The sequence below is a fragment of the Nonomuraea sp. NPDC023979 genome (assembly GCF_040639085.1).
GTDB classification, from domain to species: Bacteria; Actinomycetota; Actinomycetes; order Streptosporangiales; family Streptosporangiaceae; genus Nonomuraea; species Nonomuraea ceibae.
Map to the genome: position 1 here is coordinate 56,259 of NZ_JBEZZG010000028.1, position 54,460 is coordinate 110,718.

Genomic DNA, 54,460 nt, shown 5'->3' on the forward strand with positions numbered 1-54,460 from the left:
GGTGCGGGTGCGGATCAGGGCGGCCGGGGTGCAGCCGTTCGACACGGCGGTGCGCGCCGGCTGGACCCCGCCGAACGTGACCGGCGACCTGCCGCGCATCCCCGGCAACGAGTTCGCCGGCGTGGTGGACCAGGTGGGCGAGGGCGTGGCGGAGGTGGCGGTGGGCGCGGAGGTGCTCGGCTTCTCACTGCTCAACTGCTATGCCGAGTACGTGGTGGTGCCCGCCGGTGACGTGACGCCCAAGCCGCCGGAGCTGCCGTGGGAGGTGGCGGGCGGGCTGACCTCCGGGGTCCAGTCGGCCGAGCTGGCCATCGACGGGCTCGGCGTGGGCGAGGGCGACACGCTGCTCGTGCACGCCGCCGCCGGCTCGGTCGGCACCGCGGCCGTCCAGATCGCCCGGCGCCGCGGCGCCACCGTGATCGGCACCGCCCGCGAGGAGAACCACCCTTACCTGCGCGAGCTCGGCGCGATCCCGGTCGTGTACGGGGACGGGCTGGCCGACCGGGTGCGCGCGCTCGCGCCCGGCGGGATCGACGCCGCGCTCGACGGCGCCGGCGGCCACGCGCTGGAGGTCTCGCTGGAGCTGGTCAAGGACCGCTCCCGCATCCTCACGCTGGTCGAGCACGGCAAAGCCGCCGAGCTGGGCATCAAGGTCACCCAGGGCGTCCGCACCGCCGAGCGCCTCGGCCGCTACGCCGCCCTGGTCGCCGCCGGGGAGTTCGTCTTCCCGGTGCGCAGGACGTACCGGCTGGAGGAGGCCGCGGACGCGCACCGGGAGAGCGAGGCCGGCCACGGCCGCGGCAAGATCGTGATCACGGTCGGCGCCGCTGGTTGAACCGGCCCACCTTGGACCGGTTGCCGCAGACCTCCATCGAGCACCAGCGTCGGCTGCCGTTCTTGCTGACGTCGAGGAACCACAGCACACACTGAGGGTTGGCGCACTTGCGCACTCGTTCCGGCCGCTCGCCCAGCACCCGGGCGAGGTCGGCCGCCGCGGCCCAGGCCGCGTGCCAGTCCGCCGCGTCGACCACCACCAGCTCGTACGGCCCCGTCTCCCCGAGGCGGGGCCGTCGGCCGCCGTGGTCGAGCACGGCGTTGAGCCGGTCGGGAGGGCCGCCGCCGAGCAGGGTGCGCATCGCGTCGCGGGTGGTCACCAGCCGGTCGCGGACCCGCTCGGCGTCGTCCGCGCCGGGCAGGTCGTGGTCGGCGAGCCAGGCGCGGACCCCGTCGAGATCGTCGAACTGGTCGAGGAGCCCGCCCTGCTCCACCCACACGGTGTCGACCAGGTCGAGCCCCAAGGGCTCACCGCGCAGCGGCCGGATTCTCACTACTAACCCCTGAAACGAGTTTGACCGGTTATCGACTGCCATGCTATCACTTAACCGTCTAAACCATTTTGACCGGTTAGGGGTTGCTGTGACCATTCGCTATCGCACCACCGTCGTCGACGGGCTCGACGTGTTCTACCGCGAGGCCGGAGACCCGTCCGCGCCCACGCTCGTGCTGCTGCACGGCTTCCCGACCTCGTCCGTCGCCTACCACGAGCTGATCACCGAGCTGGCCGACGAGTTCCACCTCATCGCGCCCGACTACCCGGGGTTCGGGCACAGCTCCGCGCCCGCCGCCGACGAGTTCACCTACACCTTCGACCGGCTCACCGACGTGGTGGACGCGCTGCTCGACTCGCTGGGGCTGCGCTCGTACGCCCTCTACGTGCACGACTACGGCGCGCCGGTCGGCTTCCGGCTGGCCCTGCGGCACCCGGAGCGCATCGCCGGCATCGTCACGCAGAACGGCAACGCCTACGAGGAGGGGCTGACGCCGTTCTGGGAGCCGTTCAAGAAGGTCTGGGCCGACCCGTCCGCCGACGTCGCGCCGCTGCTCGGCCTGCTCACCCCGGAGGCCACCCGCTGGCAGTACGCCCACGGCGTGTCCGACCTGTCGCTGGTCAACCCGGACAAGGCAGCGCTCGACCAGGCCAGGCTCGACCGGCCGGGCAACCACGAGATCCAGCTCGCGCTCTTCCGCGACTACGGGACCAACCCGGGGCTCTACCCGCTCTGGCAGGAGTACCTGCGCGAGCACCGGCCCCCGCTGCTGGCCGTCTGGGGGCGCAACGACGAGATCTTCGGCCCGGACGGGGCGCGCGCCTTCGCCCGTGACCTCCCGGACGCCCGCATCCACCTCCTGGACGCCGGCCACTTCCCCCTGGAGACCCGGGGCCGCCAGATCGCCGGCCTGGTGCGCGACTTCCTGCGCACGCTGTCGGACCGGCCGTAGGGCGGGCTACCGCTCCCGGGGCAGCACCCGGAAGCGCAGGTGGACGGCTTCGCGGCCCTGGGCGGTCCGCAGGATCTCCAGGTGCACGTGCCGCTCCACCTGCTCGAACAGCCTCGTCCCGGCGCCGAACAGCACCGGGACCAGGTGGATGGACAGCTCGTCCACCAGGCCCGCCCTGATGCCCTGGCAGATCGTCTCGGCGCCGCCCATGATCGCGACGTCCTGGCCGCCCGCCGCCTCCTTGGCCAGCGCCACGCCTTCCTCGATGCCGGGGGCGAACTCGTACACGCTGTTGGCGGGGACGTCGTCCGGGACGCTGTGGGAGACGACGATCAGCGGCAGCCGGGCGGGGCCGGACGGGCCGTCGGCCCGCCAGAAGCGCAGGGAGGCGTCGTAGGTGCGGCGCCCGGCGACCATCGCCCCCATCGCCGGGACGTCGGCGACGGCGCGCTCGCCGAGGTCGAAGAACCACTCGTGCAGCCGCTCCCCGCCCACGCCCATCGGCTCTTCCGGGGTGCGTCCGTCGGCCTCGACGAAGCCGTCGAGGGACATGCTGATGTCGGCGATGACCTTGCTCATGGTGGCGCTCCTCCGGATCGGCTGTCACTGAAGCGTCGAACACACTCATCCCCGATCGACACTTTGCCGCAACCCGTGATATGTATGCATATGCAACATTTGCAGACGCTCAGTACATCGGGGAGCAAGTATCATGGACACCCATAACGGCAAGCCCGTCACCGTTGAGGACCTCTCGCCGCTGGCCTTCGCCGGATTCGCCCACTTCACCGCCATGCAGGTGCGCGACGGTCGCGTACGAGGGCTGGACCTGCACCTGGAGCGGCTGCGCAACGCCTCCAAGGAGCTGTTCGGCCGGGCGGTTCCGGACGAGCGGGTGCTGGCGTACATCAGGTCGGCCGTGGAGGCGGGCCCCGCCGACCTCTCGCTCAGGGCCACCGTCTACTCGCCCGCGGGCGAGTTCACCGCCGCCGACGCCGAGCCCGAGGTGCTGGTCAGCACCGGCCCCGCCTCCGACGGCCCGCGCGGCCCGCTGGCGCTGGCCGTCGTGGAGCACGAACGCTTCCTGCCCGCCATCAAGCACGTCGGCGAGTCCGCCAAGACGTACGTGCTCCGCCAGGCCGTCGAGCAGGGCTTCGACGACGCGGCGTTCGTGGACCGGCGGGGCCGCCTGAGCGAGGCGTCGATCTGGAACCTGGCCTTCTGGGACGGCGAGGCCGTCGTGTGGCCCGAGGCCGCGATGCTCACCGGCACCACGATGGGCATCCTGCGCAGGCGGCTCGACGACCTGGGCGTGCCCCAGCGGGTCAGGGAGATCACGGTCGCCGACCTGCCGTCGCTGGCCGGGGCCGTGGTGATGAACTCGTGGACGCCCGGCGTGCCGGTGCACCGGATCGGCGGCGAGGCGCTGCCCGAGGCGCCGGAGTTCGTCGGGCTGCTGCACCGCGCCTTCGAGGCGGAGCCGCTCACCACACCGTGACGACGGCCTCCGCGACCGCTAGCTGCACGTCGTCCAGCCGGGTCTCGCCGTCCTCGACACTCCACAGCGAGTTCTGCAGGACCCGGCCGAGCGTCCAGCCCGCGGCCCGCTGCCGGTCCAGGCCCAGCAGATCGGTCATCAGGTCGAAGCGCCGCAACACCGCCCCCCGCACGTCACCGGTGGAGACCACGTCGTCCCAGCGGTTGTGCAGCGCGGGCATCAGGTCGAACCCCGGGTCGCCGGCCAGCGGCTTGGGGTCGATCGCCAGCCACGGCTCACGCTCGGCGGCCAGCACGTTGTCGTAGTGCAGATCCCAGTGCAGCAGCCGGTCGCCGGCCTCGCCCGCCAGCTCGCCGACGGCCCCGGCGCACACCCGCAGCCAGCGCCGGTCGCCCTGGCCGGGCAGCGCGTCCAGCGCGGCGGGCACCTCGTCCAGCATGCCGCGGGCGATGTCGGCCAGCCGCCGCGTCCCGGCCGGCGCGGGGACCGCCACCAGCCGCCGCAGCAGCCCGGTCAGGATCTCCAGCGCCGCCAGGTCGTCCGGCACCGACGACAGCGTCGTGCCCCCGTCGAGCCGCTCCAGCAGCAGCGTGCCCGTCGCCGGGTCCGACTCCAGCAGCAGCACGCTGGCCCGGCCCGCCCAGGCGAGCAGCCCGGGCCCCTCGCTCGCGTTCTCGTCGCTGACCGGCTGCAGCTTCAGCGCCGCCGGGGTGCCGTCGGCCCGCACCACGGGCAGCACCAGCGACACCACGCCGTGCATCGGCTCCCCGTCGAGCCGCAGCTCCCACTCCTCCAGGTAGCGCTCGGCCAGCGCGGGCAGCCCCGCCGACCACGCCCGGCCCGCCTCGCCGTCCCACTTCACGTGACTCTCGGTCAGCGCGGGCGGCACCACGATCCGCACGGTCAGTAGTGCCAGGGGAACGGCGACCAGTCGGGCTCGCGCTTCTCCAGGAAGGAGTCGCGCCCCTCGGCCGCCTCGTCGGTCATGTACGCCAGCCGCGTCGCCTCGCCGGCGAACACCTGCTGGCCCACCAGCCCGTCGTCGATCGCGTTGAAGGCGAACTTGAGCATCCGCTGCGCGGTCGGCGACTTGCCGTTGACCTTGCGCGCCCACTCCAGCGCCGTCGACTCCAGCTCGGCGTGCGGCACCACCGCGTTGACCATGCCCATCCGGTGCGCGTCGGCGGCGCTGTAGGTGTCGCCCAGGAAGAAGATCTCCCGGGCGAACTTCTGCCCCACCTGCCGGGCCAGGTAGGCGGAGCCGAAGCCGCCGTCGAAGCTCGCCACGTCGGCGTCGGTCTGCTTGAACCGGGCGTGCTCGGCGCTGGCCAGTGTGAGATCGGCCACCACGTGCAGGCTGTGGCCGCCGCCCGCCGCCCAGCCGGGCACCACGCAGATGACCACCTTGGGCATGAACCTGATCAGCCGCTGCACCTCGAGGATGTGCAACCGGCCGGTCGAGGGCGTGCCGTCGGCGTACTGGTAGCCGTCCTTGCCCCGGATGCGCTGGTCGCCCCCGGAGCAGAACGCCCAGCCGCCGTCCTTGGGCGACGGGCCGTTGCCGGTCAGGAGCACGCAGCCCACGTCGGTGCTCTGGCGGGCATGGTCGAGCGCGCGGTAGAGCTCGTCGACCGTCTGCGGCCGGAAGGCGTTGCGCACTTCCGGCCGGTTGAAGGCGATGCGGACCGTGCCCTGGTCGACCGCGCGGTGATAGGTGATGTCGGTGAAGTCGAACCCGTCGACAGCCTGCCACGCCCGGGGATCGAACAGCTCGGAGACCATGGGGCAGAGCCTAACGCGTGGGTCAGGGGACCTCCGCGCGGAGCTCGGCCAGAAGCTGTCCCTGGTCTGCGAGCATGTCGGTGAGGATGCGGCGGGCGGTGCCGAGCAGGTCGGCGAGCTCCGGCGTGGCCAGTGTGTAGACCACGGTGCTGCCTTCGCGGATCGCGCTGACGATGCCCGCCCTGCGCAGGACCGCGAGCTGCTGGGAGAGGCTGGACGCCTCGATGTCGATCTGGGCCAGCAGATCCCTCACGGGTAGTGGCCCTTCCTGGAGTAGCTCCAACACTCGGATGCGAGCGGGGTGGCCGAGCGTCCGGAAGAAGTCGGCCTTGGCCTGGTTGACCTCCACGTGCATAGTGCCAGACTAATCCAGCGCAGTTGCATAATTCTTCAAGTCGTAACGTTGTTGGATAGCATGACAGCGGGGACTAGGGAGTAGCCATGGGCCGAGGAAGAGCCAAGGCGAAGCAGACGAAGGTCGCTCGCCAGCTGAAGTACACCAACCATCACATCGACTATGACCGGCTCCGCGAGGAGTTGGGCGCCGATGCCGGGCGCGACGAGATGCGCCCGGCTACGGCGTCCGAGCAGGAGTCCGAGCGCGCGCAATGACGCGTGTCAGCTCCGCCGGGGCAAGGGTGACGTTCGCGAGCCGCCTGGCCTCGGGCGCCTGATCAGGCGCCACGAGTTCCAGGCGGTGCAGCACCTCACGGATGATCACGCGCATCTCCAGCAGGGCGAGCTGCGCGCCGACGCAGAAGCGCCGGCCGCCGCCGAAGGGCATCCACGCCCGGCTCTGCTGCCCCTCCAGAAAGCGTTCCGGGCGGAACTCCGCCGGTGACGGAAACGCGGCGGGGTCCTGGTGCACGAGCGGGATGAACGGTCCCGCGTACCATCCCGCGGGGATGTCATAGCCGCCCAGCCGGAGCGGGGCGTCCAGCAGCCGGGGCGCCTCATAGACCACGGGCCTGGCGCGCAGGGCCTCCTTGACGACCGCGTCGAGGTAGGGCTCGTCGTCGGGCAGCCGCCGCAGCACGTCGGGCAGGCGCAGCAGCCGCTCGAAGGTCCAGGCCAGCCCGGTGGCCGTGGTCTCGTGACCGGCGATGAGCAGTGTGACCAGCTCGTCGCGGACCTCCTCGTCGCCGAGCCCGGCGTTCAGCAGCCGGCTCAGCACGTCCGTGCCGTCCGGGTCCGCGCGCCTGCGGCGGATCTCGTCGTACAGGATGGCGTCGACGGCCGCCCGCAGCCTCAGGAACCGCGCGTACGGCAGGAACGGCAGCGCCGCCGCCGGGCCGCGCAGCCGTGCCGGGAGCATCGCGACGGAGGTCGAGCCGCCCGACTCGATCAGGCGGGGGAGCAGCGCGCGCAGGCGGCCCATGCGCTCGGCGTCGCGGATGCCGAAGATCAACCGGATGATGATCTCCAGCGTGATCTCCTGCATGCGGTCGCGCAGCGCGAACGGCCTGCCGAGCGGCCAGGCGGCGATCTTCTCTGCGGCGATGGCCGCGATCTCGTCCGCGTAGCCGGCGACCTGCCTGGCGCGCAGCGGCGGCGTCAGCGACTTGCGGTGCCCGGCCCAGGCGTCGCCGTCGAGCGTCAGCACCGAGTGCGCCCCCACCAGCGGTTCGAGGAAGTCGCGCCGGGCGGCGCCGGCCAGCCCGCCGCCCTGGTCGGTCCTGAAGACCTGCTCGGCCAGCTCGGCCGTCGCGACGTACACCTCCGGCGGGAAGCCGAACCAGCGGATCGTGAAGACGTCCCCGTATCTGGCGTGACAGCGCTCGATCAGCCCGGCGGGATCACGCATGAACCAGGCCGTCTGGAGAGCGGCGGGCAGCCGGGGCCCGGGTGGCAGCACGTGCATCAGCTCCAATTGATATGTACGTACGTCATATACGCTCGTATACATCTGTAGCATGGATCACGTGTCACGAAAAGAGGCGGGATACCGCGAAAAACTCCTTGCCGGCGCGGTGAGCTGCCTTCAGGAGAAGGGCTACGCCCGCACCACGGCCCGCGACCTGGTCGCCGCCTCGGGGACCAACCTGGCCTCCATCGGCTACCACTTCGGCGGCAAGGACGCCCTGCTCAACGAGGCCATCGCCGGCTGCTACGAGGCGTGGACCGAGCGGGTGGAGGAGGCGATGTTCGGCGACGCCGTCGGCTCGCCGCGCGACCTGCTGGAGCGGGCGATGGTCGCGCTCATCGACGTGTTCGACGAGATGCGGCCCCAGCTCGTCGTCTGCATCGAGGGCTACCCCGCGGCGCTGCGCGAGAGCGTGCTGCGCGAGCGCCTGGCCGCCGCCTACAGCAGGGGCCGCGAGGCGGGCGTCGCCATGCTCCACCGGGGCGCCGCCGAGCTGGGCATCGAGCTGCCGGTCCCGCCCGAGGCGCTGGTGTCGGTGCTGATCGCGATCTCCGACGGGCTGATGATCCAGTGGCTGCTCGACCCGGCGAGCACGCCCGACGCCCGCCAGGTCGTCGACGTGCTCGCCGCGCTGGGGGCGTTCACCGGGCCGTGTGAGTGAGGATGGCCGCCGCCAGCTCGTCCGCGAACCGGGGCGCGATCATGTGCCCCATGTCCTGAACCATCAGCAGCTCGGCGTCCGGGATCTGCTCGGCGATGAGCGCCCCGTGGCCCGGCTTGGCCGGCTCGTGCGTGCCCTCCACGACCAGCGTCGGCGCCTTGATCCGGGGCAGCGCGCCCACCGGCTCGAAGTCCGGAGCCGTCTGGCCGGCCCGCCGATGGTTCATCGCCGCCCCCAGGTCACGCGCCCGCTCGTGCACGCGCTCGGCCAGCCGCCGCTCCGCGTCCTCGTCGAACGGCAGCGCGGTGCCGTTCATCACCCGCGCCTCGGCGATCAGCGCGTCGATCTCCTCACCCCGGCTCGCGGGCGGCGGGCTCGCGATCACCGCGCGGAAGTGCGCCACGAACTCCGGCGTCGGCGGCGGCAGGCTGCCCTCCGGCTGCGGCTCGCCCATCAGCGCCCGCATGATCACCTGGCCCTCGCCCCCGCCCAGCGGCGACGCGCCGACGACCGTGAGCGTCCGCACCCGCTCCGGCTGCTCCACCGCGACGAGCTGGCCGATCAGCCCGCCCGCCGAATGGCCCACGAGATGCACGCTCTCCAGCCCGTACGCGTCCATCACGCGCAGCATGTCGTCCTTGATGTCGAGCCAGCTGTAGGGATGCGCGTCGAAGTCCACGGTGCCCGACCTGCCGGTGTCGCGGTGGTCGTAACGGATCACCCGGCGACCGCCCGCCACCAGCCTGCCGACGAGCTCGTCCGGCCAGGTGACGCCCTGCGCGCCCGAGCCCGCCACCAGCAGGATCGGCGGGTGCGCCGCGTCCCCGAACTCCTCGGTCCAGATCTCGACGCCGTCACTGTCAATCAGGTTCGTTTGCATGCCTGTCAGCCTGCCGGACCGGGCCCGTGCCGCCTTCCGTAGGACTACTGGCCTCCTACAGTAGGCGGGCCAGTTCAGTACGGCTGGTGATGCCCAGCTTGGGATAGATCTTGTACAGGTGATACTCGACGGTCCGCGGGCTGAGGAACAGCCGCGCCGCCACCTCCTTGCTCGACGCCCCCTCCGCCACCAGCCGCGCGATCCGCAGCTCCTGCGGCGTCAGCGCCGCCAGCGCGTCGCCCGCCGGCCGCTCCACGGCCTCGCCCGCCGCCCGCAGCTCCGCGTGCGCGCGCCGCGCCCACGGCTCCGCGCCCAGCCGCTGGAACGTCTCCAGCGCCGCCCGCAGCGGCCCGCGCGCCTGCCCCGGCTGATGCCCCCGGCGCAACCGCTCCCCGTACAGCAACGCCGTACGCGCCTCCTCGAACGGCTCCCCGTGCAGCCGCAACGCCTCCTCGAACGGCTCGATCGCGCCCTCCACCAGCCCCACGCAGCGCAGCCGCAGCGCCCGCGCCTCGTCGGTCCTGGCCTGGGCCGCCCACCGGTCGAGCCCCTCCAGCGCCTCCCGCGCCGCCGCCGAGTCCCCGGCGGCCATCGCCGCCTCCACCCGGTCAGGGGTCGAACGCCACACCACGGTCGGATGCCCCGCCCCCGGCCCCGCCGCCCGGATCGCCTCGAACCGGTCGTGCGCCGCCGCGAACCGCCCCATCCCCAGATCCAGCATCGCCAGCGCGTACGCCGCCACCGCCGCCCGCAACCCCACCCGGTGCGGCACCGCGATGGCCAGCGCCTCACCCGCGTACGCGCGGCAGCGCTCCTCCTCGCCCCGCAGCGCCGCCACCACCGCCAGGTTCGCCAGGTGGGCCGCCTCCGAGTTCGTGTAGCCCGCCTCCCTGGCCAGCGCCAGGCCCTCCTCGGCCACCGCCGCGCTCTCCGCCAGCCTGCCCCCGACCCGCTCGGCCGTCGACACGAACTCCAGCACCACCGGGAGCTGCCCCACCATCCCCGACACGCGCGCCACCCGGCCCGCCCGCCGGATCAGCTCCGCCGACACGTCCGCTTCCCCCAGGTACGACGCCGCCGCCGCGGCCCACAGGAACTCCGCCGCCCCGCTCAGCTCACCGGTCCGCGCCAGCGCCCCGCGCAGCAGCCCGCCGCCGCTCCCGTCACGCAGCATCGCCGCGACGCCCACCAGGATGTCGCGCAGGAAGCCCGGCGCGAACCCCTCCGCCCGCCGGCCGACGTCCACCATGGCCGCCACGTCCCCGACCACGCTGGCCGCCTCCCACGCGTCGGCCAGCATCTCCAGGCTGTCGCCGGCCGAGAACACCCGCATCGCCTCGGCGGCGTCCCCGGAGTTCAGCTCGAACCGGCCCCGCAGCCGAGCCACCTCCCCCGCCACCTCCCCCCGCCCACCCCTTTCCAGGGCACACCCCTCCACGGGCCCGCGCCCCTCCCCGAGGGCGCGCGCCTCTTCTGGGGCGGGCGCCTCCGCGAGGGCATGCGCCTCCCCGGGGCCGCCCGTCACCCCGGGGCCGCCCGCCTCCCCGAGGGCGGGCGTCTCCGCCCGTTCGGACGGGGCCTCTACCAGGAGGCGGGCTTCTGCCAGGTAGGTCTGGGCCTGGCCCGGGCGGCCGCCGAGCCAGGCGGCCTCGGCGGCGTCCTTGAGCCGGCGCGCCCGGATGAGGGGGTCGGGGGTGAGCTCGGCCGCCCGAGCCAGCGCCGTGGCCGCGTCACCGTAGCCGCCCCGGGCCTGCGCCCGCCCGGCAGCGGCCGCGAGGGCGCCGGCCACGGACTCGTCCCGGCCCACGGCGGCGGCGGCCAGGTGCCAGGCCCGCCGGTCCCCGTCGACCAGCTCCGCCATCACCTCATGGGCCCGCCGCAGCTCACGGGCTCCGGCGGCGGCGTGCACGGCGGACCGCACCAGGGGGTGCCGGAACCGCACCACGGCCCCGGACACCACCACCAGCCCGGCCCGTTCGGCCTCGTGCAGCCCGGCCTCGTGCGTCCCGCGCTCACGGGCCCCGGCGAGCGCGTCCGCCGCCCCCAGCGCCGGCCCCAGGTCGCTCTCCAGGGAGGCCGCCAGCAGGACCCGCCGCGCCCCCTCCGAGAGCAGCGCCACCTGGTCGCCGAACAGCTGCTCGCCTCCGGGCAGCGGGTCCGGCAGCGGCGTCCGTCCGGCGAGCTGGTCGGCGGTCAGCACCGCGACCGCCTCGCCGAGCACGAGCGGGTTCCCGCCGGTGAGCGCCACGAGCCGCGACCGCACCCCCGGCACCACCTCGGCCCGCGCGTCCAGCAGGGCGTCGGCGCTCTCGGCGTCGAGCCCGTCCACCCGCAGCTCGGGCACCCCTTTGACGGGCGCGTCCCCGCGTACGGCCAGCACCATCCCGACCCGTTCGGTACGCAGCCGCCTGGCCGCGAACAGCAGCGCGTCGGCCGACGCCCGGTCCACCCACTGGAAGTCGTCCACCACGCAGATCAGCCCGCTGTCGGCCGCCGCCTCGACGAGCAGCGAGAGCACCCCCGCCGACACCAGGAACCGGTCCTGGCTGGGCGCCGCCATCCCGAATGCCCCGGCGACGGCGTCACGCTGCGGCCCCGGGAGCGCGTCGAGCAGCCCGATCACCGGCCACACGAGCTGGTGCAGCGCCGCGAACGCCAGATCCGCCTCCCCTTCGACGCCTCCGGCGCGCAGCACGGTCGCGCCTCCGGCCCGGGAGGCCGCCAGGTCGAGCAGGGCCGACTTGCCGACCCCCGCCGCCCCGCGCAGCACCAGCGCCCGTCCGTCTCCGGCCAGCGTCGATCCGATGAGCTCGTCGATCGCGGCAGTCTCCGCGGTTCTGCCGTACAGCATGCAGGTGACGATATAGGCCCCTGAACATGCGAAAAGCGCGCCCCCGGTTGTCGGGGGCGCGCTTCAGGCGCCGATCACGGCAGCTTGCGCGAGACCTCGTCCGCCTTGTCGGACGCCTTGGCGCCCGTGTGGCGCACGGTGTCCGCAGCCCTGTCGGACTTCTCGCCGACCCAGCGCGAGGCGTCGGAGGCGGAGTCCTTCATGTGCTCGGTCCACTGCTGGGCGTTGCGGCGGTAGACCATGTAGCCCACCGCCCCCACGGCCAGACCGGTGATCAGCGCGAGCATCGGCCAGCGCCGCGACTTCGGCCTCGCGGGATTCACCTTGTACGCGGCCGAGTTGAGCATCGAACTCACGGCCGGGGCGAGTTGGTCCTCGACCCGGTGCGCGGCGTTCTCTAGCCTTGGAGCAGCCCAGTAGCGGGCGTCTTCCACTCGCCGGTTGGCGACCAGTTTTGCCTGGTCGGCCATCGGCGCCATACTGCGGCCGGTCTTGACGGCCTGGGCCTTCATCCGGCCCATCCACGTGGTGGGAACTTCTATGGCCACGTGGCGCTTCCTCAGTGTCAGGGACACGTCTACCTCCCCTGTCGTTGGGGCCCCGCGCCTGACCTTCCCGGTAGAAGGCGGCTCAATCATGACGGGGCGTGGGAGGATGGGCCCGAAGGCCGTACGGCCATAATCGTCAAATCACCACAAAACCAACCCGGTGCATAGAGGAAGGCCGCTGTCTCGTGGCTGAGAAGCTGATCGCAAACCTGCAGACCAATCACGGCAATATCAAGGTAGAGCTCTTCCCCAACAAGGCTCCCAAAACGGTCCGTAACTTCGTCGAGCTGGCCGAGGGCAAGCGCGAGTGGACCCACCCGGGCACCGGGGAGAAGAGCACCAACCGCTACTACGACGGCACGATCTTCCACCGTGTCATCCCCGACTTCATGATCCAGGGCGGCGACCCGCTGGGCCAGGGCACCGGCGGCCCCGGCTACGAGTTCGACGACGAGATCCACCCGGACCTGTTCGCCTTCAACCGCCCCTACCTGCTGGCCATGGCCAACGCGGGCGTCCGCTTCGGCAAGGGGACCAACGGGTCGCAGTTCTTCATCACCACGGTCAACACCACGCACCTCAACGGCAAGCACACCATCTTCGGCGAGGTGCTGGAGGGCCAGGACGTGGTCGACGCGATCTCCAAGGTCCGCACCGGCCGCAACAACAAGCCGGTCGAGGACGTCGTCCTGCAGAGCGTCACCATCGAGCGCGTCCAGGAGTAGAAGCGCCGACGCACGACCGGGCCGGGCATGGCAGGGGGGACGCGGCATGCCCGGCCAAGTCATAGGCTGCGGTCATGACCGCCCAGCCGCCCAGCACGCCTCCGCAGCCCGAGCAGCCCGCCGAGGCGGTGCCGACGTGTTTCCGCCATCCCGATCGTGAGACGTGGGTGCGCTGCCAGCGCTGCGAGCGGCCCATCTGCCCTGACTGCATGCGGGATGCCGCGGTCGGGTTCCAGTGCCCGGAGTGCGTCGCCGAGGGCAACCGGGGGATCCGGCAGGCGAGGTCGACGTTCGGCGGGGCGGTGGTGCGCACGCCGTTCGTGACGTGGACGCTGCTGGCCGTCAACGTGCTGGTGTTCGGGGCGCAATACCTGACTGGAGACGCCGTCAGCGGCCTGCTGGCGATGAACCCCTACTGGGTGCTCGTCGACGGCGAGTATTACCGGCTGCTCAGCGCCGCGTTCGGGCACTTCGGCGTCTTCCACATCCTGTTCAACTGCTGGGCGCTCTACGTGACCGGGCCCTACCTGGAGCGGGCGTTCGGGCATGTCAGATTCGTGGCGCTCTACCTGATCAGCGCGCTCGGCGGATCGGTGCTGGGGCTGTGGTTCGATTCGGCCAACACGTTCAGCATGGGCGCGTCCGGGGCGATCTTCGGCCTGTTCGGCGCCGTGTTCGTGGTCGGGCGCAGGCTGAACATGGACGTGCGCGGCATCATCGTGCTGCTCGTGATCAACCTGGCCATCACGTTCCTCGTGCCCGGCATCAGCTGGACCGGACACATCGGCGGGCTGATCACGGGGGCGGCGCTGGCCGCCGGGATGGCCTACGCCCCCGGGAACAACCGGACCCTGTGGCACGTGGTGACGATCGCGGGAGCGGTGGTGCTGCTCGCGGCGCTCGTCGTGGTGCGGGCGGTCACCCTCACCCTCTGAGCTCTGTCCCCAGGTGTGGAAAAGACTGTGGAAAGAACTAACGCCAGCGAGTGGAAAGCACCACACCGAAGATGATGAAAACAAACCCGATCAGCAGATTCCAGTTCTGCAGATCGCCGATGAAGGGCGCCTGAGGGGCCACGTAGTAGGTGGCGATCCACAGAATGCCGATGAGCCAGGCGGCGACCATCGTCGGCGCGAGCCAGCGCGGGCTGACCTTCACCTGCTGGGACTTCTGCGGCGGCGTGTAAACCGCCTTCTTGCGGGCCTTCGACTTGGGCACTGGGTTAACTCCTGCTGAGGGCCTGGGCTTCCGGATCGTCCGCAGGCTCTTCGTTAAGGGTAGCGGCCCCAGGATAGTCGCCACGCGCACGACATGGCGATCCCCAGGGTCACGGTTCGGACCTGCTTACTCTGGGCGGGTGCGGGCCTTGCTGCGGACCGTGGGGGAGCTGAGCGTCACCGCGGGCCTGATCCTGATGCTGTTCTGCGCCTACCTGCTCTGGGGTACGGGCGCGTACACGCAGAGCCAGCAGCTCCTGCTGCAGCGCGAGCTGGAGGAGCGCAACGCCGGCCGCCTGGCGAGGATCGAGCTGGGCGAGGCCGTGGCGTTGCTGCGCATCCCGAAGCTGGGCCGGGGCTATCGCTACGCGGTGGTGGAGGGGGTGGACGCCGAGCACCTGAAGAAGGGGCCGGGGCACGACCCGGCCAGCGCCCCGCCCGGCAAGGTGGGAAATTTCGTGATCTCGGGGCATCGGACCACGTACGCGGCCCCGTTCAACCGCCTGGACGAGCTCGAACGCGACGACGAGATCATCGTCGAGGCCCGCGAGGCCCGCTACACCTACCGGGTGACCTCACAGGACATCGTGGAGCCCGACGAGGTCGAGGTGCTCGCCCCGGTGCCCGGCAAGCCCGACATCCGGCCCATCCGCGCCTTCATCACCCTGTCGACCTGCCACCCCGAATACTCAGCCGCCCAGCGGCTCATCGTGTACGGGGTGCTCAAGAAGACCGAGCTCAGGAAGGAGTGACGTGTACGGCTGGATCTGGCGCAAGCTGCCGGGCGGCACCGGCGCCAAGGCGGCCTGGGCCGTGGTGCTGAGCGCGGTCGCGGTCGCCGTACTCTGGTATGCCGTGTTTCCGCTCCTGGAGCCGGCGGTGACGCTCGACGAGGTGACCGTACGCCGATGACCCGTGTCCTCGTGGTGGACAACCACGACAGCTTCGTCCACAACATCGTCCAGTACCTCAAGGAACTGGGCGCCGAGTGCGACGTGCGCCCGCGCGACGAGGTGCGGGTGGCCGACGCCGACGGCTTCGACGGCGTCCTGATCAGCCCGGGGCCCGGCACGCCCGAGGCCGCCGGGGTGAGCGTCCCGCTCGTCCACCGGGCCCACCGCGACGCGCGGCCGCTGCTCGGCGTCTGCCTCGGCCACCAGGCCATCGCCCGCGCGTTCGGCGCCTCGGTCGGGCGGGCGCCCGAACCGGTGCACGGCCGGACCAGCGCCGTCGAGCACGACGGGCGCGGCGTGTTCGACGGGCTGCCCACGCCCGTGCGGATGACCCGCTACCACTCGCTGGCCGTGCTGCCGGGCACCGTCCCGGACGCGCTGGAGGTGACCGCCCGCACCGCCGACGGCGTCATCATGGGCCTGCGTCACCGCGAGGCGCCCATCGAGGGTGTCCAGTTCCACCCCGAATCCGTGCTTTCCGAGCACGGCCACCGGCTCCTTTTGAACTGGTTGCGTGGATTGGTGTAACGCACGCCGAACGCGGAGCGACATCCAGATGAGCGTCCCCGCCGTTGCCCCCGAGCGGCGGGGGCGCTTCTTTCATGCGGAAGGCCGCCACCCCGCGAACGGGATGGCGGCCTTCGGCACGCCTGGTCAGCCGTTGAGGCCGCCGTCGAGCGGACCGTCGTCACCCGGAGGCTCGTCCTCCGACGGGAACTCGTCCGTCGGCGTGTCGGTCGGCAGGCCGTCGGTCGGGAAGTCGTCCGTCGGCTCCTGCGTGGGCGTCGACACGTCCGGCCCCTCCGAGACCACGATCGTGACCGTCATCCTCGGCGCGAGCTTGGCGCCCTCGCCCGGGTTCTGCTGGATGACGGTGCCGGCCGCCTGCTCGCTCGGCTGCGGGACGCTCTTGACCTTGAAGCCCTCCGACTCCAGCAGCGCCTTGGCCTCCTGCTCGGTCATGCCGAGCACGCTGGGCACCGTGGCCAGCTCCTTGGGGATGAAGAGCTTGACCGTGCCGCCCTTCTCCACTTCCGCGCCGGCCTTCGGGTCGGTCTGGAAGACCTTGCCCTGCGCCTTGGTGGACGCCCTGGGCTCGACCACGCCCTTGAGCCCGAGCTCGCTGAGCATCTGGTTGGCCTCGTCGACGCTCATGCCCACGAGCCCGTCGGGCACCGCGACCTTCTCCGTGCCCTTCGACACGTACAGCGTGACGGTGGCGCCCTCGTCGACCTTGGTGCCGGCAGCCGGGTCGGTCTTGATGACCGTGCCCTTGTCGAACTCGGCGCTGAACTCCTCGACCACCTTGGGCGTGAGCTTGGCGCTCTTCACCTGGGCCTCGGCGTACTCCTGCTCGGTCGAGACCAGCTCCGGCACCGCGATCTGGGAGTCGGCCGGGGTTTCGCTGCCGCCGCCGCTCAGCACCACGTAGCCGATGGTGATGAACGCGCCGATGATCAGCAGCGGGATGATGATCCACAGAGCCGTCTTGACCGCGCTGCCGCCGCCACCGCTGTTGGCCCGGCGCCGGCCGCGACCGCCGCCGCCACCGCCCTCGTCGTACTCGTAGGGCGGGACCGTGCCGGTGCGCTGCGTCGCCGGACCCTGCGCGGCCTGGGTGGCCGTCATCATGCGGGTGCCCTGGCCGTAGTTGCCCGTCATCGCCATCGTCTGCGCGTCGACCGGCATGCCGGACATCGCGCGCTGGATGTCGGCCCGCATCTCGCCCGCGCTCTGATAGCGGTGGGCGGGGTCCTTGGCCATGGCCTTGAGCACGATCGCGTCGGCCCACGCGGGGATCTCCGGGTCGATCTGCGACGGCGGGATCGGCTCCTCGCGCACGTGCTGGTAGGCGATCGCGACAGGGGAGTCGCCGGTGAACGGCGGCTGGCCGGTCAGCAGCTCGTAGAGCACGCACCCGGTGGAGTAGATGTCGCTGCGCGCGTCGACCCGCTCGCCGCGGGCCTGCTCCGGCGACAGATACTGGGCGGTCCCTATCACCTGCGCGGTCTGCGTCATCGTCGCGGCCGAGTCGGCCATCGCGCGGGCGATGCCGAAGTCCATCACCTTGACGTCGCCGGCCCGGGTGATCATCACGTTGGCCGGCTTGATGTCGCGGTGCACGATGCCGCCGCGGTGGCTGTAGTCGAGGGCGCGCAGGATGCCGTCGACCAGCTCGACCGCGCGCTCGGGAAGCAGCCGGCGGTCAGCGCGCAGCAGGTCGCGCAGCGTCCGCCCGTCGACGTACTCCATGACGATGTAGGGCACGGGAGTGCCGTCCGTGACGTCCTCGCCCGTGTCGTAGACGGCCACGACCGCCGGGTGGTTCAGCGACGCCGCCGACTGCGCCTCACGGCGGAAACGGGCCTGGAAGGTGTGGTCACGAGCCAGATCCGACCGGAGGGTCTTGATCGCGACCACCCGGTCGAGCCGGATGTCCCGGGCGCGATACACCTCGGCCATGCCGCCGCGCCCGACGACACCGTCGAGCTCGTAACGACCTCCGAGTTGCCGAGGCTGAGTCATTTCCTGCACTGTCCCTTACCGTTCATCTTGGTGCCGGCCTGCGCGGGGGGCGGCCGCCGGTGTCCATCGTCGACCCGTTGGCACGTCACGTCTGCTCCTTCGTCGGGTTTGTCTCACCCGGGTCCGGTGTGGCCGACGTCGTCGGTGTCGGCGTGGGCGTCGGCGTCGGGGTCGGTGTGGGGGTCGGGGTTCGGGTGGTGGTCGGGGTCGGTTTCGGCGTCGGCGTCTTCGTCGGTGTTGCTGACTTGCTTACCGTAGCCGACCGCGAGGGTACCGGCTTCGTCGACTTCACCGTAACAACCGGGGGCCGCCGGGTCTCCTTCTTACCGGGCGACGGTTTCGGTTTCACCGGTGAGGCCGTCCGCGAGGCGGGCTCGGTGACCGGGGGCGGCGCCTGGACCGGGGCCCTGGCCGGGGTGAGCGCGAACGCGCCGATCCCCACCGCCGCCGCGCATCCGGCCCCCGCGACCAGCGCCAGCGCGCGGCTGCGCCGCCGCTTGGGGGCGCGCTCGTGCAGCACCGTCGACGGGCTCTCGCCCAGGCTGTCGGTGGTCCGCTCGTCCTCGGGGTCAGGCGGGCGCACCTTGAAGCCGGACGGGTCGGTCAGCATGCTCAGCTCCGCGCCGCCGTCGCCGCCGCCCGCCAGCGACTCGCGCAGCACGTACGCGCGGTCCGCGATCTCCAGCGCCGACCCGGGCCGCCGCGCCGGGTCCTTGGCCAGCAGCGCCATGACGAGCTCGCGCACCGGCGCGGGCACGTCGACGCCGAGCGGCGGCGGCGTCTCGTTCAGGTGCAGCAGCGCGATCGCCACCGCGCTGTCGGCCTGGAACGGGGTCCGGCCCGACAGGCACTCGTAGGCCACCACGCCCAGCGAGTAGAGGTCGGTCGCGGGCGTCAGCGGCAGGCCCTGCGCCTGCTCCGGGCTGACGTACTGGGCGGTGCCGAGCACGGTGCCGGTCTGCGTGACCGGCGCGGCCTCCAGCGCGCGGGCGATGCCGAAGTCGGTCACCTTGATGGCGCCCTCGGGCGTCACGAGCAGGTTGCCCGGCTTGACGTCGCGGTGGATGATCCCGGAGGCGTGCGCCGCGTGCAGCGCCCTGGCCGTCTGGTGCAGCACGTCGAGCGTCACCTCGGGGCCCAGCGAGCCGTTGCGCGCCAGGATGGCCGACAGCGGCTCGCCGTGCACCAGCTCCATCACCAGATAGGCGAGGTCGCTGTGCTCGCCGTAGTCGAAGATCTGGGCGATGCCGCTGTCGGCCAGGCCCGCGGTGATGCGCGCCTCGTTGCGGAAGCGCTCGCGGAAGGTGTGGTCGGCGTAGACGTGGCTGCGCAGCACCTTGACGGCGACCTCGCGGCCCAGCAGCTCGTCGCGGGCACGCCAGACCTCCCCCATGCCTCCGGTGGCGATGCGGGAGATCAGCAGATAGCGGTTACCGAGCCGCATGGTCCTGCACGTTACAGTCCCTCACTACTTCAGCACCGCCTCCATCACGGTCCGCGCGATCGGGGCGGCCGTGCCGCCGCCCGTCGCCTCGGCGCCGACCCTGGCGGCGCCGGACTCCACCAGCACCGCCATCGCGATCTGCGGGTCGTCGGCCGGCGCGAAGGAGATGAACCACGCGTGCGGCGCCTGTCCCTCAGCGGTCTCGGCCGTGCCGGTCTTGCCCGCTACTTGGACGCCTGAGACCTGAGCTTGGTTCGCGGTGCCGTTCTGCACGACGCTGACCATCATGTCGCGCAGCTTGCCCGCCGTCTCGGAACTGACCGCCTCGGTCAGCTCGTCGGGCTCGGCCTCGTCGATCGTGTCACCCTTGGCATCGGTGATCTTGTTCACGAGGTACGGCTTCATCACGGTGCCGTCGTTGGCGATGCCGGCCGCGATCATGGCCATCTGCAGCGGCGTCATCTGGTTGCTGCGCTGGCCGATCGAGGCCATGGCGACCGCCGACTGGTCCTCGCGGGGGCCGAAGTCGCTCTTGGCCACCGGCATCGGGACGCTGACGGGCACCCCCATGCCGAACCGCTCGGTCTGCTCGCGCATCTTGTCGTAGCCCAGGTCCATGCCCATCGAGCCGAACGGCGTGTTGCACGACCTCTCCAGCGCGTACACGAGCGTGACCTGGCCGGAGCCGCACGCCGCGCCGCCGTAGTTGGGCAGGCCGACCGTGGTGTTGGGCAGCTTGAGCACCTGCGGCGCGTCGACCACCGTCTGCCCGTCGCGGCTGGGGTCGTCCTCCAGGTACGCCGCCGCCGTCACGACCTTGAACGTCGAGCCGGGCGGGTAGGTGCGGTCGATGTTGCGGTTGAGCAGCGGCTGGTTCTTGTCCTTGGCGAGCTCGTCGTAGCGGGAGAACACCTGGCTCTTGTTGGTGCCGGACAGCTCGGCCGGGTCGTAGGTCGGCAGCGAGACCATCGCCAGGATCGCGCCGGTCTTCGGGTTGAGCGCGACCACGGCGCCGCGCTTGCCGCTCTGCCGCAGCGCGTCGTAGGCGGCCTGCTGGGCCTTCGGGTTGATCGTCAGGTCGACGTTCGCGCCGCGCGTCGGCTCGCCGGTGAACAGGTCGATGCCGCGCTGGAGCAGCAGGTCGGCGCTGGAGCCGTCGAGCAGGTCGTTGCGGTAGTGCTCGATGCCCGACTCGCTCTCGGGCGAGAAGAAGCCGGTCACGTGGGCGTACAGCTTGGCCTCGGGATACTGCCTGACGAACTTGAACTCGTTGCTGTCGGTCTCCTTCGACTGGGCGAGGATGACCTTGCCGCCCGTCGTGATGCGACCGCGCTGCACCGCGTAGCGCTCGTAGAAGTTGCGGGTGTTGCGGGCGTCGTCGCTCAGGTCCTTGGCGTTGACCGCCTGCAGCACGTTCACGTTGATCATCAGCAGCGCGAACATGGCCAGGCAAGCTACGGCCGCTCGCTTGATCGTTCCGTTCATCGCTGGAACACCTGCGTCATTCCCTCGTTCTGGATCGCCTGGGGCGGGGGGCGCCGAGCGGCATCAGACATGCGTACCAGGAGCGCGATAAGGATCCAGTTAGCCAGCAACGCCGAGCCACCCTGCGACATGAACGGGGTGACGAGGCCGGTCAGCGGGATGAGGTTGGTCACGCCGCCGACGATGATGAAGACCTGCCAGGCCAGCAGGAACGACAGGCCGCCGGCGAGCAGCTTGGAGAACGGGTCGCGGGCCGCGAGCGAGGTGCGCAGGCCGCGCTCGACCAGCAGCGCGTAGAGCATCAGCAGCGCCATCAGGCCGGTCAGGCCCAGCTCCTCGCCGGTGGCGGCGAAGATGAAGTCGGAGAAGGCCAGCGGGATCAGCTCCGGGTGGCCCTGGCCGAGGCCGGTGCCGAGGATGCCGCCCGAGCCCATGGCGAACAGGCCCTGCATGAGCTGCTCGCTGCCGCCGATCTTCTTGAAGAGCTCCGGGTCCTCGGGGTTGAGATAGACCTCGAACCGGGCCTGTACGTGGTCGAAGAGCATGCCGGCCAGCAGCGCGCCGCCGACGAAGAGCAGGATGCCGATGATGACCCAGGAGCTGCGCTGCGTGGCGATGTAGAGCATCACGATGAACGTGCCGAACAGCAGCAGCGACGAGCCCAGGTCCTTCTGCATGACCAGGATGCCCAGGCTGACGCCCCAGGTGATGAGCACCGGGCCGAGGTCGCGGGCACGCGGCAGGTCGATGAACAGCAGCCGCCGCCCGGCCAGGGCGAGCACGTCGCGCTTGGCCACCAGATAGCCGGCGAAGAACACGACCAGCGCGAGCTTGGCGAACTCGGCGGGCTGGAGCTGGCCGAGGCCGGGGATGCCGATCCAGATCCGGGCGCCGTTGAGCTCCTGGCCGAGGCCCGGGGTGAGCGGCGAGACGAGCAGCAGCAGCCCGAGCGCGCCCGCGGTGTAGGTGAGCCGCTGGAGCGCGCGGTGGTCGCGCATGAAGATCAGGGTGACGCTGAACAGCACGACGCCGACCAGGGTCCACAGGATCTGCGAGTTGGGCGAGGCCAGCGTGGCCGACGGCAGCTTCGACGGCGACTCGGACAACCGGAAGATCATCACGAGCCCGAGCCCGTTGATGACCGTGACCAGCGGCAGGATCAGCGGATCGGCCCACGGGGCGAACTTGGCGAGCACGAGGTAGGCGGCCAGCATCAGCCCGCCCAGGCTCAGGCCGTAGGTCAGCATCCCCGACGGGATCTCCCCGTTCATCGCCAGGCCGACGTTCGCGTAGGCGCCCATGGTGATGGCGACCGCGAACGCGAGCATGACCAGCTGGGCCAGGCGACGCTTGGCGGGCATGGGGACGGGGGAAGCGGCCACTTCGCTCATTTATTGGGGTTTCGTCTTCGTCGGCGTGGTGGATGGCGACGTGGTCGCCTCGGGCGTGCTGGTGGCCTTCTGGTCGGAGAAGTCAAGGCTGTTGATCTTGGTGAGGCCCTCGGCGACGTTGGTGACCTCGATGCCGTCCCTTATGAGGGCCTGGTCCGGGGGGGACAGCTCCGACAGCGAACGGCCGGTGCGCTCGGCGACCTTGAAGAACTGCAGCGGCCCGACCTCCTGCTGGATGCCCTGGAACACGACCACCTCGTCGTCCCAGGCGCCGACGAAGAAGTGGTCCTGCGTGTACTGCCAGCCGAAGTAGCCGCCGACGCCCACGATCGCGGCCACGGAGACCACCGAGGCCAGCACGGGCCACACGCGGCGGCGGCGCGGCCGGCCGGCCGCCCTGGCGACCGGCTCGTCGAAGTCCTCGTCGTCACCGATCACCGGCTGGGGCGCGGTGGCCGCGCCCGCTCCGCCCGGCGAGGTCTCCTCCGCCATCAGGCGGTTCATGCCCGCCGCGCCGACCACCGCGGCCTCCGTCACCGGCTGCGGCTCGTCGCCGATCTCCAGCACGTCGGCGAGCACGCAGGTGATGTTGTCCGGCCCGCCGCCCCGGTTGGCCAGGTCGATGAGCTGGCGCACCACCTCTTCGGGATCGTCGAGGTTGGTCAGCGTGGCGTGCAGCGTCTCCGCGCTCACCACGCCGGACAGGCCGTCGGAGCAGAGCAGGTAGCGGTCGCCGACCTGGGCCTCGCGCAGCGTCAGGTCGGGGTCGACCTCGCCGCTGCCGTCGAGCGCGCGCAGCAGGATCGACCGCTGCGGGTGCGTCGCCGCCTCCTCGGGCGTGATGCGGCCGTCGTCGACGAGCTGCTGCACCAGCGTGTGATCGTGGGTGATCTGGTAGAGCTCCCCGCGTCTGAGCAGGTAGGCGCGCGAGTCGCCGACGTGCACCAGCGCGACCTGGGTGCCGTTCCACAGCATGGCCGTGAGCGTGGTGCCCATGCCTTTGAGGCTGGGATCGCGACCCACCATCTCGTGCAGCTTGCGATTGGCGTCGCGGACGGCCGCCTCGATGGCGTTGAGCAGGTCACCCCCCTGCTGGGCCTCTTCGAGAGAGGCCATGGCGGCGATGGCGACGGAGCTCGCCACCTCGCCGTGTGCGTGCCCGCCCATGCCGTCGGCGACGGCGAGCAGGCGGCCGCTGGCGTACGCCGAGTCCTCGTTCCCTTCGCGGAGGAGGCCGACGTCCGAGCGGGCGGCGTAGCGGAGTGCGATGGTCATTTGCGCAATTCAATGACTGTCTTGCCGACGCGGATCGGAACACCGAGCGGCACCGGGGTCGGACGGGTGACTTTCGAGCGGTCGAGATACGTGCCGTTGGTTGAGCCGAGATCTTCCACGATCCACTGACCGTCCTGAGGGAAGAGCCGGGCATGGCGGCTGGATGCGTAGTCATCGCTGACGACCAGCGTCGCGTCGTTGGCCCGGCCAATGGTGATGGGCGTCTCCGTGAGGTTAATGGTGGTGCCTTGCAGTGGGCCACCTGTCACGATGAGCTGGCGTGGCTCGCCCTTCTTGCTCTTGGGCTTTGCCATGGGTTTGGCGGGTTTGACCCCCTTGCGCGGGCCGGCGGGAGCAGTGCGTGATCCGAACAAGTCCGTCCGGATCACGCCGACTGCGGCAATGACGAAGAACCACAGCACCGCCAGGAAAGCGAGCCGGATCAGCAGCAGCGTGAGCTCGGACATGGACCGTTTGTCTACCCCTAATCGCGCCGGAACACCAGAGTCGTACGCCCCAACGTCACTCGCGTGCCGTTCTGGAGCTCGATTCTGCGTACCGGCTGGCCATTGACGAAAGTGCCGTTCGTCGATCCGAGATCGACGAGGACGACCTGCTGACCCTCGACGCGCAACTCCGCGTGGTGACGCGAGACGCCGGGGTCGACGAGACGAAGGTCGCAGTCGGTGCCGCGGCCCAGCAAGGTCACCGGAGTGGTGAGCTCGTAGGAGCGGTCGCCCTGCGGGTCGTCCTGGGTGGAGACGAGCAGCCGGGGCCGCCCGCCGAAAGCGTTGGGCCGCGACGGGGGCAGGTCGCTCGCCGGCTGGCGGATCTCGTCCTGCTCGACGGTCGCGCCACGGATGACGCCGGACCTGATGCGGAACAGTCCCACCGCCAGATCGCCGGCAGTCTCGAATCGGACCCGGACCGGTCCCACGAAGGAGTAGCCCTGCTCCTTGGCGTACTCCCTGGCGAGGTTGGCCAGCTCGTGGCTGATGCTGTCGGCGTACACCTCAAGCCGCTCGCTGTCGGTCGTCGACAGCTCAACCACGAAGTCGTTGGGCACGAGAGTGCGACCCTGGGCGACGATCGCCGCCCGCTCGTCCATCTCCCGCTGCACCGCGCTGGCGACCTCGACCGGCTGAAGGTCAGATTTGAACGCCCGCGCAAAGGCCCCCTCAACCAAGCCTTCGAGCCGTCGCTCGAAGCGCTGAAGGACTCCCACCGGGTACCTCCCTTCCTCCGTGCATATGATCGCGGCCCCCAGACGCTCGTGGCGCCCGGTCTCCGCTCGTCCCACGGTCACGGCGATCCTGGCGCTCGTCGGCTGTCGCGCCCTGCTCATCCGCTCCCGTGTCTTATGCGATCGTATCCGGGTTCAGTACCAGTGGCTGTTCCGTGCTACTGTTTCTCCGCACCCACAAGGGCGGGTGGCGGAACGGCAGACGCGCACGGTTCAGGTCCGTGTGTCCGAAAGGACGTGAGGGTTCAAATCCCTCCTCGCCCACTTCGGTCTCACCGATGAAATCGGCAGACCCACACTGACGAAAGACAGCCCCGGTTGGCAAGAGCCGGGGCTACTTCTTTCTCACAGGCTGCCTGGCGCGGCCGCCTCCCGCAGGGATGACGCTAGATCTCCCCACTTTCAGATCACTTTCGGATGACTTGCGTGATTTAACGCACATTTCCGTACGCGCGATGCCCGGCCCCGGGAAATCCGGGGCCGGGCATCGTCGGTCAGGCCGCCAGGGCCCTCGTGTCGAGAAGCTGGCCGAGCAGGTCCGTGAGACTCACCATGCCGATGACGGCGCCACCGGCCCCGGTGACCAGCGCCAGGTGCGCGCGGGCCTCCTGGAGCGCCGTGACGGCCTCGGGGACCTGTGTGACGCACTCCAGGCGCGGCACCGGCCTGGCGAGCTCGGCCGCCGTGCGTCCGGGCTCCAGAAGCGCGTCACGGGCGTGCAGGACCCCCTCCACGCCGGCCGGCCCGCTCACGAGCAGCCTGAGGTGACCGCTGCGGGCGGCCGCCTCACGGATCTCCGCGGTGCCGGCGGCCGGGGCCACCCCGACGACCTGGCCGATCGGCACCATCAGGCGCTCGATGCCCTCGGCCTCGAACCGCAGCGCCCGCGTCAGCAGGTCGTGCTCCTCGCGGTCGAGCAGGCCCATCCGGCCCGACTCGCCGACCAGCATGGCGAGCTGGCGCGGCGTCCTGGTGGTGGCCAGCTCGTCCCGGGTCTGGACGCCGAACAGGCGCAGCATGACGTTCGTCACGCCGTTCAGCGTCGACAGCAGCGGCCGCATCACCCAGGTGAACGCCCGGAACGGCAGCGTCAGCAGCAGCGCCGCCCGCTCGGGATGGGTCAGCGCCCACGACTTGGGCGCCATCTCGCCCACCACCATGTGCAGGAACGTGACCAGCGCCAGCGACAGCGTCAGCGCGATCGGCATCCGCAGCGCCTCCGGGATGCCGATGGTGGCGAAGACCGGCTCCAGGTAGTGCTCGATGGCCGGCTCGGTGACCTGGCCGAGCCCCAGCGTGCACAGCGTGATGCCGAGCTGGGCGCCGGCCAGCATGAGCGAGAGCTGGCGGCTGCCGCCCACGGCGGACCTGGCGGCGATCCTGACCAGGCGGTTGCCGCCGCCCGCCATCTCCTCCAGCCGGTGCCGGCGCGAGGAGACGAAGGCGAACTCGGCGGCCACGAACAGCGCGTTGAAGGCCAGCAGCGCGAGGCTGACGAGAATCATCGTCATCGGGCCGCCTCCGCGTGCCGGACCGGGGCCAGGCGCACCCATTCGGGCACCCGGCGGTTGATCGACATCACGGTCAGCTCGGCCAGGGGCGGCTCGGCGTCCTCGGCGAACGGGTCGAGCTCGGGGACGATCTCGACTGTCACCGTGTCGCCCGCCTCCGGCATCCGGCCGAGCTTGGCCAGGATGAGCCCGCCGAGCGTGTCGTAGTCGTCGCTCTCGGGCAGCGCGACGCCGGTGGCGCGCTCGACCTCGTCCAGCCGGAGCCGTCCGGGCACGTCCCAGACGCCTTCGGCCTGCGCGACCGCGCCGACCGGGTCGGGGTCGTTCTCGTCGACGAGCTCGCCGACCAGCTCCTCGGCCAGGTCCTCGACGGTGACGACGCCCGCGAGGCCGCCGTACTCGTCGATGACACAGGCGATGTCGTCCTTGGCCACCCGCATGCGATCGAGCACGGCCGGCAGCGGCAGCGAGTCGGGGACCAGCAGCGGCGGGCGCGTGATGGCCGCGACGCGGCCCTCGTCGAGCCCGGAGGCGAGCAGCTCGCGCACGCCCGTCACGCCGAGCACGTCGCCGTCGGCGCCGAGCACCGGGTAGCGGGAGTGCCCGCACTCGCGCATGGTCTCCACGAGGTCGGAGATCGGCTGGGAGGAGCGCAACACGACCACTCGCGGGCGCGGCACCATGATCTCCTCAGCCGTGTGGTCGCCGAACTCCAGCGCCCGTTCGAGCAGCTCCGACAGGCGCGGCGGCAGCTCGCCGGCCTCGGTCGACTCCTCGATGATGCGCGAGAGCTCCTCGGGCGTGGCGCCCTGCTCCACTTCTTCGACCGGCTCGATGCCGACCTTCCTGAGCAGGCCGGTGGCCGCCGAGTCGAACAGCCGGATGACCGGGCCGACGACGGCCAGGTAGGCGAGGGTGGAGCCGGCCAGGAACTTGGCGACCGGCTCCGGCCTGGCGATGCCGAGGTTCTTGGGGGCGAGCTCGCCGAGCACCATCTGCACGATGGTCGCCACGAACACGCCGATGGCCACCGACAGGCCGGTGATCAGGCCGTCGGACAGCCCGGCCTCGGTGAGCCAGGGACGTACGAGGACCGCGATGGCGGGCTCGGCCAGGAAGCCGACCAGCAGCGCGGTGACGGTGATGCCGAGCTGCGCGCCCGACAGCATGAAGGACAGGCGGGAGGTGACCCGGAGCGCCTTTTCGGCGGCCGGGTCGCCGGCGGCGGCCTGCTCGCGCAGGACGCCCCGGTCGGCGGCGACGAAGGCGAACTCCTGGGCGACGAAGTAGCCGGTCGCGGCTGTGAGCAGGAAGAGGGCCAGAAGGCCCATATAGGCGCTCACCGTTGCGAGCTCTCAGGGGTACCCGTGCTCGTGCACGGGCCAATACTCCATGAGTCCGGAGCGGACACGATCTTCCCTTCGATAGAGGTCGTCCACAAACCTAACGACCGTGATGGCCGCTGTGTTTCCGGAGGGTCCGGGGAGCGCGTTCCGCGTACTTTTCCGTAGGAATTCCTTGGCGAGAAGTCTGCACTGGTAAGGCGATCGACGTAGCGTCTATGTCAAGCGAAGGGAAGAAGAAACCACGTGTCTGAGGACGACCGGACGCGGGCCATGCGCTCGCCGGGTGACGGCCGCCCGCTGCCTCCCCGCCATGACGACGGGCTGCGCGCGGCGGGGGCGCCGGCGCATCCGCAGCCGCAGGGGCGGCCGATCCCGGGCGCCGCCGAGGCGACCAGGATCAACCCCCCGCCGCAGGGCGAGCCCCGCAAGGGCGCCTCGCGGGTCTACGGCAAGCAGCGCTCGGGCAACAGCCCGATCAGGCCGCTCCGCGGCGGCGGTGGCGGTGACGGCGGCGGTGGGGCCGCCGCGCAGAGCCCGGCGGGGCCGAGGCGGCCGAGGAGGCCGCGCGGGCGTCTGATCGCCGGGATCATCGGCGCGTTCCTGGTGGTGCTGCTCGTCGGGGCCGCCGGGATGCTGTTCTGGATCGACGGCCGGCTGGCCGGCATCGACGGCGTGCTCGACGACTACGAGGGCCGCCCGGCCGACACGCCGGGCACCAACTGGCTGCTGGTCGGCTCCGACAGCCGCAAGGGCCTGACCGCCGCCCAGCGCCGCAAGCTCGCCACCGGCCGCAGCGCGGGCCAGCGCACCGACTCGATGATGCTGCTGCACCTGCCCGAGGGCAGCGACCGGCCCACGCTGGTCAGCCTGCCCCGCGACTCGGCCGTCACCATCCCCGGCCAGGGCCGCAACAAGCTCAACGCCGCCTACGCGATCGGCGGGCCCAGGATGCTCGTGCGGACCGTCGAGACCGTCACCGGCCTGCGCGTCGACAACTACATGGAGATCGGGTTCGCCGGCTTCGTGGACATCGTCGACGCCGTCGGCGGCGTGGAGATCAACGTACGCGCCGCCGTCAACGACCCGAAGGCGGGGCTGAAGCTCAAGAAGGGCACCCAGACGCTCACCGGCGGCCAGGCGCTCGGCTACGTCCGCACCCGCAAGGGCGGCGCGCTGCCCGACTTCGAGCGGACCAAGCGGCAGCGCCAGTTCCTCAGCGCGGTGGTCAAGAAGGCCGCCAGTCCCGGGGTGCTGATCAACCCGTTCACCTCGATCCCGCTGGCGGTCAGCGCCACCGACGCGGTCGAGGTCGACTCCGGCACCGGCGTGTTCGACATGCTGTCGCTGGGGCTCGCGATGGGCGACAGCCCCGTGACGACGGTGGTGCCGTTCGGCGGCAGCGAGATCGCGGGCGGCGGCACCGCCGTCAAGTGGGACCGGACCAAGGCGCTGGCGCTGTTCGACGCGCTCAAGGCGGACAAGCCGGTCCCTCAGGACGTCATCGACGCGAACTGACGGGTCAGCTCGCCGCCACGACGGCGCTCGTGGCGGCGGTGACCGCGATGGCCGCGTGGATCGCGGTGATCGTCTGGGCCACGGCCTCGGCCGCCCAGGCGCCCTCGGCGATCTCCTTGACCCGCGCCTTGTCGGCTCCGGGGAACGCCTTGCGGTCGAGCTTGGCGGCGTGCATGACGGCGATGAGCACGGCGGTGCGCGCCGTCGGGTCGGCGCCGCCGAGCGCGGAGGCGACGCGCTCGCGGACCTCCGCCTCGGTCCGGCCGTCGACCTCGGGCCAGCGGGTCGTGGGGAACAGCCCGAGCACCTTGGCGCGCTCCTCGGCCAGCACGCCGGCCCGGGCGAGGCGGGTGAGCAGGCGGGCGCGCAGCTTGACCGACTGGAGCTTCTGCACCCACCAGGCGGCCTTGCGCTCCTTGCCTTCGGCGATCGCGGCGAGCACGGCGTCGAGCTCCTCGTCGCCGAGCGGCGTGGGGTCGACGAGCTGGACCTTCTTGCCGTCCAGCGTCACCCGCTCGTTGACGGCCAGCTCGGCGAGCAGGGCGCCGGCGAGCGCGGGGTCGAGCTGGGTGGAGGGGATGAGGGGCTTGCCGTCATCTTCCTTGTGGGCGAGAAGGAGGATTTCCTCCGCAATCGTCACTTTCATGCTTCGACACTAACGTTTCGGCCATGACTATCTCCGAGAAGTTGCACGCGATCGGCCGGCCGCTGCTGGACGCCCAGCTCGCCCACCCCACGGTGGTGGGCATCGGGCGCGGCGACCTGCCGGAGCCGGTGTTCAGGTCGTGGCTGGAGCAGGACTACCTGTTCCTGATGGACTACACGCGGGTGTTCGCCCGGCTGGCCTGGCAGGCGCCCGACGGGCACCTGGGCGATCTGGTCGACCTGGCGCACGCGACCTTCCACGAGGAGCTCGACCTGCACCGGTCGCTGTCGGCCGGGTTCGGGGCCGACCTGGAAGGGGCGCGCAAGGGCCCGGCGTGCGCGGCCTACACGGCGTTCCTGCTGGAGTCGGCGGGCTCGTACGCCGAAGGACTGGCCGCCCTCTATCCGTGCATGTGGGGGTATTCGACGCTGGGGCAGATCCTGGCCGAGAACCCGCCCGCCGAGCCGCGCTACCGCGCGTGGGCCGACACGTACGCCGATCCGGGGTTCGCGGCGCTGGCGGCCAGGATCGCGCAGATGATCGACGAGGCCGATCCCGACCCGGCTCGGGCGGAGGCGATGTTCACCGAGGGCATGGCCCACGAGCTGGCGTTCTGGGACGTGCCGTAGCCGTCCACAGCCTGTGGACGGGGATCGTACCCTGGTGGCATGCCGGAACTTCCCGAAGTCGAATCGCTCGCCGCGTTCCTGCGGGAGCGGGCGGTGGGCCGCGCCGTGCTGGGCGTCGACGTGGTGGCCATCCAGGCGCTCAAGACGTTCGACCCGCCGGTCACCGCGCTCGGCGGGCTGACCATCACGGGCGTGTCGAGGCACGGCAAGTTCCTCGACTTCGACTGTGACGGGCTGCACCTGGTCATCCACCTGGCCCGGGCGGGCTGGCTGCGCTGGCGTGACGACCTGTCGGGCGCCAAGCCGGTGCGTCCGGGCAAGGGCCCGCTGGCCGTACGGGTGCGGCTGGCGCCCGACGAGCTGGGCCTGGCGCCCGGGTTCGAGCTGACCGAGGCGGGGACGCAGAAGCGCTTGGCCGTCTATGTGGTGAAAAATCCGGACGAGGTGCCCGGCGTCGCCGCCCTCGGCCCCGACCCGCTCGCCGACACCTTCACCATCGACGCGCTCAAGGCCATCGTGGGCGGCAACCGCACCCAGATCAAGGGCCTGCTCCGCGACCAGAAGGTCATCGCCGGCATCGGCAACGCCTACTCCGACGAGGTGCTGCACGCCGCCCGGATGTCGCCGTTCAAGATCGCGTCGTCGCTGACCGACGCCCAGATCGCCGACCTGCACGAGGCCATCGTCACGACGTTGCACGAGGCCGTCGAGCGGGCGCGCGGGCTGGCCGCCAAGGACCTCAAGGCCGAGAAGAAGTCCGGGCTGCGCGTGCACAACCGCACCGGCCGGCCGTGCGACGTGTGCGGCGACACGATCCGCGAGGTGTCGTTCGCCGACTCCTCGCTGCAGTACTGCCCGACCTGCCAGACAGGCGGCAAGCCGCTGGCCGACCGCCGCCTGTCCAAGCTGCTGAAGTAGCTCACGCCTCCACGGGCACCGGGGTCCGGCGGCGCAGCCCGGAGGCCACCACGACGACCGACACCAGCGTGGCCAGCACCGGCACCACCAGGGCCGCGCGCACGGCGTCGATGCCGCTCGCGCCGCCGTCGAGCGCCGCCACGTTCACCACGGTCACCATCGAGATCCCGAGCGCCGCGCCGAACTGGAACGACGAGGTGATCAGCCCGCCGGCCAGCCCCTGCTCGTGCTCGGCGATGCCCTCCGTCGCCACGATGGTCACGGGCCCGTACACGAAGGCGAACATCAGCCCGATCAGCAGCATCGACGGCACCATCGCGGCGTAGGTCCAGTCCATCCCGACGCCGAGGAACATCGCGAAGGCGACCACCCCCGACAGCAGCCCGCCGAGGATCACCCGCGCGTTGCCGTAGCGGTTGACCAGCACCGGCGTGAGCGTCGGCGCGAGCAGCACGTCGGCGGCGGCGATGAGCAGCGCGAGCCCGGTCTGGATGGGCGTCCAGCCGCGCAGCTCCTGGAGGTAGAGGGTGACGAGGAACTGGAAGCCCATGAACGAGGCGGTGAGCAGGGTGGCGACCACGTTCGCGCGCACGAGCGAGGCCGACCTGAACACGCCGAGGCGGACCAGCGGGTCGGCCGAGCGGCGTTCGATCGCGGTGAACGCCGCCAGCAGCGCGAACGCGCCGGCGAACGCGGCGACGGTCCAGCCCCAGCCCTCGCCTGGGTGCTCCAGCCGTACGACGCCGTAGACCAGCAGCATCATGCCGCCGGTCATCGTGACCGCGCCCGGCACGTCGAAGCGGCCACCGGCGGGACGCGGGACGGCCGGCTCCTTGATCAGCACGACGGCGGCGAGCAGGATGGCGGCGGCCAGGATCACCGGCGCGAAGAACACCCAGCGCCAGCCCACCGCCGTGAGCAGGCCGCCGATGACCAGGCCGAGCGCGAACCCGGCGGCGCCCGTCCCGGCGTAGACGAGCAGCGCCTTGTTGCGCTGCCTGCCCTCGGCGAACGACGTGGTGATCAACGAGAGCCCGGCAGGGGTCATGAACCCGGCGGCCACCCCGGTCACGAACCTGGCGACCAGCAGCACCCAGCCCTCGTTCGCGAACCCGCCGAGCCCGGAGAACACCAGGAACACCGTCAGCCAGAACAGGAACATGCGCCGCCTGCCCAGCAGGTCGGCCGCCCGGCCGCCGAGCAGCGTGAAACCGCCGTAGCCGAGCACGTACGCGGTGACCACGCCGCTCAGCACGCTCGTGGACACGCCGAGGTCGGCGCGGATGGCGGGCAGGGCGACGTTCAGCATGGCCACGTCGACGCCCTCAAGGAAGATCGTTCCGCACAGCACCAGCAGCACGCCCAGCGGGCGGCCTGTCAGCCGTTCGGATGCACGCATGATCAAACTCCAGTGGTTACGTTCTCGCATGTCGGTTATCTCTTGTAACCGTCAGAATCATGCGGCAGCATGGATCGACATGGAAGACGGCACTTTGAAGTCACCTGGTTACGTCGACAGCACCACCACCGACGCCGACTTCGACGTCCGCCACTGGGACGCCCGCGAGGGCTGCGAGGTCAGGCAGATCCTCGACCGCGTCGCCGACAAGTGGTCACTGCTGGTCATCGCCATGCTCGACTGCGAAAGCCTGCGCTTCTCCCAGCTCCGCCGCGAGATCGACGGCGTCAGCCAGCGCATGCTCAGCGTGACCCTGCGCAAGCTCGAACGCGACGGCCTGGTCAGCCGCACCGTCCACCCGGTGGTGCCGCCCCGGGTCGACTACGCGCTCACGCCGCTCGGCCGCACCCTGCACGAGACCATCAAGGCCCTGGTGACCTGGACCGAGACCCACCAGCAGGAGATCGCCGAAGCGCGTGCGGCCTACGACGCGAGGCACGGGATGATGGAGGCATGACGGTTCCAGAAGTCGAGGCACGCGATGTCCCAGAAGGCGCCTACCTGCTCGACGTGCGCGAGCAGAACGAATGGGACGCGGGCCACGCCCCCGAGGCGGTCCACATCCCGATGACGCAGATCCAGGCCCGCGTCGAGGAGGTCCCCGCCGACCGCCAGGTCTACGTCGTCTGCCGGGTGGGCGGCCGGTCGTTCCAGGTTGCCGCCTGGCTCAACCAGATCGGCCGCGACGCGGTCAACGTCGACGGCGGCATGCAGGCATGGGCTCACGACAAGCGCCCCATGGTCAGCGAAACAGGACAGACTCCCTTCGTAGCCTGAAAACTGGCATAATGCGCGGCGGAAAATTACACAACGCGGGAGCTCGGGGCGCACCGGGCTGAGAGGGCGACCGAGGCCGTCGCCGACCGCATGAACCTGTCCGGGTAATGCCGGCGTAGGGAGCAGTGCGATGGCGCATGACGTCCGCGACGACGAAGTCCCTCTCACTCTTGAAGGGGCCGCCCCCAAAACCCTCGGAGTCCTCGACCAGGGAGCCCTCTGGGCCAACCTGGCCGTCAGCCTCCTGGGGTTCTCGGGCGCCCTGTTCCTGCTCGACCCGCTGGGCAACGCACCGCTCAGCCTGACCGCCGCGCTGGCCGCCGCCGTCGTCGGCAGCCTGATCGGCACCGCGATGGTCGGCCTGTCGGCCATCCCCGGGACCCAGACCGGCCAGCCCGCGATGGTGCTGCTGCGCGGGCTGTTCGGGGCCCGGCTCTCGTACGTGCCGACCGTGCTCAACATCATCCAGATGATCGGCTGGGGGGCGTTCGAGCTCTGGGTCATCGCTCAGGGCGCGATGGCCGTCTTCGGCGACACCGTCCCGTACGCGGTGTGGGTGATCGTCGCCGGGGTGCTGACCACGGCCCTGACGATCTGGCCGCTCGGCGCCATCAGGCTGCTGCGGCGCTACATCACGGCCCTGGTGATCGTGGCGCTGATCTGGTTCACGTTCCAGTTCCTGGGCGACGCGCCCCCGCAGAGCGGCGGGTCCTGGACCGCGTTCGCGCCGGCCGTCGACTACGTGATCGCGCTGTCGGTGTCGTGGGTGCCGCTGGCGGCCGACTTCGCCAGGCACTCGCGCTCCAGCCGGGCCGCCTTCACCGGCGTCGTCGGCGGCTACACGCTCGCCCAGGTCGCCTGCCTGGGGCTGGGCGTCTACGCGGTGGCGATCGCCGGGGCCGCCGCCGTGCAGAACGACAGCACCGCCGTGTTCGGGCCGTTCGTGGCCGTGCCGCTGGGCGCGGTGTTCTTCGGCATCCTGGTGCTGCGCGAGGCCGACCAGTCGTTCGCGAACGTCTACTCGACCACCGTCTCGCTGCAGAACCTCATGCCCCGGGTGGACCGGCGGATCCTCAGCGTCGCCATCGGCGTGCTGACCGTCGCGATCGCGCTGGTGGTCGACGTGACCTCCTACGGCGCGTTCCTGGGCGTGATCGGCGCGGTGTTCGTGCCGATGTTCGCGGTGCTGGCCGTGGACTACTTCCTGCTCGGCGGCGCCACCCGGTGGAACACCGCCGAGGACGCCCCGGCCCGCTGGTCCATGCTGGCGCCGTGGGCGCTCGGCTTCGCCGCCTACTGGCTGACGACCTCCACGCCCACGGTGGAGCAGTGGGACGGCATCTGGGCCGCCGCGCGCGAGGCGATCGGCTTCGAGCGGCAGCCGTGGATGAACGGCGCGCTCGGCGCCGCCCTCGTGGCGGCCCTGGTGACGCTGGCGCTCGGCGCGATCAGGCGGCGCGGCGCTCGACGTTGAGCAGGTGGCGCTTGGCGGCTTCGCCCCCGGCGTAGTCGCCGAGCCCGCCGTCGTCACGCACCACCCGGTGGCACGGCACCACCACGCACACCGGGTTGGCGCTGAGCGCGTTGCCGACCGCGCGCAGGGCGCGCGGCCTGCCGATCAGCTCGCCGATGCTCTCCAGCGTCGTGGTCGTCCCGTACGGCACCGCCATCGTCTTCTGCAGCACCGTGCGCGCGAAGGGGGTGGCGAGGGCCAGGTCGACCGGCGTGGCGAAGGCCCGCAGCCGCCCCGAGAAGTAGGCGTCGAGCTCGCGGCGCACCGGGTCGAGCCGTCTCGGATTGGGGGCGATGTGCCGGCCCACGTGGTTGGTGACGCGCTCGTACACGTCCTGCTCGTCTTCGAAGCTGCACGAGATGATGCCGCGGCCCGTCACCGCGATGATCATCCGCCCGACCGCGCCGTCGTACGTGCCGAACGCGACATCGGGCGGCCCGTCGCCTCGATAGGTGGCGGAGGTCACCCGCAACAGGGCGTCGATGTCGTCCGACATGCCTTCACCCCCTGTTGGAAACGCCGTGACCGCAGCGTATCGGACGGATCGCCCGACAAGGCCGCCACGCCGGGGGCACTATGGAGTCGTGGGGGACGAATGGGCTGGGAGTGACGATGACATAGCCCGTGCCGTGCTCGACAGCTCGCCCAACGCCGTCGTGGTCCTCGACCGGGACCAGACCGTCCTGGTCTGGAACGCCGCGGCCGAGCGGCTCTTCGGCCTGACGGCGGCCACGATGCTGGGCCGCCGGGCGCCGATCGTGCCGGACGAGCTGACCGCCGAGCACCATGCGGTGCTGGAGCGGGTGCGCACCGGCGGGCAGGTCTCGCTGCGCACCAAGCGCGTGCGCGGCGACGGCGAGGTGCTGGACGTCCGGGTCGACATCAGCGCGCTGCGCATCGGCAGCGCCGTCGCCGGTTACGTGTGCGTCCACCACCTGGTGCAGGCCGACGACGCGGCCAAGAACCGGATGGCCCGCCGCGCCCGGCTGGTGCGGCGGCTGACCGACGTGGTCGGCGACATCAACGCCGAGCTGGAGCTGCCCGCCGTGCTCGACCGGATCTCGGCCAGCCTGACCGAGCTCACCGGGGCCGACGCGGGCGGGTTCGTGCTCATCGAGGGCGACCGGCTGCGGCTGGTCAGCACCTACCAGCTTCCCGACGTGCCCAAGGGCACCACCACCGACCTGCACAACAGCCTCGTCGGCAAGCTGCTGCGCACCGGCAAGACCGTGCTGCTGGAGTCGGAGGGGCTCGACAGCCTGGTCTGGTCCAGCCTCAAGGGCCTGCACACGGTCGCGCTCGGCCTGGCGGCCGTCGGCGGGCGGCCGTACGGGGCGCTCTACGCGCTGTTCGCCCGGCGCAAGCCCGGCCACCTGGAGCTGGAGCTGCTGGAGCTGCTGGCCGGGCACGCCGGCATCGCCGTCGGCAACGCGGTCGCCTACCAGGAGGCGGTGCGGCAGCGGGCCCACGAGCGGGCAGTGTTCGACGCCAGCGCCGACGGCATCGCCGTGCTCGACCGCGAGGGGCGGGTGCTGCGCTGGAACCCGGCCGCCGCCCGGCTGACCGCCGTCCCGGCCGAGGAGGCCGTGGGGCAGCCGCCGCCGTTCCCGCAGCCCGCCCCGGGCGAGAAGCTGACGGTCCAGCTCGCCGACGGGCGCTGGCTGGACGTGGTGGGCGCGCGCATCCAGGAGACCGGCGAGCTGGTCGTCGACTTCCGCGACGTGACCGCGGCCAAGGAGCTGGAAGAGGCCAAGGACCTGTTCCTGGCCACGACCAGCCACGAGCTGCGCACCCCGATCACGATCGTGCGCGGCTTCGCCAGCACGCTCGACTCCCGCTGGGACAAGCTGAGCGACGCCGAGCGCCGCTCCGCCGTGCACACGATCGCCGAGCGGTCCAGGTCGCTCGGGCAGCTCATGGACCACCTGCTGCTGGGCGCGCGGGCCGGCGCGGAGGAGCAGGTGGTCAGGGACGAGCCGTTCGACCTGGCCGAGCGGGTGCGCGCGGCCACGCTGGGCTTACCCGTGCTGTCCGACAGCCACCGGGTCGAGGTGAGCGTCGCCGACGGGCTGCCGCTCGCGATGGGCGACGCGCTGGCCACCGACATCGTGCTCGCGCAACTGCTGGAGAACGCGTTCAAGTACTCGCCGAAGGGCGGCCTGATCAGCGTCTCCGCCCGGCCCGAGAACGGCGCGCTGGTCGTGGTCGTCGACGACGAGGGCGTGGGCATCGCGCCGGCCGACCGGGAGCGGATCTTCGAACGGTTCGTGCAGGTCGACAGCGGTGACCGAAGACGGTTCGGCGGGGTCGGCTTAGGCCTCTACATCGTGCGGAGCCTGGCCAGGGCCCAGGGCGGCGAGGTGAGCGCCCATTCGGGGCCCGGCGGCGGCACCCGTATGAGACTCGTGCTCAAGCGTGCATCCCCTATCGGATCCGACACACCGATGCGGTAACGAGGTGGTCACGGTTGAGCTGATCTATCGTCCGATGTGTACAAGCTGTGATCGAGATGCGGTTTCTGGGATTGAGTAACGGGGCATTTCGGTCGTACCGGGGAGTGTTCCCGCGGGGGGCACTGGGAGCGGGGAGGTGGGTGTGTCAAGCGTGGTGCTGCTGCCGTACGCGCCGTCCAGCGTCGCCGTTGCCCGCCAGCGTCTGAGCACCGACCTGCAGGATTGCGGGGTGTTCACCGCCGCGATCGACGACGCCGTCCTCGTGGTGAGCGAGCTGCTGAGCAACGCGTTGAGGCATGCGCATCCGCTGCCGTCGGGCATGGTGAAAGTGACCTGGCTGCGCAGCGACGATCACATCGAGGTCGCCGTGAGCGACGGGGGAGCGGCGACCGAGCCGCGGGCGGGCCGGCCGGCGCTGTCGTCGCTGGGCGGCCGTGGGCTGGGCATCGTCGAGTACGTCGCGGAGAGCTGGGGGGTTCGCCACGACGGCGACACGACCACGGTGTGGGCGATCCTGCCCGCGCCCACGGGGACCGTGAACAACGGGCAGGTGCACGCGCTCAGAGAGGCCGGGTAGCCAGCACCGCGCGCTCTCCGGCCGTCCAGGCCGTCGACACGAGCAGGTAGAGCCCGGCGGCCAGGGGAAGCACCGCCGCGGCCAGCAGCGAGCCGAACGGCAGCAGCGGCATGATCCGGCGCATGAGCTCCGGCTGCTCCTCGGTCATCATGGCCTTGGTCTTGTGTGACATCCACCACGCCACCAGCGCCATCAGAGTGATGACGAGTGTAAAGACCAAAACCGGCACGCTGAACAGACCGTAATTCACCGTTATCGCGGCAACGTGCTGCCCGAGCGGCGCGCCGAACAGGTCGTGCCCCGCCAGCGCGGTCGGATGCGTCGCCACCCGGTACATCAGCCACATGAACGGCAACTGCGCCAGCCCCGGCAGGATCCCGGCGAACGGCGACGTGCCCTCCTTGGCGTAGAGCGCGCGCGTCTCGCCGGCCAGCTTCGCCGGATCGCGCCCATAGCGCTTCTGGAGCGCCCGCAGCCTGGGCGCGAGCCGTTCCCTGACCCGGGCGCTACGCGCCTGCTTGACGGCCAGAGGCAGCAACAGCAGCCGCACCGCCAGCGTGAACAGCACGATCCCGAGCGCGGCGTGGCCCCCGGACATGCCGATGACGAACGTGACAAGTGAGTCGATCATGAGCCCTTCTCATGGGAGAGAACCTCAGGGCTCGGATGAGCCCCGCTTACCGGAAAGCGGGGCGCGCCGATGGCGCTCGCGGCCGAGGCCGCCCGGCCGCGTCGGGATCGCGCTGGCGCTGGAAAGCCGTGCGCCGCGCGTAGACCAGCGGAAACCCGGACGGCTCACCGCCGAGGACAGGCAGCAGCCTGGCGGCCCAGGAGGCCAGCAACAGGACCGCGACCATGGTCACGGCGATGAGCCACGGATCGAACAGGAAGAGCGTCACCGTGCCGACGAGGACTTACCGACCATCGTGACCACGATGAACACCAGCACGGCCACGACGCCGATGATGAGAGCGACCTTCAGAAGCCCCAGAACCATCGGGACGATGAAGTTGAACAACACGAAGAGCGCAAGCAGTGCGCCCAGCACGAGCATGATTACTCGACCCATGAGGCCACCGTACGTCCTGCCGGGACGATCTGCGACCCTTACGAACCGATGACGCGGGTGCCGCCCGATCAGGTCCGCGCCGTACCGTGCAGGGGTGAGCACCCGAATCCTGGTGGTCGAGGATGATCCGACCGTGTCCGAGGTGGTCGCCCGCTACCTGGAGCGCGACGGGCACGAGGTCGAGTGCGTCGGCGACGGCGCCGAGGCACTGCGCCGCGCGCTGGCCAGCCCGCCCGACCTGATGGTGCTCGACCTGATGCTGCCCAAGCTCGACGGCCTCCAGGTGTGCAGGAAGCTCAGGGAGCGCTGGCCCGTGCCCGTGATCATGCTGACCGCGCTCGGCGAGGAGATCGACCGCGTGGCCGGGCTGGAGACCGGCGCCGACGACTACGTGACCAAGCCGTTCAGCCCCCGCGAGCTGGCGCTGCGCGTGCAGTCGGTGCTGCGCCGCGCCCGCGGCGCCGCCGTCACCGCCGGCACCGGCGTGCTCCGCGACGGCGACCTGGTCGTGGACGTGGGCGCGCACGAGGTCCGGCTCGGCGGCGAGTCGGTGATGCTGACCGCCCGCGAGTTCGACCTGCTCGCCTACCTGATGCGCAACCCCCGCCAGGCGTTCAGCCGCTCGGCGCTGCTCGACCAGGTGTGGGGCTGGTCGTTCGGCGACTCCTCCACCGTGACCGTGCACGTCAGGCGGCTGCGCGAGAAGATCGAGCCGGATCCGACCGAACCGCGAAGGATCGTCACGGTCTGGGGGGTCGGCTACCGCTACGAGCCGCTGGCATGACCGGCGACCTCGGCATGATCGTCGCCGTCACCGCCGGGCTCGGGCTCCTGGTGGCCGGGCTCGGCCTGGCCGTGATGGGCCGCCTGCGCACCCGCTCGATCGGCGTGATGCTGGCCGTCGTCGTGGTGGTCGCGGTCGTGGCGACCCTGGCCGGCGTGGTGGCGATCACCATGCGCATGATCCTCGAAGGCCCGGCGCGCGACATCGTGCTCAGCGTCGTCGCGGTGGGCGGCCTGGTGGGGCTCGGAGTGGCGTTCGTGCTGGCCAGGCGGGTGGTGGGGGAGAGCAGGCGGCTTGTCGCCGCCGTCCGCGAGGTCCCGTTCAGCGCGCCGCGCGGGCTGCCCGCCGAGCTCCAGACGATCGCCACCACCCTGGAGGAGGCGTACGCGCGCGAACGCGCCCTGGAGGGAGCCAGGCGCGAGCTCGTCGCCTGGGTCAGCCACGACCTGCGCACCCCGCTGGCCGGGATGCGCGCCATGGCCGAGGCGCTGGAGGACGGCGTGGTGTCCGATCCCGCGACCGTCGGCCGCTATCACGCCCAGATCCGGCTGGAGGTGGACCGGCTGTCGGCCATGGTCGACGACCTGTTCGAGCTGTCCAGGATCCACGCCGGGGCGCTGCGGCTGTCGCGCAGCGGGATCGGGCTGGCGGACCTGGTCGCCGACACGCTCGCCGGGGCCGAGCCGCTGGCCCGCGCCAAGGGCGTGCGGCTGACGGCCGAGGCGGGCGCGGCGCCGCCGGTCACGGCCGACGCCGGAGCCCTCGGCCGGGCGCTGCTCAACCTGGTGGCGAACGCGATCAGGCACACGCCGCCGGGGCGCGACGTCGTGCTGCGCGCCGGGCTCGACGACGGGCTGGCCTGCCTGTCGGTCTCCGACTGCTGTGGCGGGATCCCCGCAGAGGACCTGCCGCGGGTGTTCGACGTGGCGTTCAGGGGCGAGGCGGCGCGGACGCCGACCGCCGACGGCGGGGCCGGGCTCGGGCTGGCGATCGCCCGGGGCCTCGTCGAAGCGCACGACGGGACGATCGGCGTGGTCAACGAGGGGCCCGGGTGCCGGTTCGAGATCCGGCTCCCAGCGGGTTCGGCTACGGGTTCGGCTACGGCTGCGGCTGCGGCTTCGGTGGAGGGGGGAGGGCCCGCTCAGGGCGCCGTCAGGCGGGCTCCGTGAGGGGCCGGGGTGGGCGCCGTCAGGCTGACTCCGGGAGGGCGGACTCCGGAGGCGCGTTGAACGAGTCGGAAATAGCGCGGAATGTCGGGCAGGGCCAGCGCCACATGCAGCTCCGGCACCGCAGGATCGGATGCGCGGCGTCGCTGGTGATGCCCCCGGCGTCGCGCGGCTGGTGCAGGTCGAGCAGCCGGAGCCCCAGCTCCGAGAACCTCAGCAGGTCCTCCCGGGCGCCCGCCAGGAAGTCGAGGTCCACGCCCGCCAACCGGGTGCGGACCGGCACGTACCCCTCATGGTTGACCAGGCCGCGCAGGCGAGCGGCCTCGTCGTGCCACGAGGTGGCCTTCTCGGAGCGGATGAGGATGGCCTCCAGGTGTTCGCGGAGCCTCTGACGCTGCGGATCTTCGAGTCGGTCTGTGTTCATGGACGATCGGGCCCGCGGGTTCCAGCCCAGCCCCTCCTCCTGTGTGAAGTGGGGCCGTCGCCGGACCCCAAGGTTTCGCACCGTCAAGTTTCGCGTACTCTCCGTCGCCGTGGAGCCCAAACGGCGACTCTCGTACGACCTCGCGGCCGGCGGTCAAAGTCTCTCGCGAGCCTCGGCCAAGAACCCGTCGTTTCCCGGCGTCGCTCCATACCGGTCGTCGCCCTATCGGCGTGACAACGTGACCCGGGGCGCTCGCGCCGCTAGCCTGCCCATGTGGAGCTCAAGGTCTCGACTCGATCACATGCCGGCCACGCACTCGTCGTGATCGCCGGTGAAATCGACCTCTATACGGCACCCCACCTGCAGTCGGAGTTCACGCGACTGCTGCAGGAGGGGCCCAGCCGCGTGGTCATCGACATGTCCGCCGTGGATTTCTGCGACTCCACGGGGATGAACGTGCTGCTTTCGGCGCTCAAACGGATGAAGGAGCAGGGAGGCGCGCTCGACGTCGCCGCCCCGCGCCCCGCCGTGCGCAAGATCCTGCAGGTCACCGGGCTCGACTCGGTGTTCACCGTGCATGACGAGGTGCCGCAGGAGTTCCTCATCGCCGAGGGCTCATGACGGCCGACACGGCGGTGGTCGTCCCGGCCAAGAACGAGGCCGACCGCATCGGTCTCACCGTCGAGGCGGCGCTCGGCCTGCCCGGCGTCGACCTCGTCGTGGTCGTCGACGACGGCTCGACCGACCCGACGGGCCGGGTGGCGCGCGCGGCGGGGGCCAGGGTAGTCCGCCACAGCCGCAACCGCGGCAAGGCCGCCGCGATGGAGACGGGCGCCGAAGCCGTCCGGCTTCTCGACGGCGAGATCCCGCGCCACCTGCTGTTCCTCGACGCCGACCTGGCCGGCACCGCGCAGGCCGCGGCCCCGTTAATCGAGCCCGTGCGCACCGGCGAGGCCGACATGACCATCGCGGTCTTCGCCACCAGGGTCAAGCTCGCCGGCCACGGCATCGTCGTCCGCGTCTCCCGCGACGGCATCCGCCGCGCGACCGGCTTCGAGGCCACCCAGCCGCTCAACGGGCAGCGCTGCCTCACCCGCGACGCCTTCGAGGCGGCCCGGCCGCTGGCGCACGGCTTCGGCGTGGAGACCGCGCTGACCATCGACCTGCTGCGCAAGGGCTTCCGCGTCCGCGAGGTGGAGGTGGAGATGGCCCACCGGGCGACCGGTTCCGACTGGCGGGCGCAGCTCCACCGGGCCCGGCAACTGCGTGACGTGGCGCTGGCCCTGGCCAGCCGCGAGCCGGTGGTCGCCGACAACCTCGCCAAGCTGCGGCGCTGATCGTCCCCGTCACGTTTTCCACAGGCTGGAGATCGGCGTCCGGGCGGGCGTGGCGAGTGTGCTGGAATTTGCGGGTGACTTCCGAGACCCGGAGTGCCGGGGCCGCCGCCGCGCCGGCCGCCACGCCGGTGGCCGTCCTGGCCACGGCGGCGATCGTCGCGTCGATCCTGCTGACGATCACCATCGGTCTTCTCGGCCCGTCCGCTCTGGTGCCCGCGCTGACCGGCGCGGCCTGGCATCCGCCGTTCTCGCTGTCCGCCGCGCCCGATCCGCACCTGGTCGTCGCGATGGCCGCCGCCGCGCTCGTCCTGGGCGCCGCCGGGCTGCTCGCCGGGCTGAGCGTCCTGCCCTCGCGCGCGGGCGTCGCCCGTCCTCTCGTCGCCCGCCGTCTGGTGGCGCTCGGCTGCGTGGCCGCCGGGGTGCTGGCGTTCCTGCCGCCGTCCGGCTCCGGTGACCATCTCAACTACGCCGCCTACGGGCGCATGCTCACACTCGGCCTGAGCCCCTACTCCCACGGCGCGACCGACCTGCCCGGCGACCCGATCGCCGACGCGGTCGAGGAGCCGTGGCGGGAGGAGCCCAGCGTCTACGGGCCCGTCGCCACGTTCGTGCAGGCCCTGGCGAGCTGGGTGGGCGGCGACTCCCTGCGCCTCACGATCTTCGTTCTCGCGCTGGTCAACGCCGCCGCCTTCGTCGCGACCGGGCTCCTGATCGACCGCTTCACCCGGCACGACCCGGCCAGGCGCGTGCGCGCCGCGCTGCTGTGGACGGCCAACCCGCTGCTGCTCTACCAGCTCGTCGCGGGCATGCACGTCGACACGCTGGCCATCGCCTGCGTGGTGGCCGCCCTGCTGGCGAGCGGCCTGCCGTCCAAGGGCGGCGCCCTGGCCACCGGCGCGCTGCTGGGGCTGGGGGTCGCCGCCAAGGTCAACGTCGGCCTCGTGGCGCTCGGGCCCGCGTGGGAGATGCGGCGGCGGCCCGGCCGGCTGGCCCTCGTGGCCGGGATCGCGCTCGCGGTGGTGATCGCCGGTTACGTCCTCGTCGGGGCCGAGGCCGTCGGGCCCGTGACCCGCACCAGCAAGTCGATCTCCCACGCCTCGCCGTGGAAGCTCGTCCAGGGCTGGCTGCAGGAGATCGTCGGCACCGGCAGCGCCTACCGGAGCGAGATCCAGATCGGCTCGCTGCTGCTGCTCGCGCTCATCGCCTGGTCGCTGTTCCGGGCGACCCGGGCGGCGCGCGGGCCCGCCGGCGAGAGCGCGGCGGTGGTGGCGCTGGTGCTGGTCGTCGCCTACCTCTTCGCCTCGCCCTACGTGCTGCCCTGGTACGACGGGCTGGCGTTCGGGGTGCTGGCACTGGTCGCCGCGTCCACGCTCGACCGGTTCCTCGTCGCCCACCTGCTCGTGCTGTCGCTGGCCTACCTGCCGGCCCGGGTCTACGTGCTGCCCGACGACCTCGAATGGCTCAGGAGCGTCGTGCGCGGCCAGGTGACGCCGTGGGCGCTGCTGGCCCTGACGGCGGCCCTGCTGTGGTGGGCGCGGCGAGCTGCAAGGCCCTTACACACGCCGCGAGCGTGAGCGGCACCGCCACGGTCAGCGCCATGGCCGGGATGGCGATGCCCGAGTCGTTCATGAGGAAACCGATGAGCGCGCACGTCAGCGCGCCGAACAGCCCCGCACGCAGCGTGGGCGCCAGCGCGTACGCCTGGCCGAGCGCCGAGGCGCCCCACCGCGACGGCCGGTTCAGCACCAGGAAGAGGAAGGCCAGCGCGACCAGCGACAGGAGGGTCAGCGACCAGTTCCCCACCGTGACGCCCACCATCGCCCCGAACTTGCGGGCCACCACGGTCAACGCCTGACCGTCGATGATCTGCTGGACGAACGTGCCCAGATGCGTTCGCTGGCTGTCCGGGCGCAGCCAGTCGAACACCGCGATCGCGCCGATCAGCACCGCCCCGGCCAGGCCCACCAGCAGCAGCTTCACGACCGACACCCGGCGTCCCGACAGGAGGATGAGAAACACCGCCAGCCCCACCACGAACGCCGGCACCCCGCCGAAGTCGGCACCCCACGACGGCCACCCGTCGGCGAACACCGCCAGCCCGCCGTACGCCGCGCACACCGCCATCACCACGACCCGCGGCGTCCCCCGGCCGTTCAGCCACTGCGCCACTCCGGCCAGGGCCAGGATCGTGCCCGTCGCGTAGATGGCGAACGCGATGTTGCTGAAGCCGTAGAAGCGGCCGCCGGTGACGGGCTCGTAGCCGGACACCGCGTTCACCTGGAGGGTGGAGCCGGTCATCACGTCCACCAGCATCGCCACCGACGTCACGGCCGCCACCACGGTCAGCGGGCCCAGCACGTGCGCCCGCCACGGGCCCGCGAACGCCAGGCCGGTGATCAGGGCGGCGGTGGCCAGGATGGTGCCGATCAGCGCCGTCATCGGCGCCCCCAGGCTCCACCACGGGACCAGCTGGGCCAGGAACGTCGACACGGCGATGGCGCCACTCACGACGGACACCACCTGCACGGCCACCAGCAACCGTGAGGCACTGGCCACATCGATCCCCCCGGCCGCCCGGAGCCCACTGCCGGTGGCGTGGGCCGACCGCCCGCCCTGGGCCGCTCCCGGAGACGCCGGGCGGCCTGCGCCCCCGGCCTCTCCGCCCTGGGCCGGCTGGTCTGCGGCCGCGGCCTCTCCGGCCTGGGCCGGGTGGTCTGCGGCCGCGGTCTCTCCGGCCTGGGCCGGGTGGTCTGCGGTCCCGGCCTCGTCGCCCTGGGCCAGGGGGCCTGCCATCCCGGTCTCTCTGACGTGGGCTCGGTGGTCTGCGGTGCCGAGTTCTTCGGTCCGGGCCTGGTCGGTTTGTCGGGTGGGGTGTCCGGCTTGTGTGGGGTGGCCCTCGGGGGTGGGGGTGCGGCGGCGGCGTAGGGCCAGGGCGGCGAAGGCGTAGAAGAGGAGCTGCACGGCGACGAAGACGGCGAAGAAGGGGCCGCGGACCTCGCGGAGGACCTGGCTGGCCAGGTCGGCGTCCGCCAGGCCGGTGACCGTTTCGGCCGGGGTGGCCGCGGCGCCGTTCGGTTGCCAGGGGCGGCCGACGACATGGCGCGGGTGTTCGGCGCCGGTGAGCTGGATGGCCGTGGCCGTCAGGTCGGAGATGGTGACGAGGGCGTCCTGGCGGGTGGAGGTGGCGGTGAGGTGGCCGGGCCCGTACGGCTGGCCGGTGGGCGAGGGGCCGGCGGCGATGGCGACGTGCAGGTGGGCGCTGGGGGTGACGTCCGAGATGCCCGCGACGAGGGTGGTGAAGCCGGGCGGGAGGGTGGCGAGGAACGCGCCGATCCGGGCGTCGGCCTTGGCCACGGCGGCGTGGCGGGTGGCGGCGGGCATGGCGGTGGGGACGCCGTACTGGTCGAGGGGACGGTGGGACCAGGCGTCGGCGAGTTCGGGGGCGTCGAGGACGATCAGGGTGTAGGCGGACGGGTCCGGGAGGGCCTCGGGGGTGTCGGCGTATCGGGTGATATTTCCCGCCTTGTCGGCGGCGGCGAGCGCGGCTCCCGGCCCGATCGCGGCCGTCCTGCCCCCGGCGTCGGCCACGGACTGGCCGAGGGTGCCGAGTTGGGCGGCGTACCCGGTGTCGGCCTGGTGGGCGGACAGCTCGGCCCAGCCGGGGACCGCCGCGCCGCCGTCCGCGGTGGGCCGGGGGGCGGGGGTGGGCGGGCAGCCCTTGCCGGGGGTGCCCGCGCGCTGGCCCGCCGAGACGGTGAGCCAGCCGGCGACCGGGCAGGTGATGCCGCGGTCCGGGGGCGGGACGGCGCGGGTGGACATGGAGGCGGAGGCGCCCTGGGTGACGAGTTTCCACAGGTTGGGGGTGCGGGACTCGTCGAGGTCGCTCCACTCCAGGCCGGGGACGCCGATGAGCGCCACCCGGCCGGGTGCGGCGGTGGCCGGTGCGGTGGTGGCCGAGGCGGGTGCTGCCAGGACGGTGGTGAGCATGAGGGTGAGCAGCAGGGCGGCCAGTGTGCCGAGGGCCGGTCGCCGTGCGCCTTGTGCGCCGCTTCGCCGTACCCGTTGCGCCGACCTCCGCCGTACCGCGTACTCGCCGCACCGGCGCAGGGGGAGGTCGCGCCCGTGCCCGGGGAGGTCGTGCCAGCGCCCGGAGAGGTCGCTCTCGTGCCCGGGGAGGTCGCGCCGGTACTCGGGGAGGTCGCGCCCGTGCCCGGGGAGGTCGCCCCGGTACTCGGGGAGACCGCGCCCATGCCCGGGGAGGTCGTGCCAGCGCCCGGAGAGGTCGCTCCCGGGCTCGGGGAGACCGGGCAGGCGCCCAGGGAGGTCGCTCAGGCGCACGGGGAGGGCGTGCCGGTGCCCTGGAAGGTCGTGCTGGCGTGCGGGGAGACCGCGCAGGCGCCCGGGGAGGTTGTGCTGGCCTTCCGGGAGGTCGCGCCCGTGCTTGGAGAGGGGGGAGGGCGCGCGGAAGGTGGCTTGCGGCATGTGCGGAACCCCCGGTGTTGGCGCGCTCGGTGAACAACAGCCACGGTAACGTGCCACACCGTGACGAGTGTCGAGGCGCCGTGGCGGCGGCAGTGGTGGGCGTGGGCCGTGGCGGTGCTGGTCGTCGCGGCGGCTGTGACGCCGCTGGTGCAGCACTGGCTGACGAACCCGGACGACCAGCGCCTGGTGGACCTCGACGTCTACCGTACCGGCGGGCGGATGCTGCTCGACGGGCGTCCGGTCTACGACTATTTCACCCCGGCGCCGCAGTTGCTGCCGTTCACGTACCCGCCGGTGGCGGCGATGATGGCGGCGGGCCTCGCGGCGATGTCGTGGGAGACGGCGCAGTGGGCGTGGACGGCGGGGATCTTCGTCACGCTGGCCGTGGCGGTGGGGTTCGCGTTCCGGCGGGTGCTGGGCGGCAGGTATGCGCCGTGGGTGTTCGCGTTCCTGATGGTGGCGTGCACGTACCTGATGCCGATCCGCGACCAGGTGCGGTTCGGGCAGGTGGACATCCTGCTGGTGGCGCTGTGCCTGGCCGACTGCGTGGCGCGGCGGCCGTGGTGGCCGCGCGGGTTCCTGATCGGGGTGGCGACGGCGGTCAAGCTGACGCCGGGCGTCTTCCTGATCTATCTGCTGGTGACGCGGCAGTGGCGGACGCTGTTCATGGCGTCGTTCGTGACGGCGTTGCTGACGTTGCTGCCGTTCGCGGTGGTGCCGCAGGACGCGGTGGACTTCTGGTTCGGGGCGCTGCTCGACTCCGAGCGGCTGGGCGCGAACGCCGCCACGACGAACCAGTCGATGCGCGGCATGCTGATCCGCCTGTACATGCCGGACGCGCTGACGACGGTGATCTGGCTGGCGTTGGTGGCGGTGGTCGGGTGGTACGGGTTCCGCGCCGCGCGTGAGGCGTACCGGGCGGGTGACGGGGTGCGCGCGGTGGCGCTCGTGGGGCTGATGGCGGTGCTGCTGTCGCCGGTCGCCTGGATCCACCATCTGGCCTGGGTGGTCGTGGTGCTGGGGGCGATCGTGGGCGACGGGCGCGATCCGGTGCGCCTGCGGGTGGCCGCGGGGGTGTGGCTGTACTACGTGGTGCCGGTCCCGTGGTGGGGGGTGTCGCTGAAGGCGGCGGAGATACCGGTGGTCAGCCCGGTGCTCGGCAAGATCGTGCAGAACGGTTTCGGGCTGGGGGCGCTGGCCCTGGTGTGGCTGCTGGGCTGGTGGCTGCCGAAACGGCGTTCCGAAATACCCGACGCGGCTCGTCAACCTGCGGATACCCTGTGAGTATGCCCAGACTCGCGTATCTCGGACCGGAGGGGACCTTCACCGAGGAGGCCCTGCGGCTGCTGGAGCCAGGGGCCGAGCGCCTGCCGTGCGCCACCGTGCCTGCCGCGCTCAACGCGGTGCGGAGCGGCGAGGCGGACGGGGCCGTGGTGCCGCTGGAGAACTCCCTTGAGGGCGGCATCACGACGACGCTCGACGAGTTCGCCTGGGGCGAGCCGTTGCTGATCACCGCCGAGCTGCTGCTGCCGGTGCGGTTCTCGCTGCTGGCCAGGCCCGACACCGAGCTGGTGCACATCAAGCGCGTCTACACGCATCCGGCGGCGATCACGCAGTGCCGGGCGTTCGTGTCGCGCGAGCTGCCCGACGCGGTCGTGGTGTCCGCGCCGTCGACCGCCGCGGCGGCCCAGGAGGTGTCGCTGCCGGGCTCGCCGTACGACGCGGCCATCGCGGCGCGCATCGCGGGCGAGCACTACGGCCTGGTCGAGCTGGTGGGCGACATCGGCGACCGGTCCGACACCGTGACCAGGTTCGTCAGGGTGAGCAGGCCGGGCCCGCTGCCCGAGCCGACCGGCTCCGACCGCACGACGCTGGTGGCTTTCCTGGCCGACGACCATCCGGGCGCGCTGCTGGAGATGCTGACCGAGTTCTCGGTGCGCGGCGTCAACCTGAGCCGGATCGAGTCGCGGCCCACCGGCAACGGCATCGGCCGCTACTTCTTCCACTTCGACTTCGAGGGTCACGTGGCCGACGCGCGGGTGGGGGAGGCGATCTCCGGGCTGCACCGCATCTGCGGCGAGGTGCGCTTCCTGGGCAGTTATCCGCGCGCGGACGGGGTGGCGCCGCAGATCAAGCGGGGCACCGCCGACGCGGAGTTCGCCGAGGCGGCGGGCTGGCTGGCCCGCGTCCGCGCCGGCGAGGTCTAATCCGGGAGCGGGTGAGGGGCCCGCGCCGGTAGCCTTTCCTTGTGATTGACCTGCGTACCCTTCGTGAGGATCCCGACCGGCTACGGGCGTCGCAGCGTGCCCGCGGTGAGGACGACTCCGTCGTCGACACGCTGCTCGCGCTCGATGAGCGCCGCCGATCCGCGCTGACCTCGTTCGAGGCCATGCGCGCCGAGCAGAAGAGCATGGGCAAGTCGGTCTCCAAGGCGCAGGGCGAGGAGAAGGCCGCGCTGCTCCAGCGGGCCAAGGAGCTCGCCTCGCAGGTCAAGTCCGCCGAGGCCGAGGCCGAAAAGCTGGCCGGCGAGCTCGACGAGGTCCTGCAGACGGTGCCCAACATCGTCGAGGAGGCCGCCCCGCCCGGCGGCGAGGACGACTACGTCGTGCTGGAGACGCACGGCGAGCCCCGGGTGTTCGACTTCGAGCCGAAGGACCATCTGGAGCTGGGCGAGCGGCTCGACGCCATCGACATGGAGCGCGGCGCCAAGGTGTCCGGCTCGCGGTTCTTCTTCCTCAAGGGCGTGGGCGCCAGGCTGCAGCTCGGCCTGCTCAACATGGCGATGCAGCACGCGATCGAGCGCGGGTTCACGCCGATGATCACGCCGGTGCTGGTCAAGCCGGAGACGATGCAGGGCACCGGGTTCCACGTGGCCCACGACAAGGAGATCTACCGTCTGCCTGACGACGACCTCTACCTGGTCGGCACGTCGGAGGTGTCGCTGGCGGGCTACCACGCGCACGAGATCATCGGCGGTGACGAGCTGCCGCTGCGCTACGCGGGCTGGTCGTCGTGCTTCCGCCGCGAGGCGGGCTCCTACGGCAAGGACACCCGGGGCATCATCCGCGTCCACCAGTTCGACAAGGTCGAGATGTTCTCCTACGTGCGTCCCGAGGACGCCGCCGCCGAGCACCAGCGGCTGCTTGAGTACGAGAAGGAGATGCTCGCCAAGATCGAGGTCCCGTATCGGATCATCGACACGGCGGCCGGCGACCTCGGCATGTCGGCGGCGCGCAAGTTCGACTGCGAGGCGTGGATCCCCACGCAGGGCCGCTACCGCGAGCTGACCTCGACCTCCAACTGCACCGAGTTCCAGGCGCGCCGGCTCGCCGTCCGCTACCGGGACAAGGACGGCAAGCCGCAGCATCTGGCCACGCTCAACGGCACGCTGGCCACGACCCGCTGGATCGTCGCCATCCTGGAGAACCACCAGCAGGCCGACGGCTCGGTCGTGGTGCCCGCCGCGCTGCGCCCGTACGTGGGCCTGGACGTGCTGGAGCCCGCCAAGTAGCCCATCGACCGGCTGACGGCCCGCGCGGGCCGTCAGCCGCGTCCTGGGAGCGTGTACGCGTCCGGCCGCGGCTCGCGTGCCTCCAGCAGGGCGCGTCTGCGCAGCGTGACGAGCCCGGCGGCGGCGGCGCCGACGCCGAGCAGGGCGGCGGTCGCCAGGGCGAGGCCGTAGTCGTCCACCAGGCCCACGCTCCACGCCCTGAACGGCGCCGCCACGCCCAGCCCGACCGCAACGCCCACCGCGACCGCCCGCGACAGGCCGCGCCGGCCGAGGTGCGCGTCGGTGATCAGCGAGGCGGCCACGATCACGGCAGTGAGCAGCAACGCGCCGCCGAGTACCGAGGTCATCACCGGCGCCGGGTTGTTGCTGATGAGCACGTGCCGCTCCATCTCGGACCACTCGTCGTACGGCCACGGCCCCAGCAGCACCACGCCGGCGCCGCCGAGGATGACGGCGGCCAGGGGGCGGGTGCGCCGCAGCGGCCGTACCACCTGAATGGCCAGCCCGGCCAGGGCCGCCAGGACGGCGGCCAGCGCGGCGACCCGCATCTCGCCGGAGACGTCGGCGGGCCGGCTCAGCGGGATCGCCGCGGCGTCCGACAGCTCGCCCTGGGGCGTGAGGCCGAGCCGCCGCCAGGCCCCGTCGGCGTCCTTCACGGCCACGCCGTCGCGGCCGTTGGCCACGACGACCACGTGCCCGTCGCCGTGTTCCTGGACGGCCAGCGACCTGGACACGATGGGAGCGCCGTCGGAGAGGGCGCGTTCCAGCATCTTGACGCGCCCCGGCGACACCTCCCAGCCGGGGTTCCACGTCGCGCCGCCGTCGCCGGAGCGCATGACCTTCATCGCGCCCTCGACGATCTGGTAGCAGTGCTCGCGCAGGCAGGCGGCGCGCTGGCCGGGGCCGAGCTCCTGCCCGTCCCATGCGGGGCCGATCGGCGGCTCGTCGCCTTCCAGAGCGGCCGACGCCCTCTCGCTCTCCCAGTCCGTCCACGTGCGCCCGCCGTCGGAGGACGCCAGCGGGCCCATGGACTCGCCCGCGACCACGATGGAGTCGTCGCGCACCACGACGACGTGGGCGGCCGGGGGACCGGGCGCCGCCGAGGTGGCGGTGACGGCGAGCACGGCCAGCGGCATGGTGGTGATCACGAGCCAGCGCCGTGGGACGCCCGTGAGGCTGCGCCGCCGGATCCACCACGCCAGGCCGAGCGCCGGCAGGGCCAGAAGATCCGTGGGATCGGCCAGGACGCGCGACGGGCCCGCCACGGTTGTCCAGATATGGGAGGCGGCCTCAGCGCCCGTCTCCGTCGTTTTCACGAGCGTGAAGAGCACACCGGTCAGGAGTGTGGCCGCCAGATCGGCGCGGCGGCACAGCAGGAGGGCCACCAGAGGCGGCGCGACCACCAGCCCGGCCACGTCGCTGAGCTTGCCCGTGACAGGGCTTGACCAGGCGTGTTTGAGCAGGTGGTCGTTGAGAAGCAGAACGAGTGCCGCGACGAGCGTCGCGGGGTGCGATAACCACGCATGCCTCATATATGGCTTGATGTCGCGAAAGGCCGCGTGGTTCGGCGGGGATGTGAATCGAGTCACATCCGTGATCAGCCCGGGATCGGCACGGGATCGGCCGGGGCTCAGTCCGGAATGCGAAAGGCCGAGGCCCGCTGGAAGCGAACCCCGGCCTGTCTCGCTGCTACAGGTCAGATGGCACGGACCTGGGAGGCCTGCGGCCCCTTCTGTCCCTGCGTGATCTCGAACTCGACCCGCTGGCCGTCTTCAAGGCTGCGGTAGCCGTTGCCGACGATCTCGGAGAAGTGCACGAACACGTCCGGCGCACCGCCGTCCGGGGCGATGAAGCCGAAGCCCTTCTCAGCGTTGAACCACTTGACGGTTCCCTGAGCCATAAAAGCTCTCCCTCAGGATGTGAATCTATGGGACCCACACCTCGTGGGTCCCGGTGTGTCGTACAGCAAGCACCCGGGGTGGCTCAGACAATGTCATGCTGGTTTTCACTACGGGATCAGCTAATACAACGCCTCCACATCTAACACCATTCTGGCGCGTTGGTGTTCCCGTCGGTAGGAAGATTTCTGGCCGGTCGCATCACCGGGCAAACTGGAACCTGTTATGTACAGCCTTCCCGCGCCGCGTCTAGTGGCCACCGACCTGGACGGCACTGCCCTGCGTACCGACGGAACCGTGTCTCCCCGCACGGCTGCCGCGTTCGCCAAGGTGGAGGATGCCGGAGCCATGCTCGTGTTCGTGACCGGGCGGCCGCCCCGCTGGATGGGCGGCGTGGCGGGCGCGTTGCGCCACCGTGGCCTGGCCATCTGCGCCAACGGCGCGCTGATCTACGATCTGCATACCGAACGGATAGTTGAATCTCACCTCATCGACGCGGAGGTGCTGGAGGAAGTCGTCGCTCAGCTTCGAGCGAACGTGCCCGAACTCGCCTTTTCGGTCGAGTATGAAGGCGGTTTTGCGCACGAGTCAGATTTCCCGCTCGGGAGCTGGGACCGCAAGGCCGTCCAGGGGCTCGACGCCGGCTGCGAGACGCTCACCGGGCGCCCCTGCGCCAAGCTGCTGGCTCTGCACCCCGAGATGGACCCCGACACCCTCCACGCGACCGTCCAGGGCCTCGTGGGCCATCTGGTGACCGCCACCCACTCCAGCGGCCGGAGCCTCATCGAGATGAGCGCCCACGGCGTCACCAAGGCCACGGCGCTGGCCACGCTCGCCGAGCGGCACGAGATCAAGGCGTCGGAGGTCGTGGCGTTCGGCGACATGCCGAACGACCTGCCCATGCTGAGCTGGGCAGGCACGTCCTACGCGGTCGCCAACGCGCACCCCGGCGTGCTGGCGGCGGTCGACCATGTGACCGAGGCCAACGACGACGACGGCGTCGCGCGGGTGCTGGAGGAGCTTTACAGGTAGGGGCCGGAGCCGTGCGGCCGCGGCTGGTCCTCACCCTGCGGCACGCCGGGCAGCGCCCTGCGCATCTGCTCCAGCTGAGCCCTGGCGGCCATCTGCTGCGCGAACAGCGTCGTCTGGATGCCGTGGAAGAGCCCTTCGAGCCACCCCACGAGCTGGGCGTGCGCGATGCGCAGCTCGGCGTCGCTGGGAACCGCGCCGTTGTCTTCGGTGAAGGGCAGCGACAGCCGCTCCAGCTCCTCGACCAGCTCCGGCGCCAGGCCGTCCTCGAGCTCCTTGATGGAGGACTCGTGGATCTCCTTCAGCCGCTTGCGGCTGGCCTCGTCGAGAGGGGCCGCGCGCACCTCCTCCAGGAGCTGCCTGATCATGCTGCCGATGCGCATCACCTTGGCGGGCTGCTCGACCAGGTTGGTGACCGACCGCTCTTCCTCGCCGTTATCGCCCTGACCTTGGAAGTCGGGGCCCACCACCACGATGTGGGGGGTGTTGTTGTCCTCAGCATTCATACGTCTCACCGTACTAGCAGGATCTTCCCGACGTGCTCCCCGGAATCGACCATTCGATGCGCCTCGGCGGCGTCGGACATCGGCAGCTCGGCGTACACGACAGGGCGCACGGCCCCGGCGCTGACCAGCGGCCATACGTTGTCGACGACGCTGCGGACGATGGCGCCCTTCTCGTCGACGGGCCGGGAACGCAGCGTGGTGCCGTGGACCGAGGCGCGCTTCGCCAGCAGCGCGCCCAGGTCGAGCTCGGCCTTGCGGCCGCCCTGGAGGCCGATGACGACGAGCCG

58 protein-coding genes, 1 tRNA gene and 1 riboswitch (2 of these 60 only partly in view) are annotated in these 54,460 nt (G+C 71.6%); of the genes, 28 read left to right on the forward strand and 31 right to left on the reverse strand.

Translation table 11 applies throughout. From position 1 onward, the window contains the following. Positions 1-835, forward strand: the 3' portion of a protein-coding gene (locus tag AB0G11_RS35800) for an NADP-dependent oxidoreductase (RefSeq protein ID WP_357591174.1). The gene continues 101 nt to the left of window position 1, outside the view; 835 of the gene's 936 nt are visible here — the last part of the coding sequence; the start codon falls outside the window, past its left edge; its stop codon occupies positions 833-835. Here AB0G11_RS35800 and AB0G11_RS35805 read toward each other — a convergent pair. Continuing rightward, entirely contained in the window at positions 813-1,328 is a 516-nt protein-coding gene (locus AB0G11_RS35805) for a CGNR zinc finger domain-containing protein (protein WP_357591175.1), read from the reverse strand. The two genes, AB0G11_RS35800 and AB0G11_RS35805, sit on opposite strands and share 23 nt — an antisense overlap. Positions 1,329-1,416: 88 nt before the next feature. Here AB0G11_RS35805 and AB0G11_RS35810 point away from each other — a divergent pair, with 88 nt between their 5' ends. After that, positions 1,417-2,280, forward strand: a complete 864-nt coding sequence (locus AB0G11_RS35810) for an alpha/beta hydrolase (RefSeq protein WP_357591177.1) — start codon at positions 1,417-1,419, stop codon at positions 2,278-2,280. A gap of 6 nt (positions 2,281-2,286) precedes the next feature. On the opposite strand, the gene AB0G11_RS35815 is transcribed toward AB0G11_RS35810, so the two are convergent. After that, on the reverse strand, positions 2,287-2,859 hold the full coding sequence (locus AB0G11_RS35815) for a dihydrofolate reductase family protein (protein WP_219519298.1): 573 nt from the start codon (positions 2,857-2,859) through the stop codon (positions 2,287-2,289). A 133-nt stretch (positions 2,860-2,992) separates the two neighbouring features. On the opposite strand from AB0G11_RS35815, the gene AB0G11_RS35820 reads away from it, so the two are divergent. After that, positions 2,993-3,778: an aminotransferase class IV family protein gene (locus AB0G11_RS35820; RefSeq protein ID WP_357591179.1), complete on the forward strand. Its 786-nt coding sequence runs from the start codon at positions 2,993-2,995 to the stop codon at positions 3,776-3,778. Here the strand turns inward: AB0G11_RS35820 and AB0G11_RS35825 are convergent. Genes AB0G11_RS35825 through AB0G11_RS35835 form a run of 3 tightly spaced genes read right to left on the reverse strand, consistent with a single transcriptional unit; the run spans position 3,765 to position 5,915 of the window. Continuing rightward, a complete protein-coding gene (locus AB0G11_RS35825; RefSeq protein ID WP_357591181.1) occupies positions 3,765-4,679 on the reverse strand; it encodes an aminoglycoside phosphotransferase family protein in 915 nt (304 codons plus the stop codon). The two genes, AB0G11_RS35820 and AB0G11_RS35825, sit on opposite strands and share 14 nt — an antisense overlap. A 2-nt stretch (positions 4,680-4,681) precedes the next feature. Further along, complete coding sequence (locus tag AB0G11_RS35830; protein WP_357591183.1) at positions 4,682-5,560, reverse strand: 1,4-dihydroxy-2-naphthoyl-CoA synthase; 879 nt, start codon at positions 5,558-5,560, stop codon at positions 4,682-4,684. Positions 5,561-5,582: 22 nt separating this feature from the next. After that, complete coding sequence (locus AB0G11_RS35835; protein ID WP_049574618.1) at positions 5,583-5,915, reverse strand: metalloregulator ArsR/SmtB family transcription factor; 333 nt, start codon at positions 5,913-5,915, stop codon at positions 5,583-5,585. 86 nt (positions 5,916-6,001) lie between these two features. On the opposite strand from AB0G11_RS35835, the gene AB0G11_RS35840 reads away from it, so the two are divergent. After that, on the forward strand, positions 6,002-6,172 hold the full coding sequence (locus tag AB0G11_RS35840; protein ID WP_219519304.1) for a DUF3073 family protein: 171 nt from the start codon (positions 6,002-6,004) through the stop codon (positions 6,170-6,172). On the opposite strand, the gene AB0G11_RS35845 is transcribed toward AB0G11_RS35840, so the two are convergent. Continuing rightward, complete coding sequence (locus tag AB0G11_RS35845) at positions 6,135-7,421, reverse strand: cytochrome P450 (protein ID WP_219519305.1); 1,287 nt, start codon at positions 7,419-7,421, stop codon at positions 6,135-6,137. The two genes, AB0G11_RS35840 and AB0G11_RS35845, sit on opposite strands and share 38 nt — an antisense overlap. Positions 7,422-7,482: 61 nt before the next feature. Here AB0G11_RS35845 and AB0G11_RS35850 point away from each other — a divergent pair, with 61 nt between their 5' ends. Next, positions 7,483-8,085: a TetR/AcrR family transcriptional regulator gene (locus tag AB0G11_RS35850; RefSeq protein ID WP_357591185.1), complete on the forward strand. Its 603-nt coding sequence runs from the start codon at positions 7,483-7,485 to the stop codon at positions 8,083-8,085. Here AB0G11_RS35850 and AB0G11_RS35855 read toward each other — a convergent pair. From AB0G11_RS35855 to AB0G11_RS35865, 3 genes are all read right to left on the reverse strand, one after another. Beyond that, entirely contained in the window at positions 8,066-8,965 is a 900-nt protein-coding gene (locus tag AB0G11_RS35855; protein WP_357591187.1) for an alpha/beta fold hydrolase, read from the reverse strand. The genes AB0G11_RS35850 and AB0G11_RS35855 overlap by 20 nt on opposite strands. Positions 8,966-9,020: 55 nt before the next feature. Then, positions 9,021-11,816 carry an AAA family ATPase gene (locus AB0G11_RS35860; protein WP_357591189.1) on the reverse strand — a complete coding sequence of 932 codons (2,796 nt, stop codon included), beginning with the start codon at positions 11,814-11,816 and terminating at the stop codon, positions 9,021-9,023. Positions 11,817-11,890: 74 nt separating this feature from the next. Beyond that, entirely contained in the window at positions 11,891-12,391 is a 501-nt protein-coding gene (locus AB0G11_RS35865) for a hypothetical protein (protein WP_219498456.1), read from the reverse strand. Between the two features lie 158 nt (positions 12,392-12,549). Here AB0G11_RS35865 and AB0G11_RS35870 point away from each other — a divergent pair, with 158 nt between their 5' ends. Both AB0G11_RS35870 and AB0G11_RS35875 read left to right on the forward strand, forming a co-directional pair. After that, entirely contained in the window at positions 12,550-13,089 is a 540-nt protein-coding gene (locus AB0G11_RS35870; protein ID WP_308125554.1) for a peptidylprolyl isomerase, read from the forward strand. A 74-nt stretch (positions 13,090-13,163) separates the two neighbouring features. Beyond that, the gene (locus tag AB0G11_RS35875; protein ID WP_219498457.1) at positions 13,164-14,024 is read left to right on the forward strand and encodes a rhomboid family intramembrane serine protease; all 861 of its coding nucleotides are present in this window, start codon (positions 13,164-13,166) and stop codon (positions 14,022-14,024) included. A gap of 37 nt (positions 14,025-14,061) precedes the next feature. On the opposite strand, the gene AB0G11_RS35880 is transcribed toward AB0G11_RS35875, so the two are convergent. Beyond that, the gene (locus tag AB0G11_RS35880) at positions 14,062-14,307 is read right to left on the reverse strand and encodes a cell division protein CrgA (RefSeq protein WP_219498459.1); all 246 of its coding nucleotides are present in this window, start codon (positions 14,305-14,307) and stop codon (positions 14,062-14,064) included. Positions 14,308-14,446: 139 nt separating this feature from the next. Here AB0G11_RS35880 and AB0G11_RS35885 point away from each other — a divergent pair, with 139 nt between their 5' ends. Genes AB0G11_RS35885 through AB0G11_RS35895 form a run of 3 tightly spaced genes read left to right on the forward strand, consistent with a single transcriptional unit; the run spans position 14,447 to position 15,787 of the window. After that, positions 14,447-15,058, forward strand: a complete 612-nt coding sequence (locus tag AB0G11_RS35885) for a class E sortase (protein WP_357591190.1) — start codon at positions 14,447-14,449, stop codon at positions 15,056-15,058. A gap of 1 nt (position 15,059) precedes the next feature. After that, positions 15,060-15,218, forward strand: coding sequence for a hypothetical protein (locus tag AB0G11_RS35890; protein ID WP_219498462.1), 159 nt, complete (start codon positions 15,060-15,062; stop codon positions 15,216-15,218). Continuing rightward, on the forward strand, positions 15,215-15,787 hold the full coding sequence (locus tag AB0G11_RS35895; RefSeq protein WP_219498465.1) for a gamma-glutamyl-gamma-aminobutyrate hydrolase family protein: 573 nt from the start codon (positions 15,215-15,217) through the stop codon (positions 15,785-15,787). Before AB0G11_RS35890 ends, AB0G11_RS35895 begins: the two co-directional genes overlap by 4 nt. 126 nt (positions 15,788-15,913) lie before the next feature. On the opposite strand, the gene pknB is transcribed toward AB0G11_RS35895, so the two are convergent. From pknB to AB0G11_RS35930, 7 genes are all read right to left on the reverse strand, one after another. After that, the gene (gene pknB, locus AB0G11_RS35900; RefSeq protein WP_219498467.1) at positions 15,914-17,785 is read right to left on the reverse strand and encodes a Stk1 family PASTA domain-containing Ser/Thr kinase; all 1,872 of its coding nucleotides are present in this window, start codon (positions 17,783-17,785) and stop codon (positions 15,914-15,916) included. An 85-nt stretch (positions 17,786-17,870) separates the two neighbouring features. Continuing rightward, positions 17,871-19,229, reverse strand: coding sequence for a protein kinase (locus AB0G11_RS35905; protein ID WP_357591192.1), 1,359 nt, complete (start codon positions 19,227-19,229; stop codon positions 17,871-17,873). Between the two features lie 24 nt (positions 19,230-19,253). Then, the gene (locus AB0G11_RS35910; RefSeq protein WP_219498473.1) at positions 19,254-20,714 is read right to left on the reverse strand and encodes a penicillin-binding protein 2; all 1,461 of its coding nucleotides are present in this window, start codon (positions 20,712-20,714) and stop codon (positions 19,254-19,256) included. Continuing rightward, positions 20,711-22,075, reverse strand: coding sequence for an FtsW/RodA/SpoVE family cell cycle protein (locus AB0G11_RS35915; RefSeq protein WP_357591193.1), 1,365 nt, complete (start codon positions 22,073-22,075; stop codon positions 20,711-20,713). Before AB0G11_RS35915 ends, AB0G11_RS35910 begins: the two co-directional genes overlap by 4 nt. 30 nt (positions 22,076-22,105) lie before the next feature. Next, entirely contained in the window at positions 22,106-23,380 is a 1,275-nt protein-coding gene (locus tag AB0G11_RS35920) for a Stp1/IreP family PP2C-type Ser/Thr phosphatase (protein ID WP_219498479.1), read from the reverse strand. Beyond that, entirely contained in the window at positions 23,377-23,847 is a 471-nt protein-coding gene (locus tag AB0G11_RS35925) for an FHA domain-containing protein (protein WP_219498481.1), read from the reverse strand. The genes AB0G11_RS35920 and AB0G11_RS35925 overlap by 4 nt, the downstream gene beginning before the upstream one ends. 17 nt (positions 23,848-23,864) lie before the next feature. After that, entirely contained in the window at positions 23,865-24,605 is a 741-nt protein-coding gene (locus tag AB0G11_RS35930; protein ID WP_219498484.1) for a DUF3662 and FHA domain-containing protein, read from the reverse strand. A 199-nt stretch (positions 24,606-24,804) separates the two neighbouring features. Here AB0G11_RS35930 and AB0G11_RS35935 point away from each other — a divergent pair. After that, positions 24,805-24,887 (forward strand) — tRNA-Leu (locus AB0G11_RS35935). Positions 24,888-25,117: 230 nt separating this feature from the next. Here the strand turns inward: AB0G11_RS35935 and AB0G11_RS35940 are convergent. Beyond that, positions 25,118-26,134 carry a hemolysin family protein gene (locus tag AB0G11_RS35940; RefSeq protein WP_219498486.1) on the reverse strand — a complete coding sequence of 339 codons (1,017 nt, stop codon included), beginning with the start codon at positions 26,132-26,134 and terminating at the stop codon, positions 25,118-25,120. After that, entirely contained in the window at positions 26,131-27,465 is a 1,335-nt protein-coding gene (locus AB0G11_RS35945; RefSeq protein ID WP_246643583.1) for a hemolysin family protein, read from the reverse strand. Before AB0G11_RS35945 ends, AB0G11_RS35940 begins: the two co-directional genes overlap by 4 nt. A 258-nt stretch (positions 27,466-27,723) precedes the next feature. Between AB0G11_RS35945 and AB0G11_RS35950 the strand changes: the two genes are divergently transcribed. Then, on the forward strand, positions 27,724-28,995 hold the full coding sequence (locus AB0G11_RS35950) for an LCP family protein (protein WP_357591195.1): 1,272 nt from the start codon (positions 27,724-27,726) through the stop codon (positions 28,993-28,995). Between the two features lie 4 nt (positions 28,996-28,999). On the opposite strand, the gene AB0G11_RS35955 is transcribed toward AB0G11_RS35950, so the two are convergent. Next, the gene (locus AB0G11_RS35955) at positions 29,000-29,641 is read right to left on the reverse strand and encodes a GPP34 family phosphoprotein (RefSeq protein WP_357591197.1); all 642 of its coding nucleotides are present in this window, start codon (positions 29,639-29,641) and stop codon (positions 29,000-29,002) included. Positions 29,642-29,664: 23 nt separating this feature from the next. Here AB0G11_RS35955 and AB0G11_RS35960 point away from each other — a divergent pair, with 23 nt between their 5' ends. Next, entirely contained in the window at positions 29,665-30,270 is a 606-nt protein-coding gene (locus AB0G11_RS35960; protein WP_357591199.1) for a transcriptional regulator, read from the forward strand. Between the two features lie 39 nt (positions 30,271-30,309). Continuing rightward, a complete protein-coding gene (locus tag AB0G11_RS35965) occupies positions 30,310-31,188 on the forward strand; it encodes a DNA-formamidopyrimidine glycosylase family protein (RefSeq protein WP_357591200.1) in 879 nt (292 codons plus the stop codon). A gap of 1 nt (position 31,189) precedes the next feature. Here AB0G11_RS35965 and AB0G11_RS35970 read toward each other — a convergent pair whose 3' ends face one another. Beyond that, positions 31,190-32,587, reverse strand: a complete 1,398-nt coding sequence (locus AB0G11_RS35970) for an MFS transporter (protein WP_219498503.1) — start codon at positions 32,585-32,587, stop codon at positions 31,190-31,192. Positions 32,588-32,666: 79 nt separating this feature from the next. Between AB0G11_RS35970 and AB0G11_RS35975 the strand changes: the two genes are divergently transcribed. The 3 genes from AB0G11_RS35975 (at position 32,667) to AB0G11_RS35985 (ending at position 34,898) form a co-directional block, all read left to right on the forward strand. Then, a complete protein-coding gene (locus AB0G11_RS35975) occupies positions 32,667-33,104 on the forward strand; it encodes a helix-turn-helix domain-containing protein (RefSeq protein WP_219498505.1) in 438 nt (145 codons plus the stop codon). Next, positions 33,101-33,424 (forward strand): rhodanese-like domain-containing protein, encoded by a 324-nt coding sequence (locus tag AB0G11_RS35980; RefSeq protein WP_219498509.1) that lies wholly within the window; start codon positions 33,101-33,103, stop codon positions 33,422-33,424. Before AB0G11_RS35975 ends, AB0G11_RS35980 begins: the two co-directional genes overlap by 4 nt. A 25-nt stretch (positions 33,425-33,449) precedes the next feature. Next, positions 33,450-33,563: riboswitch (TPP riboswitch) on the forward strand. Continuing rightward, positions 33,555-34,898, forward strand: a complete 1,344-nt coding sequence (locus AB0G11_RS35985) for a cytosine permease (protein ID WP_357591202.1) — start codon at positions 33,555-33,557, stop codon at positions 34,896-34,898. (Overlaps the previous riboswitch by 9 nt.) Here AB0G11_RS35985 and AB0G11_RS35990 read toward each other — a convergent pair. Next, entirely contained in the window at positions 34,873-35,433 is a 561-nt protein-coding gene (locus AB0G11_RS35990; RefSeq protein ID WP_219498599.1) for a methylated-DNA--[protein]-cysteine S-methyltransferase, read from the reverse strand. The genes AB0G11_RS35985 and AB0G11_RS35990 overlap by 26 nt on opposite strands. A 133-nt stretch (positions 35,434-35,566) precedes the next feature. On the opposite strand from AB0G11_RS35990, the gene AB0G11_RS35995 reads away from it, so the two are divergent. Continuing rightward, complete coding sequence (locus tag AB0G11_RS35995; protein WP_357591203.1) at positions 35,567-37,390, forward strand: ATP-binding protein; 1,824 nt, start codon at positions 35,567-35,569, stop codon at positions 37,388-37,390. A gap of 142 nt (positions 37,391-37,532) precedes the next feature. Further along, positions 37,533-37,967 carry an ATP-binding protein gene (locus AB0G11_RS36000; protein ID WP_308125557.1) on the forward strand — a complete coding sequence of 145 codons (435 nt, stop codon included), beginning with the start codon at positions 37,533-37,535 and terminating at the stop codon, positions 37,965-37,967. On the opposite strand, the gene yidC is transcribed toward AB0G11_RS36000, so the two are convergent. The 3 genes from yidC to AB0G11_RS36015 are packed head-to-tail and all read right to left on the reverse strand — an operon-like array spanning position 37,951 to position 39,021. Beyond that, positions 37,951-38,598 carry a membrane protein insertase YidC gene (gene yidC / locus AB0G11_RS36005; RefSeq protein ID WP_357591205.1) on the reverse strand — a complete coding sequence of 216 codons (648 nt, stop codon included), beginning with the start codon at positions 38,596-38,598 and terminating at the stop codon, positions 37,951-37,953. The genes AB0G11_RS36000 and yidC overlap by 17 nt on opposite strands. Before the next feature lie 46 nt (positions 38,599-38,644). Next, on the reverse strand, positions 38,645-38,866 hold the full coding sequence (locus AB0G11_RS36010; protein WP_219498612.1) for a DUF6412 domain-containing protein: 222 nt from the start codon (positions 38,864-38,866) through the stop codon (positions 38,645-38,647). After that, positions 38,863-39,021 carry a hypothetical protein gene (locus AB0G11_RS36015; RefSeq protein WP_219498614.1) on the reverse strand — a complete coding sequence of 53 codons (159 nt, stop codon included), beginning with the start codon at positions 39,019-39,021 and terminating at the stop codon, positions 38,863-38,865. The genes AB0G11_RS36010 and AB0G11_RS36015 overlap by 4 nt, the downstream gene beginning before the upstream one ends. Before the next feature lie 109 nt (positions 39,022-39,130). Between AB0G11_RS36015 and AB0G11_RS36020 the strand changes: the two genes are divergently transcribed. Then, on the forward strand, positions 39,131-39,820 hold the full coding sequence (locus tag AB0G11_RS36020; RefSeq protein WP_357591207.1) for a response regulator transcription factor: 690 nt from the start codon (positions 39,131-39,133) through the stop codon (positions 39,818-39,820). Then, positions 39,817-40,989 carry a HAMP domain-containing sensor histidine kinase gene (locus tag AB0G11_RS36025; RefSeq protein WP_219498617.1) on the forward strand — a complete coding sequence of 391 codons (1,173 nt, stop codon included), beginning with the start codon at positions 39,817-39,819 and terminating at the stop codon, positions 40,987-40,989. Before AB0G11_RS36020 ends, AB0G11_RS36025 begins: the two co-directional genes overlap by 4 nt. A 19-nt stretch (positions 40,990-41,008) precedes the next feature. Here AB0G11_RS36025 and AB0G11_RS36030 read toward each other — a convergent pair whose 3' ends face one another. After that, a complete protein-coding gene (locus AB0G11_RS36030; RefSeq protein ID WP_219498620.1) occupies positions 41,009-41,410 on the reverse strand; it encodes a hypothetical protein in 402 nt (133 codons plus the stop codon). 273 nt (positions 41,411-41,683) lie between these two features. Here AB0G11_RS36030 and AB0G11_RS36035 point away from each other — a divergent pair, with 273 nt between their 5' ends. The 3 genes from AB0G11_RS36035 to mptB all read left to right on the forward strand — a co-directional run bounded on the left by AB0G11_RS36035 (position 41,684) and on the right by mptB (position 44,321). Then, on the forward strand, positions 41,684-42,031 hold the full coding sequence (locus tag AB0G11_RS36035; RefSeq protein WP_082309855.1) for an STAS domain-containing protein: 348 nt from the start codon (positions 41,684-41,686) through the stop codon (positions 42,029-42,031). Beyond that, positions 42,028-42,747, forward strand: coding sequence for a glycosyltransferase family 2 protein (locus tag AB0G11_RS36040; protein WP_219498622.1), 720 nt, complete (start codon positions 42,028-42,030; stop codon positions 42,745-42,747). The genes AB0G11_RS36035 and AB0G11_RS36040 overlap by 4 nt, the downstream gene beginning before the upstream one ends. Positions 42,748-42,821: 74 nt before the next feature. Further along, the gene (gene mptB, locus AB0G11_RS36045) at positions 42,822-44,321 is read left to right on the forward strand and encodes a polyprenol phosphomannose-dependent alpha 1,6 mannosyltransferase MptB (protein ID WP_357591209.1); all 1,500 of its coding nucleotides are present in this window, start codon (positions 42,822-42,824) and stop codon (positions 44,319-44,321) included. On the opposite strand, the gene AB0G11_RS36050 is transcribed toward mptB, so the two are convergent. Further along, a complete protein-coding gene (locus tag AB0G11_RS36050) occupies positions 44,209-47,229 on the reverse strand; it encodes a hypothetical protein (protein ID WP_357591211.1) in 3,021 nt (1,006 codons plus the stop codon). The two genes, mptB and AB0G11_RS36050, sit on opposite strands and share 113 nt — an antisense overlap. Before the next feature lie 60 nt (positions 47,230-47,289). On the opposite strand from AB0G11_RS36050, the gene AB0G11_RS36055 reads away from it, so the two are divergent. The 3 genes from AB0G11_RS36055 to serS are packed head-to-tail and all read left to right on the forward strand — an operon-like array spanning position 47,290 to position 50,740. Beyond that, positions 47,290-48,513 (forward strand): glycosyltransferase 87 family protein, encoded by a 1,224-nt coding sequence (locus AB0G11_RS36055; RefSeq protein WP_219498641.1) that lies wholly within the window; start codon positions 47,290-47,292, stop codon positions 48,511-48,513. A 2-nt stretch (positions 48,514-48,515) separates the two neighbouring features. Further along, a complete protein-coding gene (gene pheA / locus AB0G11_RS36060; protein ID WP_219498644.1) occupies positions 48,516-49,436 on the forward strand; it encodes a prephenate dehydratase in 921 nt (306 codons plus the stop codon). Positions 49,437-49,477: 41 nt separating this feature from the next. After that, complete coding sequence (gene serS / locus AB0G11_RS36065; RefSeq protein WP_219498646.1) at positions 49,478-50,740, forward strand: serine--tRNA ligase; 1,263 nt, start codon at positions 49,478-49,480, stop codon at positions 50,738-50,740. 32 nt (positions 50,741-50,772) lie between these two features. On the opposite strand, the gene AB0G11_RS36070 is transcribed toward serS, so the two are convergent. Both AB0G11_RS36070 and AB0G11_RS36075 read right to left on the reverse strand, forming a co-directional pair. Next, positions 50,773-52,272, reverse strand: coding sequence for a hypothetical protein (locus AB0G11_RS36070; protein WP_357591213.1), 1,500 nt, complete (start codon positions 52,270-52,272; stop codon positions 50,773-50,775). 164 nt (positions 52,273-52,436) lie between these two features. Next, positions 52,437-52,640, reverse strand: coding sequence for a cold-shock protein (locus AB0G11_RS36075; RefSeq protein WP_043619750.1), 204 nt, complete (start codon positions 52,638-52,640; stop codon positions 52,437-52,439). Between the two features lie 250 nt (positions 52,641-52,890). On the opposite strand from AB0G11_RS36075, the gene AB0G11_RS36080 reads away from it, so the two are divergent. Beyond that, on the forward strand, positions 52,891-53,670 hold the full coding sequence (locus AB0G11_RS36080) for an HAD family hydrolase (protein WP_357591215.1): 780 nt from the start codon (positions 52,891-52,893) through the stop codon (positions 53,668-53,670). Here AB0G11_RS36080 and AB0G11_RS36085 read toward each other — a convergent pair. After that, positions 53,661-54,173, reverse strand: a complete 513-nt coding sequence (locus tag AB0G11_RS36085; protein ID WP_219498654.1) for a bacterial proteasome activator family protein — start codon at positions 54,171-54,173, stop codon at positions 53,661-53,663. The genes AB0G11_RS36080 and AB0G11_RS36085 overlap by 10 nt on opposite strands. Before the next feature lie 5 nt (positions 54,174-54,178). Then, positions 54,179-54,460: the 3' end of an NAD(P)H-quinone oxidoreductase gene (locus AB0G11_RS36090; protein WP_219498657.1), read on the reverse strand. Its footprint extends 675 nt past the window's final position; 282 of the gene's 957 nt are visible here — the last part of the coding sequence; its start codon lies beyond the right edge, outside the window — the gene reads right to left on this strand; it ends in the stop codon at positions 54,179-54,181.

Bases quoted from the DNA above. Each gene is read 5' to 3' on its own strand.
- AB0G11_RS35815 (WP_219519298.1), bottom strand. From the start codon at position 2,859: ATGAGCAAGGTCATCGCCGACATCAGCATGTCCCTCGACGGCTTCGTC.
- AB0G11_RS35820 (WP_357591179.1), top strand. From the start codon at position 2,993: ATGGACACCCATAACGGCAAGCCCGTCACCGTTGAGGACCTCTCGCCG.
- AB0G11_RS35830 (WP_357591183.1), bottom strand. From the start codon at position 5,560: ATGGTCTCCGAGCTGTTCGATCCCCGGGCGTGGCAGGCTGTCGACGGG.
- AB0G11_RS35835 (WP_049574618.1), bottom strand. From the start codon at position 5,915: ATGCACGTGGAGGTCAACCAGGCCAAGGCCGACTTCTTCCGGACGCTC.
- AB0G11_RS35840 (WP_219519304.1), top strand. From the start codon at position 6,002: ATGGGCCGAGGAAGAGCCAAGGCGAAGCAGACGAAGGTCGCTCGCCAG.
- AB0G11_RS35845 (WP_219519305.1), bottom strand. From the start codon at position 7,421: ATGCACGTGCTGCCACCCGGGCCCCGGCTGCCCGCCGCTCTCCAGACG.
- AB0G11_RS35855 (WP_357591187.1), bottom strand. From the start codon at position 8,965: ATGCAAACGAACCTGATTGACAGTGACGGCGTCGAGATCTGGACCGAG.
- AB0G11_RS35860 (WP_357591189.1), bottom strand. From the start codon at position 11,816: ATGCTGTACGGCAGAACCGCGGAGACTGCCGCGATCGACGAGCTCATC.
- AB0G11_RS35875 (WP_219498457.1), top strand. From the start codon at position 13,164: ATGACCGCCCAGCCGCCCAGCACGCCTCCGCAGCCCGAGCAGCCCGCC.
- AB0G11_RS35895 (WP_219498465.1), top strand. From the start codon at position 15,215: ATGACCCGTGTCCTCGTGGTGGACAACCACGACAGCTTCGTCCACAAC.
- pknB (WP_219498467.1), bottom strand. From the start codon at position 17,785: ATGACTCAGCCTCGGCAACTCGGAGGTCGTTACGAGCTCGACGGTGTC.
- AB0G11_RS35905 (WP_357591192.1), bottom strand. From the start codon at position 19,229: ATGCGGCTCGGTAACCGCTATCTGCTGATCTCCCGCATCGCCACCGGA.
- AB0G11_RS35910 (WP_219498473.1), bottom strand. From the start codon at position 20,714: ATGAACGGAACGATCAAGCGAGCGGCCGTAGCTTGCCTGGCCATGTTC.
- AB0G11_RS35915 (WP_357591193.1), bottom strand. From the start codon at position 22,075: ATGCCCGCCAAGCGTCGCCTGGCCCAGCTGGTCATGCTCGCGTTCGCG.
- AB0G11_RS35920 (WP_219498479.1), bottom strand. From the start codon at position 23,380: ATGACCATCGCACTCCGCTACGCCGCCCGCTCGGACGTCGGCCTCCTC.
- AB0G11_RS35925 (WP_219498481.1), bottom strand. From the start codon at position 23,847: ATGTCCGAGCTCACGCTGCTGCTGATCCGGCTCGCTTTCCTGGCGGTG.
- AB0G11_RS35940 (WP_219498486.1), bottom strand. From the start codon at position 26,134: ATGACGATGATTCTCGTCAGCCTCGCGCTGCTGGCCTTCAACGCGCTG.
- AB0G11_RS35945 (WP_246643583.1), bottom strand. From the start codon at position 27,465: ATGGGCCTTCTGGCCCTCTTCCTGCTCACAGCCGCGACCGGCTACTTC.
- AB0G11_RS35955 (WP_357591197.1), bottom strand. From the start codon at position 29,641: ATGAAAGTGACGATTGCGGAGGAAATCCTCCTTCTCGCCCACAAGGAA.
- AB0G11_RS35960 (WP_357591199.1), top strand. From the start codon at position 29,665: ATGACTATCTCCGAGAAGTTGCACGCGATCGGCCGGCCGCTGCTGGAC.
- AB0G11_RS35965 (WP_357591200.1), top strand. From the start codon at position 30,310: ATGCCGGAACTTCCCGAAGTCGAATCGCTCGCCGCGTTCCTGCGGGAG.
- AB0G11_RS35970 (WP_219498503.1), bottom strand. From the start codon at position 32,587: ATGCGTGCATCCGAACGGCTGACAGGCCGCCCGCTGGGCGTGCTGCTG.
- AB0G11_RS35975 (WP_219498505.1), top strand. From the start codon at position 32,667: ATGGAAGACGGCACTTTGAAGTCACCTGGTTACGTCGACAGCACCACC.
- AB0G11_RS35980 (WP_219498509.1), top strand. From the start codon at position 33,101: ATGACGGTTCCAGAAGTCGAGGCACGCGATGTCCCAGAAGGCGCCTAC.
- AB0G11_RS35985 (WP_357591202.1), top strand. From the start codon at position 33,555: ATGGCGCATGACGTCCGCGACGACGAAGTCCCTCTCACTCTTGAAGGG.
- AB0G11_RS35990 (WP_219498599.1), bottom strand. From the start codon at position 35,433: ATGTCGGACGACATCGACGCCCTGTTGCGGGTGACCTCCGCCACCTAT.
- yidC (WP_357591205.1), bottom strand. From the start codon at position 38,598: ATGATCGACTCACTTGTCACGTTCGTCATCGGCATGTCCGGGGGCCAC.
- AB0G11_RS36015 (WP_219498614.1), bottom strand. From the start codon at position 39,021: ATGCTCGTGCTGGGCGCACTGCTTGCGCTCTTCGTGTTGTTCAACTTC.
- AB0G11_RS36025 (WP_219498617.1), top strand. From the start codon at position 39,817: ATGACCGGCGACCTCGGCATGATCGTCGCCGTCACCGCCGGGCTCGGG.
- AB0G11_RS36030 (WP_219498620.1), bottom strand. From the start codon at position 41,410: ATGAACACAGACCGACTCGAAGATCCGCAGCGTCAGAGGCTCCGCGAA.
- AB0G11_RS36040 (WP_219498622.1), top strand. From the start codon at position 42,028: ATGACGGCCGACACGGCGGTGGTCGTCCCGGCCAAGAACGAGGCCGAC.
- AB0G11_RS36050 (WP_357591211.1), bottom strand. From the start codon at position 47,229: ATGCCGCAAGCCACCTTCCGCGCGCCCTCCCCCCTCTCCAAGCACGGG.
- pheA (WP_219498644.1), top strand. From the start codon at position 48,516: ATGCCCAGACTCGCGTATCTCGGACCGGAGGGGACCTTCACCGAGGAG.
- AB0G11_RS36070 (WP_357591213.1), bottom strand. From the start codon at position 52,272: ATGAGGCATGCGTGGTTATCGCACCCCGCGACGCTCGTCGCGGCACTC.
- AB0G11_RS36075 (WP_043619750.1), bottom strand. From the start codon at position 52,640: ATGGCTCAGGGAACCGTCAAGTGGTTCAACGCTGAGAAGGGCTTCGGC.
- AB0G11_RS36085 (WP_219498654.1), bottom strand. From the start codon at position 54,173: ATGAATGCTGAGGACAACAACACCCCCCACATCGTGGTGGTGGGCCCC.